This is a genomic window from Actinoplanes oblitus (genome assembly GCF_030252345.1).
Lineage (GTDB): Bacteria > Actinomycetota > Actinomycetes > Mycobacteriales > Micromonosporaceae > Actinoplanes > Actinoplanes oblitus.
In genome coordinates, this window is sequence record NZ_CP126980.1 from 7,950,091 (window position 1) to 8,002,500 (window position 52,410).

Consider the following 52,410-nt stretch of genomic DNA (forward strand, 5'->3'; position numbering starts at 1 on the left):
CGGCACCCCGGATCCCGGGGCCGCCTCGTACGACCAGCACCGCGCGTTCCGGGCGTTCGTCGCCGGCGATCCGCGGGCGACCGGGCAGCTGCTCACGGCCCGCCGTCGCTGGCGGGAACTGGAGGGTTTGCTCGGCGGCACGTTGTTCCGCCGGGTCGGTGTGGTCACCTGCCGGCCGCGCGACCAGGTGGACGCGCTGGCCGCCGAGGCGACAGCGGCCGGCGCCGCGGTCGACGTCGTCGACCCGGGCGAACTGCCGCACATGGTCTTTCCGGCCGGCTCGGTGGGTCTGCGGGAACACGGCGCCGGGGTGCTGCTCGCCGCCCGGGTGTTGCGCGCCGCGGCCCGCTGGCTCGCCGGGCAGGACACCGTACAGCTGTGTCCGGGCCAGGCGGTCTCCTCTGTCGACACTCAGGCGGGCCAGGTCCGGCTCGCCTCCGGGCGGGTCCTCGGCGCCGATCTGATCCTGGTGGCGGCCGGCGCCTGGACCCGCGACCTGGTCGACAGCCCGGTGGTGCTGTACCGGCAGACGATGGTGTACCTGCGCCCGCCGGACGACCTGATGGACTGGTGGAACGGTGCCCCGGCGGCCGGTGGGCTCGGCCCGGACCGGCGGGCCTGGCTGTTGCCGTCCGGTGCCGGGACCCTGCTCAAGCTCAGCACGGACGCGGTGTGCCGTGAGGTGAGCACCGTCCGGCCGGACGACCCGGCGCCTCGGTGGGCGCAGCGGGTGCTCGCCGCCCGGATCGTGCGCGACGCCGGCCGGTACACCGTCGTCGGCGTGAAGGACTGCCACTACGCCGCGGCGGCGGCCGGCGGCGGGGCGCTGCTCGCCCGGGCCGGCCCGACCGTGTGGTCGCGCGCCGCGTGCGGCGGCAGCGGTTTCACCACGGCGCCGCTGGTCGCCGACCGCATCGTCCGGGCCCTGACCGAGGCCCTGTGAAAAGCCCCGTGACCACGAGTCAGACAGGAGCGCACCCGTGAGCGGCAACCCACAACTGGGAGTCATCGCCACCCTGCGAATCACCCCCACCCCGGTCCGGCATCTCCTCGCCGGTGTGTTCATCAACCAGCTCGGTGCGTTCGTCCAGACCTTCCTGGTCCTGTACCTGGCGTTCCGCGGCCAGTCGGCGGGCGCGGCCGCCCTGTGCCTGGCCGCTTACAGCGTCGGCGCCATCTTCGGCACGATGCTCGGCGGCGAACTCACCCACCGCGTCGGCGCGCGGCTGACCATCGTCACCGCGATGGCCGTCGCCGGCCCGACGGTGTGGCTGATCCCGTGGATCACCCACACCGGCGTCCTGCCCGCGCTGATGGTCGTGGTAGCGCTCGCCGGCCTGGCCACCCAGGCCTACCGCCCCGCCGCCGCGGTGATGATCAGCGACCTCATGCCGGAAGAACACCAGGTGATGGCGTTCTCGATGATGCGGACCGCGCTGAACCTCGGAGCCGCCCTCGCACCGCTCATCGCCGCCGGGCTCATCCTCGTCGACTGGGACCTGCTCTACTGGTTCGACGGCGCCACCGCGCTGCTGTACGCGGCGTTCGCCTTCTTCGTGCTCCCCCGCGCCATCGGTCTGACCCCGGACAGCGAGCCGGAGACCGGCGCGGCACCGAAAGCCACCGGCCGCGAGGTCTACGCCCTGCTGGTACGCGACAGCAGGTTCCTGTGCTACCTGGCCGCGGTCTTCCTCGGCACGATCGCCTACACCCAGTCGACCAGCGCCCTGCCCCTGGCGATCGTGGCCGAGCACTACCCGGCCGCCCTGTACAGCGCGGTCCTGACCGTATCGTCGCTGGTCGTCATCCTCGCCCAGCTGAAGATCACCACGTACGTCACCCGGCTGCCGAAAACCGTGGCCGTGGGCCTCGGGCACCTGATCGACTCGATCGGGCTGGCGGTGCTCGTCCTGGCCGCCTGGTGGGGCGGGATCTTCGTCATCGGCGTCGTGCTGTCGGTGGGCGGCCTGATGATCGCCGGCCCGAACATGTTCGCCCATCCCGCCACGTTCCACCCCGTGGTCAAGGCCCGGTACATCGCCACCATGCAATCGGTCGCCGGGCTCGCCACCACGATCGGGCCGCTGTTCGGCGTCCTCACCTGGCACGCGCTCGGCAGCCCGTTCTGGCTGCTGTGCGCCCTGATCAACGGCGTCGCCGGGGTCCTCGCCGTCCTCGCGCTGCGCGGCACCGCCGAACCGGCCCCAGCCCTCGCGACCGAGACCGCAGGAGAGTCCTCATGAGCTTCCCGCCCGAGGCCGGCCGGCCGGTGCTGGTCGTCGGCTACGTCGGCGTCACCCTGGCCGCCGTCGCCCGCTTCCAGGCGGCCGGTTCGGTCATCTACGTCGAGGAACCCGACGTCATCCGCAAGCGCGCCGTCCGCGCGCACCTCGACGGCGTCCCGTTCGTCAACGACCTGATCGCCTGGGAGTACCTCCGGCCGGGAGCGGCCGACGAGTTCTTCGACGCCCATCCCGGCCTGGACCCGGTGGCGGTCATCCCGGCCATCGAATACGCCACCACGTTCGCCGCCCGCCTCAGCGAACGCTACGGCCTCCCCGGCGCGGGCCTGCGGGCCGCCGAGATCATGCGGGACAAGCTCACGCTGCGCGAGGTGACCCGGGCGGCGGGGATCGTCAACCCGGCCAGTGCCGAGGTCACCGGCCCGGACGACGTGACGGCGTTCCTGGCCGGGCGGACCGGGCCGGTGGTGCTCAAGCCGGCCAACCGCCAGGCCTCGGTGGGCACCGAGGTGATCCACGATCCGGGTGACGTCGCGGCGGTCTGGGAGCGCTGCGGCCGGCAGGACGAGGGCATCTTCGTGCCCGACCGGCCGATGGACGTCCGCATGCTGGTCGAGGAGTACGTCGCCGGCGACGAGTACAGCGTCGAGATGCTCGTCCGCGACGGCGTACCACTGTTCACCAACGTGACGGGCAAGCAGCTGTGCCCGGGGCCGCGGCCGGTGGAGCTGGCCCACGTCGTCCCGGCGGACCTCCCCCCGGAGGTCGCCGCACTGCTCGGCTCGCACACCACCGGCGTCGTCGCGGCCACCGGTTTCGGCACCGGGATCGTGCACTGCGAATGGATCCTCACGGACGGCACGCCGTACCTGGTGGAGTGCGCCGGCCGGCTGCCCGGCGACGGGATCGTCGACCTCATCGCGGCCGCGTACCGGATGGACCTGCTGCGCAGCTACTACGCCTTGATGAGCGGGGCCGACGTCACGGCCGGCCTGCCGCGGCGGGCGGCCGGCGGTGCCGCGGTGCACTTCGTGACCGCCGCGCCCGGTCTGGTCGAGCAGGTCAGCGGGGTCGAGGACGCCCGCGCCGTCGACGGGGTGTTCCTGGTCCAGGTCACCGCCGGGCCCGGGGACCGGGTCCCCGCCCTGCGCAGCTCCTGGGACCGGGCCGGCATCGTCATGGCCACCGGTGCCGACGGCGGGGAGGCGCTGCGGCGGGCGCGGACCGCTGCCGATCTCGTCCGCGTCGACACCCGCCCGGCGACGGACCGGGGCACCTTGCTGGTCATCGGCAGCGGCCTGAAGGTGTACCGCGAGTACCTGGTCCGGCCGATCCGGCGCCGCGCCGAGGAGGCCGGCCTGGACATGGTGCTGGTCAACAACCTGCGGCCGACCTGGCAGAGCGAGTACTTCGACGAGATCGTGGTCGCCGACGTGTTCGACACCCGGACGATGCGCGACGCCGTCGACCGGATCGCCGCCCGCCGCCGGATCGTGGCGCTGATGTGCTGGGACGAGCCGCTCGTGCTCGACGCCGGCCTGATCGCCGCCGAGCTCGGGGTGCCCGGACTGTCCGAGGCCGGGGTACAGGGCTGCCGCGACAAGCAACGGACCCGCGCCGAGCTGACCGCGGCCGGACTGCACCAGCCGGCCTTCGGGCTCACCCACACCGTCGAGGAGGCCCGCGCGACCGCCGCGCGGATCGGGTACCCGGTGGTGCTCAAGCCCCGCGCGATGGGCGCCAGCATCGGCGTGGTGCTGGCCGCCGACGAGTCCGAACTGGACGACGGTTTCCGGGTCGCGCTGTCGGCGAGCGAGGTGGATCCCGGCCCGTACCGGGCCTGTGTGATCGTCGAGCAGTACGCCCGCGGTCCCGAGATCAGCGTCGACGGCGCCGTGCACAAGGGCGAGTACCTGCCGATGTTCGTGGCTCGCAAGCAGAGCGGCGAGGAACCGTACTTCGAGGAGACCGGCCACCTGGTCGACGCGGCCGACCCGCTGCTGGCCGACCGCGACCTGATGCGGGTGCTCGCCCTCGCACACCGGGCGCTCGGCGTCGAGGACGGCATCACCCACACCGAGCTGCGCCTGACCGCCCAAGGGCCGCTGATCATCGAGGTCAACGGCCGGCTCGGCGGCGACCTGATCCCGTTCCTGGGCCGGACCGCCACCGGCATCGAACCGGGTGAGGTGCTGTTCGACGTGGCGACCGGGCAGCGGCCGCACCTGACGCCGACCCGCCGGGTGGTGGCCGGCATCCGGTTCGGCTACCCCGAGCAGGACTGCGTGCTGCGGTCGGTCACCGTCCCGGCCGCGGCGCCCGGGCTGGTCACGGCGGCACCGATGGCCGAACCCGGCGCCCTGCTGCGCCTGCCGCCCGGCGGTTACCTGGCGCGGCACTCGTTCGTGGTGTGCGAGGCCGACGACACCGCTACCTGCCTCGACCGGCTCGCCGCGGCGGCGGCCCTGGTCCAGCTCACCGGCGACCCGGTCGGGCCGCCGGACGGGCAGACCCCGTTCGCCATGCCGGCCGGTCTGCTCGACGTCGACTCTGAGGAGCTCTGAACACATGACCTCGACCACGCTCTCCGCGGACGATGTCCTCGGCCGGGCCCAGGCCCTCGCCCCGCTGCTGCGGGAACGGGCCGCCGAGATCGAACAGGCCCGCACACTGCCCGCCGACGTCGTGGAGCTGCTGCGCGGCACCGGCGTCTTCCGGATGTGTTTCGGCGCGGACTGGGGTGGCCCCGGGCTCACCTCGATGCAGCAGACCCGGGTGGCCGAGGCCCTGGCGTACGGCGACGCCTCCACCGCCTGGTGCGGCATCATCGGCGCCAACACCGGCCTGCTCAGCAATTTCCTGGACCGGGCGGTCGCCGAGAAGATGTATCCGACGCTGGACACCATCACCGCGGGTGTCCTGGCCCCCGCCGGTCACGCGGAGCGGGTACCGGGCGGGTACCGGCTCTCCGGCCGGTGGTCGTTCGGCAGCGGGGTGAACCACAGCGACTGGGTGATGTCCGGCGCCTTCGTCTTCCAGGACGGACAGCCGTACGCCAGCCCCGACGGCAGCAACCCGCACGAATCACGACAGTTCCTGGTGCCCCGGTCCGACGTCGACGTCCTCGACAACTGGGACACCACCGGACTGTGCGGCAGCGGCAGCAGCGACTACACCATGACCGACGTCTACGTCCCCGAGGAACACACCCTCACCTTCGACACCGTCAAAGGCACGCCCGGCCCCCTCGCCCAGCCCGAGTCGTTCATGCGCAGCCTGTGCGGGGTTCCTCTCGGGGTGGCCCGGGCCGCGCTGGACCACGCCCGCGAGACCGCACTCAAACGGTTCGACCGGATGACCGGGACGGCCTGGGCCGACACCTTCCGCGTCCAGGTCACCCTCGCCGAATGCGAGGCCGAGTACAACGCCGCCCGCGCCGGCGTCTACGCGGCCATGACCCGGCAATGGGAAGTCCTGTCGGCCGGCGGCACCCTCGACGACCTCACGCCCGACGAGCGGGCGGCGTCACCGATCGCCTGGCTGCACGCCTTCCGCACCTCCCGCCGGGTGGTCAGCCGCCTGTACGACCTGCTCCAGGCCTGGTCGATCAACCGCAGCTCACCGATGGACCGGTGGCTGCGCGACACCACCACCATGTGCCAGAACCTCAGTGCCCAGGACGCGATCCTCGAGTCCGCCGGCGCCTATCTGCTGGGCCGGCCACCGAGATTCCGCATCTGCCTCGGCATCGTCAGCTGAAAACCCGACTTAGGAGTACAGCCATGACCACGACGCAGGTGCCGGTCACCTCACCACCCCAGACGGCAGCCGAAATCCTCGACCGCGCGAAAGCCCTGGCCCCGGTACTGCGCGAGCGGGCCGCCGAGATAGAACGAGCCCGCACACTGCCCGCCGACGTCGTGGAGCTGCTGCGCGGCACCGGCGTCTTCCGGATGTGTTTCGGCGAGGAGCGCGGCGGACCCGGGCTCACCTCCATGGAACAGACCCAAGTCGTCGAGGCTCTCGCGTACGGCGACGCCTCCGCCGCCTGGTGCGCGGTGATCGGGGCCAACGGTGGCATCTACAGCCGCTTCCTGGACCAGGGCGTGGCCCGCGGAATGTTCTCCAGCATCGACATGGTGGTGGCCGGCCTGCTCCAGCCGTCCGGCCGGGCCGAACGGGTACCGGGCGGGTACCGGCTCTCCGGCCGGTGGTCGTTCGGCAGCGGGGTGAACCACAGCGACTGGGTGATGTCCGGCGCCTTCGTCTTCCAGGACGGACAGCCGTACGCCAGCCCCGACGGCAGCAACCCGCACGAATCACGACAGTTCCTGGTGCCCCGGTCCGACGTCGACGTCCTCGACAACTGGGAGACCACCGGACTGTGCGGCAGCGGCAGCAGTGACTACACCATGACCGACGTCTACGTCCCCGAGGAACACACCCTCACCTTCGACACCGTCAAGGGCACACCCGGCCCCCTCGCCCAGCCCGACTCGTTCACCCGGACCATGTGCGGGGTTCCCCTCGGGGTGGCCCGGGCCGCGCTGGACCACGCCCGCGAGACCGCACTCAAACGGTTCGACCGGATGACCGGGACGGCCTGGGCCGACACCTTCCGCGTCCAGGTCACCCTCGCCGAATGCGAGGCCGAGTACAACGCCGCCCGCGCCGGCATCTACGCGGCCATGACCCGGCAATGGGAAGTCCTGTCGGCCGGCGGCACCCTCGACGACCTGACCCGGTGGGAACGAGCCGCCTGCCCCCTCTCGTGGGTGCACGCGTTCCGCACCTCCCGGCGCATCGTCGACCGCCTGTACGACCTGCTCCAGGCCTGGTCGATCAACCGCAGCTCACCGATGGACCGGTGGCTGCGCGACACCACCACCCTGTGTCAGCACCTGATCGCACACGATCGCATCCTCCAGTCCGCCGGGGCGTACCTGCTCGACTCGAAACCCGAGTTCGGCATCTGCCTCGGCATCGTCTGAGGAGGGGTCGATGAGCAGCGGACTGATCACCCTGGTCAACCCCAACAAGGTGTTCCCGCCGATCGCGCCGTACGGGCTCGACGTGCTGACCACCGCACTGGAACAGGCGGGATTCGACGTCGACGTCCTCGACCTGACGTTCCGCCGCGACGAGTGGAAGTCGTTCCTGGCGGAGTACTTCGCGGAGCGCACTCCCCTGCTGGTCGGGGTGTCGGTGCGGAACACCGACACGGTGTACGCGCTCGAACAGCGCCCTTTCGTCGGTGAGCACAAGGAGATCATCACCGAGGTGATGCGGCTGTCCGACGCGCCCCTGGTCTGCGGCGGCATCGGCTTCTCGACGATGCCGTTCGCCCTCGTCGAATACTTCGGCGTCGACTTCGGGGTCAAGGGCCCGGGCGAACAGATCCTGGTCGACCTGGCCGACGCCGTCGCCACCGGCCGCGATCCGGCCACCGTGCCCGGCCTGATCCGCAACACACCCGAGGGCGTCACCCGGGTGCCGCCGCCGGCGCTGCGCCTGCCGCACGGCCTGTCGGCGCCGGTGTCGCCGACGGCCGACGGCGAGGACCGGGTGTGGCAGGTCGACCGGTCCGGGGCCTACCGGCGCCGGTCCGGCCAGCCGTACAAGGTGGACAACCTGCAGCATTACCACAAGGGCGGCCTCGGCAGCATCCTCACCAAGAACGGCTGCACCTACCGGTGTGCGCACTGCGTCGAGCCCAACGCCAAGGGCAACCGGTTCGGCCGGCGGGACATCGCCGCCGTCGTCGACGAGATGCAGTCGCTCACCGAGCAGGGCGTGCTCGACCTGCACACCACCGACAGCGAGTTCAACCTGTCGATCGCCCATGCCAAGAGCGTGCTCCGCGAGATCGTACGGCGTAAGCGGGCCGACTCGGGCAACCCGCTCAACGACCTGCGGTTGTGGGTGTACTGCCAGCCCTCACCCTTCGACGAGGAGTTCGCCGGGCTGCTCGCCGAGGCCGGTTGCCGCGGCGTGAACGTCGGCTCCGACCATATCCGCGCCGACCTGCTGCGGGACTGGAAGGTCACCGGCGGCGGCAGTACGTACTACACGTTCGCCGACACCGAGCGGCTGGTCCGCCTGTGCCACGAGAACGGCCTGCAGACCATGGTCGAGGCGCTGTTCGGGATGCCCGGCGAGACGATGGAGACGATGCGCGAGTGCGTCGAGGCGTTCATGGCCCTGGACGCCACCGTCACCGGGTTCTCCCTCGGGCTGCGGCTGTTCCCGTACATTCCGCTCGGGGTCGATCTCGCTCAGCAGTGCGACGGGGTACGCACCGCGCCCGGGCTGCAGTCCAACACGGCGACCGCACCGATCGTGCTCAAACCGCTGGCCGCCTGTTCCGGCCCGGCCGAGTACGAGCGGCAGTTCATGTTCGACGAACACGGCGACTTCCGGCTCGTCTGCTACCTCTCGCCGGACCTGGCCGAGGACGTCACCAACCCGTCCGTGCGGTGGGAGCGGACCGTCGAACGGCTCTGGGACCTCGTCGATCCCGCTGAGCACCACCGGGTCATGCTGCCGACGATCGGCGGCACCAGCGAGATCGACAACAACTACGCCGACAACCCGTTCCTGACCAGCCTCAGCCGGCTGGGATACACCGGAGCGTTCTGGTCGCACTGGCGCGACCGGGAGGCGATCATGCGCGAGGCCGGCGCGGCCGGGATCCTCGAGACACCTGAGGCCGGGCGACGATGACCAGCGAACGGAGCGGGACCGTGACCGGACCGGATACCGGCGGCGTGGATGTTCGCCGGCAGGAACCCGACCACCTCGCCCGCGAGCACGGGCTGGATCTCAAGCTGTTGCAACCGTGGCCGGGCGTGGACACGCCGTTCGAGGGTGCCTGGTGCGTCCTGCGCCCCGGCGACGTGACCGACACCCACTCCCACCCCGAACGGGAGATCTTCATCGGGATGGCCGGCCGGGGCCTCCTGGTGACCGCGACCGGTGAACGGCACCGCATCGCGGCCGGTGACCTGCTGACCATGCGGCCCGGGCTGGAACACCACGTGGAGAACGACAGTGACCAGGACTTCTCCTACTACGCGATCTGGTGGGACGGCGCGACGGCGGCCGCGTTCCTCGAGCGTGCCGGCCGGCCGTCATGATCGACTACGACGGGCGGCGGTTCCGCAAGCCGGGCGACGCCAGCGGCACCGTCGCCACCTACCACCAGCAGGGTGACGTGATCTGGGCGGACTTCTCCGGCGGTGAGGTGCGCCGCGGCTCGATCACCGGCATCCGGCAGAGCGACGGAACGCTGCACCTGGGCTACACCATGGTCCTGAACAACGGCGAGGTGATCTGCGGGCGCTCGCTGAACACCCCGATCACCAGCGGCGACGGCCCGCTGCGGCTGCGGGAGACCTGGGAACGGTACGGCCCGCACGCCGGCACCGGCGTCTCGTACTTGGAAGAGGTGGGTTGAGTGCCCACCGTCAGCACTGCCGCCTGGCGCGCCCTGGAGACCGGCGTCCACGGTCGGGTCCTGCGCCCGGACCAGCCCGGCTTCCGGGCGTCCAGCACACCGTTCAACACCCGGCACGCGGCCGTCGAACCGGCCGCGGTGGTCGGCGCGGCCGACGTCGCCGACGTACGGCTGGCACTGGCCTGGGCCCGCGACACCGCCCTGCCGATCGTCGCCCGCGGCGGTGGCCACAGCTACGGCGGCTACTCGACCGGCAGCGGGCTCGTCATCGACCTCAGCGCGCTGGACGAGGTGTCGGTGGACGCCTCCACCGGCCGGGTGACGATCGAGGGCGGCGTACGCACCGCAGGGGTGTACGCCGCCCTGGAACCGCACGGGATCGCCTTCCCGCTCGGCAACGGCGCATCGGTCGGCGTCACCGGGCTCGCGCTCGGTGGCGGCACCGCCGCGACCTCGCGCGCGTTCGGGCTCACCGCCGACACGATGGTGAGCACCACCCTGCTGACCGCCGACGGCCAGCTGCTGACCTGCGACGCCACCCAGAACGCCGACCTGTTCTGGGCCTGCCGCGGGGGTGGCGGCGGGAACTTCGGCATCAACGTGTCGACGACCTTCCAGGCCGCCCCGGTCCCCGACGTCGCCACCTTCCTGCTGCTGTGGGAGCGCGCCGCCGCTCCGAAGGTGCTCGAGGTCATGCAGGAGGTGCAGCGCCGCGCGCCGCGCGAGTTCTCGGCCCGGCTCGGCGTCGCCGCGACCGCCGGATCCGACCCGGTGGTGTCCGCCGTCGGACTGCACCTCGGCCCGGCCAGCGACCTTCGCGAACTGCTCGACCCGGTCCTCGCGGTGGCCCGCCCGGTCCGGGCGGACATCGCCGACCGGACGTTCTGGCAGGCGCAGAGCTACCTGCTGCACGACACGTCGGCCGAGGCGTTCGCGGTGAAGACGTCCTTCGTCCGGGATCCGCTGCCGGCCGACGCGATCGAGCTGCTGCTGTCCGCGGTGGATCATTGGCCGGCCGGCACCAATCCGGACGGCGGCGGATTCGCCCTGTTCGCGTACGGCGGTGCCGTCAACGACGTCGCCCCGGCCGATACCGCGTACGTGCACCGGGAGGGGCTGTTCCTGCTCAGCATGGACACGTCCTGGACCGCCGGGGACGACCCGGCAACGGTGGGCGCGGGCCTGCGGTGGCTCGCCGGCCTGCGCGAGGCGATGACGCCGTACGTCACCGGCGGCGCCTACCAGAATTTCATCGACCCGGACCTGCCGGACTGGCGCACCGCGTACTACGGGGCCAACTACCCCCGGCTCGTGGAGATCAAGAACCGCGTCGACCCGGACCGGGTGTTCACCTTCCCGCAGGCCATCGGCACCTGACGGCGTACCCGATCCGATCGGGGCCGGTGCTCCCCGTCCGCTCCCGGAATCATGACGGAACGCCCGCCACAGATGATCTCTGTGGCGGGGCTTGACGGGGATGCGGCCAGGTCGTCATACCCCTGGCGGATTCTTCCTCGATGCTTTCGCGAACGATTTCCCCGAACGCCGGCCGGCGAGCCAGCAGAGGGCGGCGCCGGACGCGACGACGTACAGGCCGGCCAGCGCCACGGTGACCGCTTCCGGCCCGGTGACCGGCGAGGCCGGCGGCCGGGTGTCTCCGCTCGGCGCGGTCGGGCGCGGTGTGGTCGGGCGCGGCGTGGTCCGGCTGGGTCCGGGCCGGCGCGGCGGCGGCGAGGACGAGGCGAACACCGGCGGCGAGGACGAGGCGAACACCGGCGGCGAGGGGGAAGGTCCCGGCCCGGACGTCGACGGTGACGGGGCGGGTCCCGATCCGGAGACCGACGGCGAGAGGGAAGGGCTTGGCGGTGGCGGGACGATCACGTGCACCATCGCCACCGCCACGTTGCCGTCGGCGTCCACCACCTGGTAGGTGAACTCGTCGGTGCCGCTGAAACCGGGATCCGGCACGTAGGTGACCGTGCCGTCCGCATTCACCACCACGCTGCCGTGCTGCGGCCGGCTGACCCCGGTGAGGGTGACGGGCCTGCCGTCCTGCCCGGTGACCGGCAGTCCGAACCGGACCGACTGGCCGTCGAGCACGGTCGTCTGCTTGTTCGGCACGGACGGGGGCACGCCGACGAGGACCGCGATCGCCGCGCTGGTGCGGTGCCCGGCGTCGTCGACGGCCGTGTAGTCGAGCGTCGCCGTACCCGAGAATCCGGCCGGCGGCATGTAGTTCACCATGCTCGCGGTGAACGTCGCCGTGCCCCGGTCCGGCACGCCGACCGCGGTGACGGCCAGGGTGCCGGCCGGATCCAGGTCGTTGGTGAGCACGTCCACGGCGATCGGACGGCCGTAGGGTGTCCGGCGGGCGTCGGGCACCGCCACCGGCACGCCGTCCGACACGGTGACGGTGACGGTCCCGGTCGCCGTGCCGCCGTTGCCGTCGCTGATCGTGTACGGGAACGCGTCGGGCCCGACATAGCCGGGTGCCGGGGTGTACTTGATGCCGCCAGTGGCCAGGACCGCCGTTCCGTTCGCCGGCTGACCGGCCGAGACGACGGTCACCGTCTGGCCCGGGTTGGGGTCGCTGTCGTCGGCGAGCACATCGATCAGCACCGACCGGTCGGAGAGCAGGGCGGCGGTGTCCGGCCGCGCGACCGGTGCCGCGTTCGCGACCCGCACCGTGACCTTCGCGGAAGCCGTGTTGCCCGCGCTGTCGGCGATGGTGTAGCCGAAGGTGTCGGTGCCGAAGAAGCCGGGATCCGGCCGGTACTCGACCGTCTGGTCCGGGTTGAGCCGGGTCGCGCCGTGCGACGGGGTGTCCGCCGCGGTGACCCGCAGGGGCTGCGACTCGGGGTCGGTGTCGTTGGCGGTGACAGCGATGTCGACAGCGGTGTCGGCGGGCACCGACACGGCGTCGTCGGCGGCGGCCGGCACGCCGTTGATGTGGATGGAGACGTGCGCCGTGGCGGTGGCGCCCCGATCGTCGGTGATCACGTAGTCGAAGCCGTCCATGCCGGCCGCGCCGGGATTCGCCCGGTAGGTGAGCAGTCCGCCGGCCAGCGTCAGCGTGCCCTGCGCCGGTGTGGTGGCCGAGGCGACGGTGATCACCTGCCCGGTGTTGGGGTCGCTGTCGTTGGCCAGCACCGACAGGTTGGCCGGGGTAGCCGGCAGGGCGGTGAACGCGTCGTCGGCCGCGATCGGCGGTGCGTTGCGCACGGTGATCGTGACGGTGGCCGAGTCGGCGAGCCCGAGCGGGTCCGTGATCGAGTACACGAACGCGTCGGTGCCGGTGAAGCCGGTCGCGGGCAGGTACGTGACCGTGCCGTCCGCGTTCGCGGTGACCGTACCGTGCGCGGCCGGGTCCACCGCGGCCAGCGTCATCGGGTCGCCGTTCGGGTCGTCGTCGTTGGCCAGCACCGGCACGATGACGAGGGTGTTCGTGTCGGTGGCCGTCGCGTCCGGCCGGGCGTCCGGCGCGACGTTGAGCACGGTGGCCGTCACGGTAGCGCCCACCAGCGTGTGGCTGCCGTCGTCGAGCGTGTAGTGGAAGGTGTCCACGCCGGAGAAGTGCGCCGCCGGCGTGTACGTCACCCGCCCGCCGGGGCCCACGGTGACGCCGCCGTGGCCGGGCGGGCCGTCGATCGCGACGGTCAGCGGGTCGCCGTTCGGATCGGGGTCGTCGTTGGCCAGCACGTCGATCGCCATGGGCGGGCCGCCGGGCGCGGTGACCGCGTCGTCCCGGGCGTGCGGGAGCCCGTTGGCGACGGTCACCGTCACGGTGGCGGTGTCCGTTCCGCCGTTGCCGTCGTCGATGGTGTACGCGAACGAGTCCGTGCCCGAGAAGGCGACGTCGGGCAGGTAGGTGATCTTGCCGAGCGGATCGCGGGTGACCGCGCCGTGCGCCGGTGCGGTCGCGCCGGAGACGTGCAGCGAGTCGTTGTTCGGGTCGGTGGCCGCGGCGAGCACGTTCAGGGTGAGCGCCGTGCGGTAGCCGGTGGTGGTGACGAACGCCTGCGCCACCGGCGGCGCGTCCGCGACGACGACCGTCACCTGGGCGGTGTTCGTCCCGCCGCGGCCGTCACTGACCGTGTAGGAGAACGTCGCGGTGCCGGAGAAGCGGGGCGGCGCGGTGTAGGCGATCAGTCCGCCGGACAGCGACGTGGTGCCGGCACCCGGCGCCGGTTGACCGGCGGCGGTGACGGTCAGCGGATCGTTGTTCGGGTCGGTGTCGTTGGCGGCCGCCGGCAGCACCGCCCCGGCCTGCGCCGCCGGATAACTGACCGGAAACAGGTCGTCGGCGGCGGTGGGCTTGGCATTCTCCACGTCGACGGACACGACCGCCGTCGCGGTGTCGCCGCTGGGGTCGCTGACCGTGTAGGTGAAGGTGGTCGGACCGGCGAAGACCGGATCCGGAGTGAACGTGACGTCGGTGGCCGTGAAGGTCACGGTGCCGTCGGTGGGCGGTGGCTGGGTGACCCCGTCGACGGTCAGCGGGTCGCCGTTGGGGTCCAGGTCGTTCTGCAGCACGTCGACGGTGACCGGGGTGTTCGTCGGCGTGTTCACCATGTCGTCGGCCGCGACCGGCGCCGCGTTGGCGGTGGTCACCGTGACGGTGGCGGTGCCCGAGCCGCCGTTCGGGTCGTCTGCCGTGTAGCGGAACGTGTCGGTGCCCGACCACCCCGCGGCCGGCGTGTAGGTGATGCTCCGGTCGCTGTGCGCCACGGCGACGCCGTGCGGCGGCGGGCTGGACACCGAGTACACCAGGGTCGACATCGGGTCGTCCGGGTCACTGTCGTTGGCGCTCACGGTGATCGTGACGGACGTGCCGAACGCGGTGGTCGCGGCGTCGGCGACGGCGCTGGGCGGGCGGTTGACCACGAGCGCGGCGGTGGCGGTGTCGTTGGCGCTGTTCGCGTCCGCGCCGGTGCCCCCGGCCCGCACGGTGGCGACCGGGTTCGCCGTCGCCGACCCGGTCACGGTCGCCGGCACCGTGGCATGTGCCGAGCTGCCGGCGACGAGGGGCCCGAGGGCGCAGGTGACCACCTGTCCGCTGGCCCAGCAGCCGGTCGGCATCGCCCCGGGTGCGACGCCGGCGGGCAGGGTGAGGGTGGCGGTGGCGGCCGGTTCCAGGTCACCGGTGGTGTTGGTGACCGTCGCCGTGTAGGTCACCACGGCCGGGGTGGCGGCCCGCTGCACGACGGCCGGGGTGACGCCGAGCGCCGCGGCGAGGTCGTCGTGCGGCTGCTGGACGGTGCTGGCGCTGGTCGCGCCGGTGGCGGCGACGCTCACCCCGCTGGTGCGCCCGGAATAGGTGACGTTCACCAGGTTCGTGATCGGGTAGCCGGGCGGCGCGCCGGGCTGGACGGTCACCCGGAAGGTGACGAAGGTGGTGCCGGCGACCGGGATGGTGCCCAGCGTCCACCCGGCCGCGCCCGCCCCGAAGGAGCCGGCGTCGTCGCCGGTCGCATCGGTGACCGGCGCGCCCTCCACGGTGAGCGACCCGGGCACGTAGGAGGTGTAGTTCGGGACGGCGTCGCTGAGCACGACGCCGTCGGCGATGTCGTTGCCCTCGTTGCGCACCGCGATGCGATATTCAAGGACGTCACCGGGCAGCAGGTCGCCGCCGTTCAGGTCGGTGACGGTGGGCGTGGTGGTGATGTTGGGCGCGTACAGGTCGATGGTGAAGGTGATCACCCCCGGGTAGTACTGGTCGCCGGTGGTGGTCAGCGTCAACGTGGTCGAGGTGGCGGCGTTGCCGAACATCCCGGTCGCGTCGACCTGGTCGACGTCGAAACCGAGCGTGTTGTCGTAGCCGGGGTTGCGCCCGCCGACCGGCGTGCCGGAGTCGCTGACCGTGCTGTTGAAGAAGTTGGTCGCCGAGTTCTGCCCGTCGGACAGCGGCCGGCCGTCCACCTGCAGGCTGTCGCCGGGGGTGCCGCGGTCCCCCTCGTACGCCACCGCGCCGATCTTCGCGTGCACGGTGCCGGTGTGCGGGGTCTCGAAGCCGGTGATCGGGATGTTGGTGTTACCACCCGAGACCTGGCCGAAGCCGTCGTACACGCGCAGCGCGCGCATGTCCTCGGCGGCGTTGTGATACGCGACCACCAACGACCACCCGGCATACGAGCCGGACGCGATCGACGCCTGGATGTTCGCCACCGCGTACACCCCGTTGCCGCCGCCGGCCACCTGGGCCGTGACGTCGGCGAACCCCTGATAGATGGTGGCGAGCGGCGGGGCGATGCTGCCGTTGGAGACCAGGGTGGCCGCGGTCACCGACTTGTACGAGCCGCCGCCGTCGGTGCTGAACAGGACCTGGTCGCGCAGTGGCGAGGAGGAATCCGCGCCCCAGTACAGGCCGGCGAACAGCACGGTGCTGCCGGGCGGCATGTCCAGTGTCGCCATGCTGTCGTTGAAGGTGAGCGGGTTGGTGTCGACGTCCGTGTAGGCCATCGCGTAGCTGTTGTTGTTCGCGCTCGTGCCGACGGCGGTGCCGTTGCGGGCCTGCGCACACGTGGGCTGCCCGGTCTGCAGGCAGGTCAGGTTCGCATTGCCGCGCAGGATGATCGAACCGTTGGTGTTCGCGTCGAAGCGGGCCCGGAAGGGCGACGAGATGGCGGCCCCGGCACGGCCGGCGGTCAGCATCGTCACCGCCAGCAGGACCGCGACCAGCATGGCCGTGGCGGCCCGGCGTAACCCCACGCCACCGAGGCTAGGCGAGCATTGTTCGCTTTTGTCGCGAAATGCGGGGACTGGCGGATGTTGCCACCAGCCTGCAACCGTCGGGCGCCCGTCGTGCATCCCCGCTCGGCAACTCTCGCTTCATGATCTCACGTAGGCACAGGGCGGTGACCGTCGCGGCTGCTGTTGCCGCGACAGTCGGTGTGGCGGGTACGGCTTCCGCGAGCGCGGCGACCGGTGGGCAGGACGGCACGATCTACGCCTGCCGTAACAGCGCCGGGGAGGTGAAGCTCCGCAGCTCCAGCGCGCAACAGTGCGCCAAGAACTGGACGGCGATCAGCTGGAACGCCAAGGGCGTCGCGGGCCCCGCCGGCCCGCGGGGCGCGACCGGGCCGCAAGGCCCCGCGGGAGCTCCGGGCGCCACCGGACCACAGGGCCCCGCGGGAACCCAGGGCGTCACCGGGCCACAGGGCTCCGCGGGCGTTCAGGGCCCGGCCGGACCACAGGGCCCCGCGGGCGTTCAAGGCCCGGCCGGCCCTCAGGGAAGCGACGGCGCCGCGGGCGTAGCCGGCCCGCAAGGGAAGACCGGCCCGGCGGGCCCGCAGGGTCCCAAGGGCGCCACTGGCCCGCAAGGTCCTCAAGGCGTCCCGGGCCCCGCCGGAGAACCCGGAAACGCCGGCTCGAGCATCCGGTTCGGATACCTCAACTGCTCGCCCCAGACGTGTGAGGACGCCGTCGACCTGTCCGCCACCACGCCCGGCCTCACCGAGACCAGCATCCGGTCCGGCAACGCCACCTACTTCTGCGTCGAGGGCGTCCCGCAGAGCGCGACGTCTTTCCTGATCCAGTACGAGGTCTCCGATGCCGCGGCCGCCGAGTGGTCGACCGCGCCGACCAGCTCCCAGCCGTCGGTGGGCCAGAGCTCGTTCAGCCGCCTCAGGCCGGCGGCGGCGTACCTCACCTCGGTGGGCTGCCCCGACGACACGGTTCTGGTGGTCCACGCCGCGACCGGCGCCATTTCGCATCCGGCGTCCTGGACGCTGTGGTTCCAGTAGGCCGAACGATGAGGTCATGACCCCCCGGTCATGACCTCATCGGTGTCTCAGCGCCACCCGCCAGCGACGGTGACCCGAAAAAGCTGCGAGATCGAAGACGACGTTCCCGAGGCCGCTCAAGCCGAACGACTCGGCGCCTGCAGCCAGGTCAGCCCGAAGCTCCGGGAACTCTCGTTCGCCGTGGGCGGTAAGGGCCTGTCGGTGAAAAGCGACTCGGCCAGTAATCTCAATGTGACCGACATTCGAGGCCGCACCGTTTCACCGGCAGCACCCCACTGATGTGGGACGCTGCTACCGAGGCACTCACCGCTAAGACAAGCAGCGACGCCCGGAAGAAGCACGCCACTGGTGCGGGCATGGCGCGTCGGGTCCGGGCCGAACGCCGGATGCCGGTCCGCCTCGACAGCCGGCGGTTGACGATCGCCCCCGCTCAGCAACTTTTGAGCGACCCGGGCACGATCTTTCCCGTCTACATCGATCCGGGACTCAGCCTGAATCGCGCGGGCTTCGCGGTGGTGAACTCCGCCGCACCGGACACTTCGTTTTGGAATCCCGCCGATGACGCGTTTGTCGGTTCGTGGGACGGCGGCACCAGCCGGTACCGGTCGTTCTTCTCCGTCGATCTGACGAGCACTCCCCTTGCCGATCAGCAGATCCGGTCGGCAACGCTGGACCTGCAGAACATCTACTCGGCAACGTGCCAGCCAGCCTCCTTCGAGGTCTGGTCAACCGGTGTTCCGACGGCCGAGACCACCTGGAACAACCAGCCTGCCTGGTACAGAGGTCGGAGAGCTGACTGCCGGTCACTGCACACCCACGGGCGACTACGTCTCCACCAGTTCGGCATACCTGGGATTCATCGAGAGCGGAACGCGGGAGAATTACACCAAGGGCAGCGGAACCGGCAAATTGTCCGGCCAGAGCAAGCTCTACGGTGACATGGCGCTGATCGAGGTTTGGCCCGGCAAGTCGGTCCGCGACCGGGTTTACCGCGGCGGCCACAGCAGCACAAGCTCCTTTCAGGTACGTTCCATGTGGCACCGCCGCGCCGCTGCCGGTGACAAGTTCTGCACCGGCGGCAAAGAGTCCGGAGAAATTTGCGACTGGACCGTCAGTAAAACTGGCGTCGACGTCAAAACAGATCTGGGCCTCAACCACAATGAGGTGACGAGCAAGTCCCAGTCCGGTTGGTGCCCACGCCACGGAGACTCGGGCGGACCTGTGTACACGGTAAACTCCGACGGTACGGTCGCGGCCAAGGGCATCATCAGCTCCGGCAGTGGCGGCGGCACTGATCACTACGCCGGTTCGCTGGACCTGCACCAGTGCGCCATTCAGTTCACCGACATCTACGACGCCTACCAAGGATTCCCGGGTAGCCTGTGGCTCTGGTAGGCAGGTGGCGGGAGCTGGTCGCGCCGGTTTCCGTGGCCGCGCTCGGGGCCGCCCTTCTCGCCGGCTGCGGAACCTCCGAGGCCAATGCGCCGCTGGTCGGATACCGGCCGCCTGTCCCGGGCAGCTCCGAGCTGGTCGTCCTGTATTCGCGAGGGCCCAGCGACGGCCTCGGCCATGCCGACGTCCTGAAGCAGGACTCGAAGACGATTCAGGTCCGCGTTCGGTTCAAGCAATCCAACGGGACCAGCGACCTGGTGGCCGAGATCAACGAGACCACCGCTGTACTGAAAGAACCGCCTGGAAGCCGGGAGGTCCTAGATGCAAGCGGTGAACCGATCCCCCTGAAAAGCATCAATGATTATCCGCGAGTAAGTAACCAATAGTAAATCGCCGGTTCGGCAGCGTGATCCCGGGCATCCGGGGCGTCTACGCCCACGTCACCCCGCCAATGACCATCCGGCTGCTTGGGAACCTGCAAGCCCGCTGGCTCGACAACGGTGACTACTGGTGACCCCAGCCGAAACCAGCTCCACGCGTCCCCGGGCCCCGCCGGTGCCGAGCAGATCATTTTGCTGTCAGTTTTTCGATGGTCTCCAGCGGGACTGCGACCAGGCCTCGCCGTTGGAGCCGGGCATAGGTGTCGCTGCCCGGGGCCTCGGTGAGCGGCCCGTGATAGGGCACCCCGTTGAGGCCGGCCGCAGTGAACGAGTTCCAGCACCCGTCGGCGGCAAGAACGGCGCTCCCACCGACGACCGGCACGTGGCTGACGACGGCCCCGAGTGATCCACGGTTCACCTTCTGCGGGGCGTAGAAGCCGAGCAACGCGCCGCCCGGACCCCACAACGGCCCCTCTGGTCCGCCCTCGGATCCGCTCGCGGCCTGCGTCCAGACGGTGGCGCCCTCCCCGACGGCGGGCCCGGTGAGGGTGCGGACGTGGCTGAGCGTCATCTCGTGATATCGGTAGCCGTCGAGGCGGATACGCCCGGTCAGCTGTCCCCGGGCGACGATGACCGACACCCCTTCGGATGGCGCCCGGGAGAGCGACTCCGGCAGGGCGAGACAGGCGCTGGCGGCCTGACCTGCGTCAGCGCCCGCGGACCGGTCGGCGCCGGCGGGCGACGCACCCGCGGTGAGGTTCGGGGTCGCCGGCACCTGGCCGAGCCGGGACCAGACGCCCACGCCACCGGCGACGAGCACGACTGCGGCGCCCACGGCGATCATCGCCTGCCGCCGCCGTCGGACGCCCTGCTTGGCGCGTAGCTGGGTCAGGACCGCGTCGGGGTCGGCGTCGTGGCGCGATAGGACGTCGCGCAGGTGGGCCGGATCCATCGGGTATCAGCCTCGTTCCGCAGTTGTCGCGGCCAGCCGCAGGGCCGCACGGGCATGGGACAGGTGTGACCGCACCGTGCTGGGCGCACAGGCGAGAATCTCGGCGATCTCGTCGTCGGTGCGGTCGAACAGGTAGCGCAGGCTGACCGCGACCCGCTGGTACGGGCTCAGCCGGGCGAGCAGGCGCGCGACGGCGTCACGGTCGTCCGCCGCCGCGTGCGGATCGTCGCAGGCGCGGTCGAGCACGGCGAGGTCGGCGGTCGACTCGGTCCGGCGCCGCCGGGTCTTGCGCCGCTCGGACAGGAAGGTGGTGACCACGGTACGGCGGACGTACCCCAGTGGGTTCTCCATCTGCCGGATCCGGCCCCACCGCGCTGAGACGACCAGCAGAGCGTCCGACAGGATGTCCTCGGCCAGATGGTGGTCGCCCGTCAGCGCGCCGGCGAACCGGGCGAGCCCGGCCATCTCAGCGCGGAGGAACTCCTCGAACGTCACAGCGACCTCATTCGGTGGTACTGCCGGCCAGGCGGAGCGGCACGGTTCAGCTTGATAACGCCACGGGACACCCTCGTTGTGGAGGGCGTCGCGAGAAAAATCGTGGGATTGGCGACCGCATGGGTCGGCCTCCGGCCGCGACGGTGCTGTCCCCGGAGGGAACGGTCCGTTGCTGCCGGAGGCCGGGTCAGGCACCGACGGCTGTGGCTCAGCCGGTCACCAGGGAGGCGTTCGGCAGAGTGTTGACGATCGTGCGCATCGCCGTGAAGTAGAAGCGCCAGGTGCAGATCGCGCCGCCGGACCAGGTGGCGGAGGAGGTGTGATACCGCGAGTCGTCGGCCGGCCCGCCCTGGATCATGCCGACCGCCTTGACCTTCATGTCGCCCGCGGTCACCAGTACCGGGCCGCCGCTGTCGCCCTGGCATGCCGCGGTCTTCTGGGTCTCCTGGTCACCCACGATCGTCGCGAACGTGGAGTTGCTGACGTGCGAATAACCGTCGTCGAACCAGTGCACCATCTGCGTGATGCGGATACCGCAGTGGACACCGGAGTTGCCTCCGCTGGTGCAGACCCTGTCGCGCAGGCTCACGTCGCCGTACCCGACGACCGTCTTCTTGTAGCCGTTGGCGTCGTTGCGGGAGCCGTCGAACATCAGCGGCGATCCCTTGGCGCTCATCTGGCGTGCCGCGCCGTCCGTGGAGTTGCGCACGCCGTCGCCGTAATTGTTACTGCTGTTGTTGAGCGGGCGATAGTCGTGCGCTGTGCAGTGCCGAGCCGTCGTCGTGTACCGGGTGCCCCCGACGTTGACCGAGAAGCCCGTCGAGCAGATTTCCCGGGTCGCCGGGCTGTACATGACACCGCCGGCGTTGTAAGCGGGCGTGTCCTTGTCCCGGGTGGCCGCGAAGGTCGTGTCACCGCCGCCAAGATCCACGCTGACCGCGACGCCCAGATCGTCGCTCGCCTCTCGCGCTACCTCGCTGATGGTCGCCTGCGGCGTCTGCTCCCCGGACCCAGCGGCGAGCGTGCGTGCCGAGCCGCCGGCCGGGACCCCCTGTACCTTGATGCCGTCGAATTCCGCGGTGATCCCGCTGATCGAGTTCAGATCGAAGTTCTTGTACGCGTTCTTGCCCCGCTTGGCGAGCGTCTGGACCGCGTTGACCAGCTGATCGCGGCTGTACCGGCGCTGCTCCACTTTGACCGAGATGCCCCGGCGCCGGGCCTCGGCCACGATGTCGCGCTGCGTGTCGTCGGCCGGGCCGTGCCAGAGCAGAGTGGTTGACAGGGTCTCGGCATCGTTCACCGACTCGATGTAGCCGCTGTGGACCAGGCCCGGCTGCTGGATGATCCAGGTCTTGAGGTCGGTGAGCCGGTTCTGCTGCCCGTTCGGGTCCTGCGAGTCGATGAGGTCGGGCTGGCTGGCGGGCGGAGCCTTCGGCTTGCCGTTGTCGGCAAGCGCCGGAGAGCCGGTAAACGCCAGCAGCGTGGCACCCGTGGTCACGACAACGCCCAGGGCGAGAGATTTACGCCGGAGAGTGTGGAACATGAAGAACCTGTTTCGTCGTACGCAGCCCCCGTGGCTACGTTTTTCGCTCACATTCATACGAGCCGATGAACGATACGACGAAACGGGGGGATGGTGGGATCGATGGAATGGCGGCCACGACCACCCGAAAGTCGGCGCGTATCGCCGGTCGATCGGCAGAAAATGGCTGGTGGTGGAAAATTCTACCGGAATGCGCCATTGCGGATCGCTGCCCGATGTGAGCCCGGCCCGATACAGTGGGCGGACTTCACGCCGATTTTACAACGACGTCGCGGCGAGCGACAGGAAGGATGCGGATGGCGATGGTGATTCCGTCGACAGGATGAATGAGTCGAAATCGCATCCGTAGAGATGAATATCACGATTGACTTCTAACCTTAGTACTGCAACGGCACTTCATCTGAGTGGATAGCCGCGGCGTTTGTAGTGGCCGAGGCGGGCTTGGTGTTGGCGTCGCCAGCGTGACCACCACCAAATATGTTAGGGCTGGTGGCGGCGGATGAACAGGGCGGCGAACAGGCGCCGAATCTCGGGTACCGTGTAGCCGATCATCATGTCGTTACCGCTGCTGTTTGAGCCGCCCTCGTATTCATGGAGCTTCTTGATCATGGTCTGATGGCCGTGGGGAAGAAGTATCTGTGGCAGCACCGAAGAAGTACCCCGATGAGCTGCGGCAACGCGCCGTTCGACTGTATCGGGATTCGGATCCGAAGCCGGTGATCAAGCGGCTGGCGGAGCAGTTGAACGTGCACCCGGAAGCGTTGCGGAACTGAATCCGGCAGGCCGAGGCCGACGCTGGCGAGCGTGCCGATCGGCCGACCACGGACATGCTGCAGGAGAACCGGCGCCTGCTGAAGGAGAACGCCGAGCTGCGGCGGGCCAACGAGATTTTGAAGGCCGCGTCGGCGTATTTCGCGGCGGAGCCCGACCTGGCGACGGTCCTGACGTTCATCGACGAACAGTCGGACCGCTTCGCGGTCGCGCTCCTTCTTCGGGTCTTGGAGATCGGCGAGTCGACCTACTACACGTGGCGCAAGCAGGTCGAGCCGCCCTGCGACCGCGACGTGGTCGACCGGGGCCTGCTGTCGAACATCTACGAGATCTGGCAGAACTCGGGCTTCACCTACGGCTCCGACCGCATCCACCAGCAGCTACGCCGCGACGGCATCCATGTCGGCCGCAAGCGTGTCGAGCGGTTGAGGCGGGCTCAGGACTGGCAGGGCGCGTTCCTGCGGCGTGGCTGGCGCGGCGGCTCCACGAAGCAGGATCGACCCGCGAGCCGGCCCCGGACCTGGTCAACCGGCAGTTCACCGCGGCCGGCCCGGACCGGCTGTGGGTCGCCGACGCTACCCGGATCCCGTGCGCCGAGGGCATGTTCTGGCTCGCCGCGGTCCGCGACGCGTTCTCCCGCCGGATCGTCGGGCGGCAGACCTCGACCCGCTGCGACACCGACCTGATCCTGGCCGCCCTCGAGTACGGCATCTATTCGCGTGACGTCCGCGACGGTGACCTGATCCATCACAGCGACAAGGGCTCGAACTACACGTCGTTCCGGTTCGCGGAACGCTTGTACGACAACGGAATCCTGCCTTCGATGGGCTCGGTCGGCGACAGCTACGACACCGCGCTGATCGAAAACTTCTGGTCCACGGTGAAGATCGAGCTGGTCTATCGAAGCCAGTGGCGCACCCGCGACGAGGCCGAGAACGCACTGTTCGCCTACGTCGATGGCTGGCACAAACATCCGGCGCATCCAGAAAGAGCTCGGCTACCTCAGCCCGGACGAATACGAGACGGCCTGGCATCACGCTCAGGTAAGCCAGACCGAGCCCGTATTGCTCACCCCGCCACCGGCCGGTAGCAGGAAAAACGCTCCATCGAACCGGGGGAAACCCAGCCGTCGAGGAACGCCGCATCGCACTCAACCCCTGCCGTCGCCTACGTCCGGCAGCCGTCCCGACAGCCGAACGCCCCTGGGCGACACCCGCCCAGGTCCTCGCCATCGCCAGCCACCTCAACCAGCCCGAGGCCACTCTCGTCATCACCGCCGCCTACACCGGCATGCGCTGGGGCGAACTCGTCGGACTGCAACGGCACAACTGCGTCCTCGGCGACGCCCGTATCCACATCAACCGGAAACCGGAGCCCTGCACGAGATCGCCGGCACCCTCGAGCTCGGACCGCCCAAGACCCCCGCCGCTGTCCGCAGCATCGCGCTTCCGCCGTTCCTGGTCACCCGGCTGCGTGAGCACCTGGATAGCCACGACCACGCCCACGTCTTCGCCGGCGCCGACGGCGGTCTCCACCGCCGCTCGAACTTCGCCCGCCGCTTCTGGCGACCCGCCACCGACGGCGACCCGAAGAAACTGATCGCCCCCGTCATCCCCGGCATGCACTTCCACGACCTGCGACACACCCACAAGACCTGGATGATCGAAGACGGCGTCCCCGAGGTCGCCCAAGCCAAACGACTCGGCCACCGCCTACCCGGAGTCCGCGGCATCTACAGCCGCGTCAGCCCCGCCGTCGAACAACGACTCGTCGACGGCCCGCGGAAACGCTGGCAGGCCACCGGCGAACGGTGACCACCTTGGCGACAGGGAGCGAACGATCCCCGTTCTGGGGAGGTCACCAGCTGGCCAACGGTCGGCGCTCCCGAAATCATGACGAAAACACCCGCCACAGATGATCTCTGTGGCGGGTGTTTTTGCAGCTAAAGGCTATGTGGGCGATACTGGGATCGAACCAGTGACCTCTCCGGTGTGAACGGAGCGCTCTCCCGCTGAGCTAATCGCCCTCAACGAGATGGAACTCTACCGGACCGCGGCACCGCCGCAAAAACCGGGGTGGTTCAGTGCGTGGCGAACCAGTCCCGGGTCCACTGGATCAGGTCGACGCCGAGGCTGAGCCGGACGGCGGCCCACACCACGGCGGCCACGAAGATCATCCCGACCACGCCGATCACCGCGCGGACCGGCAGGCTCTGCCGGGCGATCCAGTGCGTCCAGTTCTTCACGTGCCGCTTGGTGAACTCCAGGAGGTTTTTCGCCCAAGCGAACTCCAGGGCCAGGATGGCAAGACCGAGAATGACGATGGCCCAGCCCGGGCCGGGGAACGGGATGAGCACGATGCCCAGGGCCACGACCAGGGTGCCGAGCACTCCGATGCCGATCTTCAGAGCCAGACGCCCGGATGGGGTGGACCGGATACGGTCGAGCAGACGCACGTCAGAAGCCTTGTCGTCCGGTTTTACACCCATTTCATCCCCCAGTGTCCCGGAGCCCCGTCACTACCCGGGAGGAATGGACGTTACCGGAGTAAGTCAACTGCTGGACCACCCGACGCCGGGCGGAACCGAGTACATGGGCAGAACAGGACAAGATATCTTTTTGCGTCCTGGGCGGAGGGGTTTTCGGAACCGTCTTCCCACTACTGGGTGAGATCAGCGTATGGCGGAGCGTAACGACAGGGATCACCTGAGTATGGGAAACGCGGGGTTCACCAGCCTCGCAGCGGTGCCGGGGGGAGTTCGTCCATGAGTACCATTCGTCCAACGACCGTCGAGGTCGAGACCTCGCTGCGGCTCGTAGCGCCAGACGCGACGGCACTGCCGGTGCGCGCCAGTCTGCGCTACGACCCGTCGGACCCGTATGCGGTCCATGTGTTGTTCCACGCGGAATCAGCCGGTGGGGAAGCCGTGAGCTGGTCCTTCGCGCGGGAACTGCTGGTCACCGGCCTTGATGAGCCGGCGGGTATCGGCGACGTCCGGGTGTGGCCGTGGGCCACGCCGCGGGGCGATTTCGTCGCACTGGCGTTGTCGTCGCCTGACGGCAACGCACTGTTCGAGGTGCCGCGCAGCGTCCTCGTCCGATTCCTGCGGCGCACCTACGTGGTGGTGCCGCGTGGCCGGGAGTCGGAGCACCTGGATGTCGACGCGGCGGTGAACCGGTTGCTTGCCGGCCGGTAAAACCTCAGCGAAAGGGCCGACCCGCACAGACACTGCCGATCTGTGCGGGTCGCCCTTTATCTGTGAAAAGTCTGGATCTCCGAAAAGGAATCGGAATCGGACGTATAGCGAATACCGAGGCGCAAAACGGACAAATAGCCCGGTCGGTGCAGTAAGGGATGCGTTGCCGGTCATCGACGATTACCGTCAGCGGCGATGCCAGTAATCACTCACCGCGCCGAGCGCGCTCCAGCCTGTATACCGCCCGAATGGGCGGGGGTCGGTGCCTGCGCCCTTCCGGTGGCGGCCGGCGCCGCCACCGGGCTGCTCGAGTGCCACGCACTCGTGCTGATCACCACGGGGCCGCTGCTAGCCGACGTCGATTTCACCTCACACCTGGCCGGGCCGGGGACCATCCTCTGGGTGCGCCCGGGCCAGGCACTCCACTTCGACCTTCCGGGCGCCGGTCGCCCGGGCGACGGCGAGCCGCCTGACGAAGCGATGACGGTCGTCTTCCGGCCCGGCCTGTTCGCTTCCGACGAGTTGCCCGGCCTGGCCCCGGACGACCCGGCCGGCCCCGCCCGTACCCCGCTGGTCCTGCCCGACCCGGCGGTCTTCCGCGCCGCGATGGAGCACCTCGCGGCCGATGCCGCCGGTCCACCGGGCCGGGTCGCCGCCGCCCTGCTGCGCCACCAGCTGGCCGCCCTGCTGCTGCGGATCCGCCTGCTGGACCGCACCGGCAGCGACGTCGCCAACGTGGAGGCACGCACCTTCGAGCGGTTCCGCCGCCGGCTGGAGGACGGTTACCCGCACAGCCGCCGGGTCGAGGACTACGCCGCCGAGCTCTCCTGCTCGGTGCGCACCCTCACCCGGGCGAGCCTGGCGGTGACCGGACGGACCGCCAAGCAGGTGGTGGACGACCGGGTGGCGCTGCAGGCGCGACGGCTGCTCGCGGCGACCGACCTGTCGGTGGCCGAGGTGGGCCGTGGCCTGGGGTTCGGCGAGCCGACCAACTTCGGGCGGTTCTTCCACCGGGAGACCGGGCTGAGCCCGGGCCAGTTCCGGGCCCGCTTCGCCGACCGCCCCGGCGGCATTCCGGGACCCCGCCAGCCCGCGGACTGAACGGACCGCACCAGCCCGCGGACCGAACCGGACCGCACCAGCCCGCGGACCGAACCCGACCGCCCGGCGGCGTTCCGGGACCCCGCCGACCCGCGGACCGAACCGGACCGCACCAGCCGCCGGCTGAGCCGGACCGCCGCGCCACCCCGGGGGCGGAAAAGGGGTAATTCCCATATCGCCCTGGGGTATGTGCACCGGGACGCCGGCGGCGAGGCAGAATAGTCGCGTGCAGATCTCCGCGCGCGGCGACTACGCGGTCCGGGCAGCGCTCAGCTTGGCGCAGGCCTACCCGTCCCTGATGTCCGCTCAGGCCATTGCCCAAGACCAGGAAATGCCTCGGAAGTTTCTCGAGGCGGTCCTGGCCGACCTGCGCCGTGCCGGGGTGGTGCGGGCGCAGCGCGGCGCGGAGGGTGGTTACACGCTGTCCCACCCACCACGTGACGTGACGATCGGCCAGATCCTGCGGGCCGTCGACGGCCCGCTCGCCGGCGTGCGCGGCCTGCGTCCGGAGGAGACACAGTATTCCGGCGCCGCCGAGAACCTGCCGAACCTCTGGGTCGCGGTGCGGGCCGCGGTCCGCGAGGTGGTCGACGAGGTGAGCCTGGCCGAGCTGATCAGCGGGCGGATGCCGGCGCACGTGCGCAAGCTGACCACCCGCCCGGACGCCTGGCAGCCGCGCTGACGTTTGTGGATTGACGCGATCGGGAACCGTCCGCCCATCACCGACTGAAGCACGATGGGAGACGTTTCCGATGGGCCTCATGTTCCGCAGCCGCAAGAAGTTCGGCCCGCTGGTCCTGAACTTCACCGAGAACGGTTTCTCGTCCTGGAGCATCAAGATCGGCCGCTGGTCCTGGAACTCGCGGACCCGCGCGCACCGCGTCGACCTGCCCGGCCCGCTGTCCTGGAAGCAGGACAAGTCCCGGTCATAGTGGGCTGATCAGCACGTCACCACCGAGCCGTCCGGCCGCCGGGTCGCGGCTCACCTGCCGCGCGTCGAGCATCAGGTGCAGCACCCGGTTCGCGTCAGCGGCCCGGTACACGGTCTCGGTCAGTGTGAAGGTGCGCAGGTCGCTCACCGTCGCCGGGCCCACCTCGGCCAGGTACGCCAGGATCTCCCGGCGCAGCGGGCCGGGGTGCGGCTGCAGCGAGATGTCGATCAGGTGCCGGTCCGGATCGCCGGGGTCACGCAGGCGCACCCCGGCGAACTCGTCGACCGCCCAGAGCGCCTCCTTGAAGTGCTCCAGGCTCTTGCCCGAGCCGGTCAGGAAGACCACCACCTGCCCGGGCTCGTCATCGGTGGCCAGTTCGGCCGCGGTGCGCAGCGGGAACCCCGCGTCCCGGTAGGCCGCCGCGGAGCTTCCCGGCGGCAGCACCAGCAGCGCCTCCGCCGGACGCCCGGCGGCCAGCGCCGCCACGGTGGCCACGGCGGGCGGTTCGCTCGCCGCACCGGCATCGAGAAAACCCAGCGACGGTACGCCTTTCGCCCCGGCCGCCTGGAGAGCCACCGCCACCGGCGCGGCGATGCCGAGCACGGTCAGGCCCGCTCCGGCGCCGGCCTGGTGCTGCACCTCGCCCAGCCGATCAGTGATTGTCGTCATGTCGTCACCGACGGCCACCATGGACAATTCCCGCCCGCGGGCCAGATCGGGCAGGTCGGCCAGCGCCCGGACCGCCGCCTCGGCCGTGGCGCCGCCGTCCGCGTCGGCGTATCCGTGCAGATAGATGGCCCGGCGACCACGGTGCAGGGCACCCGCGGCCCAGGCCTCCAGGTGGCGGATCAACAGTTCCCGTTTGACCGTCGTGACTGACATGGCGCTTGTTCTACCCCGTCCACTCAGCACTGGGCGTTACACCCCAAGACTTGTACCTAAGGTAGTCGTACGAGCACTATGGGTGCGTGGCTCCCGCTCTCGCCGAACTCACCGCCCGGGCACAGACCTTGACGTCGGCCGGCGATCTCACGGGCGCCCGGGCCGTGCTGACCGAGGTGCTGCGTTCCGCGGACGCCGACCCGCGCCGGGCCACCGCCGAGCTCGCGGTGGCCGCCGCCCTGTTCGCCCGGGTCCTGATCGCCCTCGGTGACCCGCAGTCCGCCCGGCTCTGGGCCGCTTTCGCGCACGCCGCCGAGGAGCAGCTGCACGGCCCCCGCGACGAGCGCACCATCGCCGCCGCCGCCACCCACGCCGCCGTCCTGTACCGCGTCGGGCAGTACGGCCGGGCCGCCCTGGTCTATCACGACCTGGTCGGCGAGCTGGCCCGGATCGACGACCCGGAGGCGCCGCGGGTGCTGGCCGCCGAGGCCGACCTGGCCACCGCCGAGCACGCCGCCGGGCACTGCGCCGCCGCCCGGGCCCGCCTCACCGGCGCCTGGCGGCGCTACCGCGACCGTTACGGCGAGGACGCCCCGCCGGCGATCAAGATGCTGGCCCGGCTCGGCGCGATGGAGCGCGAGTGCGGCCGGGAGGCGGCCGCCCGCGACCACCTGGCCACCGCCCGGCGGCTGAGCGAGCGGCATCTGCCGGCCGGCCACCCGCTGATCCGGCAGGCCGCCGAGCTCGCCGAGGCCGAGCGCTCCGGGCGGCACACCTGCGGCCGGATGAGCCGGCCCGGCCGCGACGACGACACCGAACTGCGGCCGGGCGGCTTCCGGCCCTTTCCGCGCCGCCCCACGGTCCCCGCCCCGCCCGCGCCGGACGACACCCTCGACGACGTCCTCCAGCCGCCGCCGGACAACCGCGCCACCGACCCCAACGGCACGGTCTACCAGCAGCCGTTCTACCTGAGCGACCTGGGCCTGGCCGGCGACCCGGCCGGCCGGCACGCCCGCGCCGACACCCCGCCGCCACTGCCCGGCCACCGCGCTCCGGACTACGAACGGGCCGGCAGAAGCGGTCGCGGACATCCGGCGCTGCTCGCGATCGCGCTGGCCGGCGGCGTCGCCACCGCGGCCGCCGTCGTGATCACGACGCTGCCGGACGCGGACGGGGTGACCACGCCGCAGGCCGCGGCACCGTCGGCGGCGGCCTCCGGGGAAACCGCCGGCCCACCCGGCTCGCCGCGGAACGTGACACTTCGCGACAACCGCACCGGAGTGTCGCTGAGCTGGACCGTCCCGTCCGGGGCGACCGGCCCGGTGGTGATCTCCGGGGGCCGTGCCGGGCAGCCACCCGCCGAGGTCGAGCGGCTCTCCCCCGGCGCCACCGACTACCAGGTTTACCGCCTCGACGAGCAGGCGAACTACTGCTTCACCGTCGCGCTGCGCGCCGCCGACGGCAGGCTTCGCCCCGCCGCCCCGGTCTGCACCGCCCGGTGAGTACGCAACCGCTTTGCACCCGGCCGGGACCCACTCTGCCACCGCGGCACCGGAGTGTTGGTCGTCACGGCGACTACAGGAAGTAGGGACTAGTGACGACGGAGACGGCGAACTGTGTCCCCGCCGGGCTGGACGAGCTCGGTGCCCTGGCGGCCGCGGTGGCGGAACTCGAGTCCCGGCCGAGTTCGCAGTTCCGCACGCTGCGCGAGCCGGCCGGCGAGATCCGGCGGCGGGCCGAGGAACTCGGTGCCGAGGAGCTCCACCACCGGGCCGACCTGCTGCTCGCCTCGGTCGACCTGCGCGAGGGCCGGATCGGTGAGGGCGGCCAGACCGCGCACCGGGTGCAGGCCTGGGCGGAGCGGCACAACTCGCCGTACCTGCTGGCCCGCGCGCACCGTCAGCTGTCGGTCTTCTACCGGTACGTCGGTGACTTCTCCGACGGCCTGAAACACGCCGTGCAGGCCGTCGCGCACCTGACCGAGGACATTCCGGTCACCATCCGGGCCCAGCACCTGATGTCGCTGTCGGTGGCGCTGGAGGAGACCGGTTCCCGGGTCGAGGGCGACCGGCGTGCCCAGGAGGCGCTGGCGCTCACCATGGCCGACGGCGACCACGAGATGACCAGCCTCGCGCTCAACAACATGGTCTACAGCGCGTACGAGAACGGCGACGAGGCCGGCGCCCGCGCGCTGGTCGCCCAGATGCACGAGATCCAGGCCCGGACCGGCCACCGGTTCGGCGCCAACGAGCTGGACACGATGGCCCGGGTCGAGCTGATGGGCGGCCACTACGACGCGGTCGAGGCACTGCTCACCCCGGTGCTGGCCGACCTGGTGGCGGCGAACGAGGGCGACGCGGTCGCCGAGTGCCAGCTCACCCTGGCCCTGGCTCGGCGGCTGGCCGGGCGCTATCCGGAGGCGCAGGCCGCGATCGACGCCAACCTGCGGCTCTGCGAAGAGCGCGGGCTGGCCGCGGTCCGGGCCCGGGTCCGCGAGGAGCAGGCCGCGCTGTACGCGGCGACCGGCCGGTTCGCCGAGGCGTACGAGGAGCACCGGGCCTTCCACGCGGAGACCGCCGCGCTCCAGTCGGTGCAGCGCGAGGCACGCGCCCGCGCGCTGCAGGCGGTCTTCGAGGCCAACGAGGCCCGCCGGGCCAGCGAGCACTTCCGCGAGATGGCCCACCGGGACGCGCTGACCGGGCTCTACAACCGCCGGTACCTCAACGAGCGGGTGCCCGCGCTGCTGCTCGAGGCGGCGGCCGCGCAGCAGCCGATCACGCTCGCCATCGTCGACCTGGACCACTTCAAGCGGGTCAACGACACGCTCTCGCACGCCACCGGCGACACCGTGCTGCAGCACGTAGCCGAGCTGCTGGAGGAGGCCATGCCCGGCTCGGGCCTCGCCGCCCGGATGGGCGGCGAGGAGTTCCTGCTGGTCTTCCCGGGAATCGGGCTGGAGGAGGCGGCGGACCGCTGCGAGCGGCTGCGGCTGCGGATCCGGGCGCATCCGTGGGGGCCGATCACCGGCACGCTGCCGGTCACCACCAGCATCGGCGTGACCACCTCGACGGACGGCACCGGCACCCTGCCGTCGCTGCTCGCCGAGGCGGACCGCAACCTCTACACGGCCAAGCACGCCGGCCGGGACCGGGTGGTGTTCTAGGCCGCGCTCCGGGGTCCGGAACACGGCCCGGCCACTACTCGCCGACCGCCCCGGCCGCCAGCTCGGCGACGATGTCCAGGTGCCCGACGTGCCGGGCGTACTCCTGGACCAGGTGGAAGCAGATCCGCTCCAGGGTCGGCGGCGCGGCGCCCTCCCAGCGCGGGCCGGGCTGCCCGACCGCGCTCAGGTCGGTCGTGGCGAGCACCTGTGCGGTGTGCTCGCCCTGCGCGCGCAGCGCCTCGGCCAGCTCGGTGAAACTCTCCTCCGGCGCCACGTACCAGCGGTCGACGTTGCGGTCACCCCACGGGTCGTCGAATGCCACGCCCTCGAATCCCCACTCGATCCAGCGCAGTTCGACGTACCGAAGATGTTTGACCAGCTCGAGCGGCGTCCAACCGGAAGGGAGCCGGCTGGTCCGGCGCTCCCCCTCGGGGAGCGCTGACACCTTGGCGAGCAGCGTCTCACGGAAGTACGACAGGTAACCCGCGAAGACCTCGGCGGTGCTGCCGGCGGGACGGGTCGGCGAGGGGAACTCGATCGTCATGTCGCGAGTATGCGGGTTTGATGGGGCACATGACCGCATTGCTAGTGCATGCCGCCGGCCCGGACGACAGCGCGACGGTGGTCCGGCTGATCACCGAGTCATGGCACGCGCCGATCCTGGTGGTGCACGGCGTCACCTATGACGCGGCCGATCTGCCGGCGCTGCTCGCCGAACGGGACGGCGAGATCGCCGGCCTGCTCACCTATCACGTCGACGGTGACGCCCTGGAGATCGTCTCGCTCAACGCGTTCACGTCCGGGGCCGGCGTCGGCACCGCCCTGCTCGACGCCGCCACCGGGGTCGCCCGGGAGCGGGGCCTGGCCCGGATCTGGGTGGTCACCACCAACGACAACCTGGACGCGCTCCGCTTCTACCAGCGGCGCGGCCTGCGGATCACGGCGGTCGCGCCGGGCGCCGTGGACGCCGCGCGGGCGATCAAGCCGTCGATTCCGCTGGTCGGCGAGCACGGCATCCCGCTGCGCGACGAGTTGACGCTGGAGATGCCCGTCGCATGACGCCCGTAACACAGCGGAAACGCACGGGTCCCCGAGCCGAAACGGACCATGGCGAGGCTAGGCCGTGTGACCGCACAACTGAACTCCGGGGACACCGCCTGGCTGCTGGTCAGCGCCGCCCTGGTGCTGCTGATGATTCCGGGCCTGGCGCTGTTCTACGGCGGCATGGTGCGGATCAAGAGCACCCTCAACATGCTGATGATGACGTTCGCCTGCCTGGCGGTGGTCAGCGTCATCTGGGTGGCCTACGGCTATTCGCTGGCCTTCGGCCCGGACGCCGGCGGCGGCCTGATCGGTGACCTGAGCCTGGCCGGGATGACCGGGATCGGTCCGGACGCGCTCACCGGCTCCTCGCCGACCCTGGTCTTCGCGGCGTTCCAGATGATGTTCGCGATCATCACGGCCGCCCTGCTCAGCGGCGCGATCGCGGACCGCGCCAAGTTCAGCACCTGGGTGATCTTCGTGGCGATCTGGGTGACCCTGGTCTACGCGCCGATCGCCCACTGGGTGTTCAGCCCGCACGGCTGGATCGCCGCACACCTGCACATCCTGGACCTGGCCGGCGGCACGGTCGTCGAGATCAACTCCGGGGCGTCGGGCCTGGCGCTCGCGATCGTTCTCGGCCAGCGGCTCGGCTTCCGCTCGGAGCCGATGCGCCCGCACAGCCTGCCGCTCGTGGTCCTCGGCGCCGGCCTGCTGTGGTTCGGCTGGTTCGGTTTCAACGCCGGCTCGGCGCTCGCCGCGAACGGCTCGGCAGGCCTCGCGTTCTTCAACACCCAGGTGTCCGGCGCCGCCGGAATCGCCGGCTGGCTGGTGGTCGAACGCCTGCGTGACGGCCACGCCACCACCCTGGGCGCCGCCTCCGGCGCGGTCGCAGGCCTGGTCGCGATCACCCCCGCGTGCGGCGCGGTCAACCCGCTCTGCGCCCTGCTGATCGGTGTGGCCGCCGGCGCCCTGTGCGGCTACGTGGTCGGCCTCAAACAGCGCCTCGGCCTCGACGACTCGCTCGACGTGGCCGGCGTGCACGGCGTCGGCGGCTTCCTCGGCACGATCCTCATCGGTCTGCTGGCGACCGCCACGGCCACCGGCGGCCCGCGCGGCCTGCTCTTCGGCGGCGGCCTCACCCTCTTCGGCCACCAGGCCGCCGCGGCGGTCACCGTGGCCCTGTTCTCCTTCGCCGCCACCTGGCTGATCGCCACCGCCTTGCACCGCACCATCGGCTTCCGCGTCACCCGCGAACACGAACACGGCGGCCTCGACCTGGCCCTGCACGGCGAATCCGCCTACGACCTGGGCGTCACCGGCGCCCACAGCGCCCACCCCAGATCCGCGACCGTTCCGGCCCATCCGTCCAGCGCGAAGTAGCCACACCCCCATTGCGCCGGCGCCCACAGCGCCCACCCCAATTCCGCGACCGCGCCGGCCCATCCGTCCGACGCGAGGTAGCCACACCCCCATTTCGTACGATCTCGCCCCGATCCAAGCGCACCAGCCCGCTCCCGTGGCCAACCGCACGGTGATCCCGGTGCCGGACCGCGAGGCCCCGCCGGGCTGAGCTCAGGCCACCAGCACCGAACCCGGCCGGCCCTGACGCACGTCTCCACCCCCGGACACCACCGTGAGCGCCAGCCCATCACCCGGCTGGCGCTCACGGTTGCCTCCCACCCCCGGACACCACCACCACGACCAGCCCTCACCACCCGGCTGGCCTTCACGGTTGCCCCCCACCCCCGGACACCACCACCACGACCAGCCCTCACCACCCGGCTGGCCCCCACGGTTGCCTCCCACCCCCCGGACACCACCGTGACGGCCAGCCGCAGCACCCGGCTGGCCCCCACGGTTGCCTCCCACCCCCGGACACCACCACCACAACCAGCCCCACCACCCGGCTGGCCCCCACGGTTGCCTCCCACCCCCGGACACCACCACCACAACCAGCCCCCACCACCCGGCTGGCCCTCACGGTTGCCTCCGGCTCCTGGATACGACCGTGACGGCCAGCCGGGCAGCGGGCGACTGCCAGGGGCGTTGCTGGGCGGGGGCTGCGGACGTATCGGAATGATCGGACTTGCGGGCGAGAGCGATGGGCGCGACCGCGACCGACAGTGCATCCGCTCTGGCCGTTCCCCATCTGGCCGCAACTGGCGGCCGGGGCCGTGACCAGCGAATCCCTGGCCTGGCGACCAAGACGGCGACCGGCTGCGGACCGTGACCAGGCGCACGGACCGCGGGTGGCTGCCCTGGCCAGGGCAGCCACAGGGGCCATGAGCAGACCTGCGGGCCGCGTGTAGACACGGCCGTGACCAGGGCACACGTGCGGACCGCAAGCAGACGCGCGGACAGTCAGCAGGCACGGCCGTGACCAGAGCGGCCGCGCCGACCGTGGGCAGGCGCGCGGGCCATAAGCGGGCGCTCAGATCGTGAGCGGGCGCTCGGATCGTGAACAAGCGCGCCGTGAGCAAACGCGCCTCATGAGCGGTCATGCAGGCCGTGAGCAGGCGCGCGGGCCATGAGCAGCCGCTCGGGTCGAGAGCGGGCGCTCGGACCGTGAGCGAGCGCGGACCGTGAGCGAGGCGGGCTGCGACCAGACCAGCTGAGGGCGGAGGTTGCGACGACGTCAGAGGTCGAGGTCGACCCGGACCGGATAATGATCGGAGGCGTGTTCGGTCGGGCCGCCCCGAAGGACACGCATGTCGTGCGCTTTTTCCGCCACGGCCGGGGTGGCCAGGACGTAGTCGAGGCGCATGCCGCCGAACTCGCGGCCACCGCCCTGCGTGGTCGGGACGGTGCGGCCGTCGCCCGAGCCGGCCGGGCCCCACAGGTCGACCAGGCCCGCCGAGCCGAAGGCGGCCAGCGCCCGGCTGTCCACCCGGCCGTCCGGGAACAGGTGCCGCTTGCGGAACATCGACGGCTGGCTGGCCAGTGCCTCGGTGTGGTCGCCGGCCGGGTCGAGCCCGTTCAGGTCGCCGGCCAGCACCACGTGCGAGCCGGTCACGTAGCGGGCGGCCAGCCAGCGGGCCTCGCGCATCCGGCGGTACGGCCAGAACGGGTCCAGGTGGGTGCTGATCACGGTGAGTGGCACCGACCCGGTGTCCACCACGGCGACCGCGGCGGCGTGGTGCAGGCGCCAGGTCACGCTCGCCGTGTGGGTGATCCGCAGCGGTTCGCGGACCAGTACCGCGACCGGCATCCCGAACCCGGACCGGGCCAGGTGCGCGGTCATCCCGACCGCCCCGGCCAGGTCGGCCATCCGGCGCCCGTCGTGCCGGTGGAAGTCGCGCAGTTCCTGGAGGGTGAGCACGTCCGGCTTCTCCGCGGCGATCACCTCGGCGATGGCCGGCAGCCGGATCCGCCGGCCGCGGTCCACTCCGCCGGTCTTGATGTTCCAGGTCATGAAGCGCATCAGGCGACCACCATCTGCCGGTTCTCCAGGGCCGCCTCGGTGGCGGTCACGGCCCGGGCGTTGGGCCGTACCGTCCACCACAGCACGGTCAGCCACGCCGCGGTGAGCAGCATCGCGCCGAGCACGTCGGTCGGGTGGTGCATCCCGCGGTACATCCGGGACAGCGCCACCCCGAGCGGCATCAGCACGGCGAGCACCGGGAAGATCCAGCGCCACGGCTGCCGGACCCGGGCCATCACGATGATCGCGATGGCGGTCCACAGGCAGATGGTGGCGGCGATGTGCCCGGAGGGGAACGACGACGTCGGCATGTGCCCGTCCAGCTGCTCGACCCCGGGCCGCGGCCGGTCCACCGCCGCCGCGCTGGTCAGGAACAGGGTCAGCTCGCCGACCATGGTGAGGGCCAGGAACAGCACCGGCCGCCACTGCCGCCAGAGGGCCAGCGCCAGCGGGCAGAAGACCAGCGAGATGGCCAGGATGGCGTGTGTGTCGCCGGCCTTGCTCCACCACCAGCTCAGGTCGTCCAGCGCCGGGGTACGGAAGGTCTGCAGCCAGCGCGGCACCCCGTCGTCCCAGCTCGGGTTCCACCGGGTCACGCCGTACCCGAAGAGGTAGAGCAGCCCGAAGGTGAGCACCCAGCCGACCAGGATCTCCGCCGCCTTGGCCCACGGGTGCGGCAGCACCGGTCCCTCGGCGGGCGCCGGCCGCAGGTCCTGGGCGGCCTCCGGCTCCAGGCCGTCGTGCATCAGGTGGTCGGCCGGGTGACCGGCCTCCCGGCGCCAGACCCGGAACGCGTACGCCGTCGTGCTGATCCACGCGATCCCGAGCAGCCACCCGGCGACCACGTCGGAGAGGAAGTGCACGCCGAGCGCGATCCGGCTGAACCCGATCAGCAGCACGATCCCGGCGACCAGGGCCAGGAACCAGGGCCGCCACCGGGGCCGGACGCCGGGCAGCAGCACCAGCGCGAGCATCCCGTAGACGATCATCGAGCCGAGCGCGTGCCCGCTCGGGAAGCTGTTGCCGGGAGCGTGCGCGACGGGTTCCTCGACCACCGGCCGCAGCCGCCCGACCAGCGCCTTCAGCGACGGGTCCAGGACCAGCGCGCCGGCGCCGGTGACGATCAGGTAGAGCGCCAGCCGTGGCCGCCGCCGGATCAGCAGGATCGCGACGACCACCGCGACCAGCCCGATCATGAAGACCCGGCCGCCGAACGAGGAGATCTGCTGCAGCACCTTCACCGCCGCGGAGGAGCCGGCGACCTGATGGTTCAGGCCGTCGGCGACCGCGTGGTCCAGGCTCTGCAGCGGCGACCAGTGGAACCGGACCAGCAGCAGGAGCGCGGCGAACCCGAGGCCGACCGCGATCACCGCGATCAGGCCGAGCACGCTGCGTTCGGCGAAGTGCCGGACCGGCGCCCAGCCGGCCCGCTCGACGACCCGGTTGTCATCCGAGGCGGCCCGGCTGTCATCCGGGGCGGCCCGGTTGTCATCCGGGGCGGTAGGCACAGAAGTCACGGGAGGCTCCCAACACATCGGGTGCCGCCGTTCTTACCCCGTCGACTCGCTGGGTACACCGGTGGCGCGCTGCGCGGGCACGTCCGGCGCCGGCTCCCACTGGTCGGGCTGGGCCGGCTTGGCGCCGACCCGTCGCGCCTCCAGCTGCGCGGCGAACGCCAGGCCCAGGAAGAACGCGATCCCGGTCAGGTTCGCCCAGAGCAGCAGCGCCATGATCGCGGTGAGCGGGCCGTAGGTGGCGCCGAAGCTCCCGCTCACCCGGATGTACCCGGCCAGCAGCAGGCTGGCCATCCACCAGAGCACTGTCGCCACCACCGCGCCGAACAGCAGCCAGGACAGCGCCGGCTGCTTGCGCCGCGGCGCGTGCCGGAACAGCGCGCCGACAGCGAACACGATCAGCGCCAGGCTCAGCGGCCAGCGCAGCACGTCCCAGGCCACCCGGACCCCGCCGGGTATGTCGAAATGTCGCTCCGCGGACTCGCCGGCGGCCCGGCCGGCGACCAGCAACAGGAAGCCGAACAGGGCGGGCAGGCCGGCGCAGAGCGCGAGGACCAGGGCGCGCAGGTACTTGTGCAGCGCCGGTCGGTCCCGCTCCACCCCGTAGATCCGGTTCGCCCCGCGCTCCACCTGGGCCATCGCGGTGACCAGCGCGATCACGCCGGTGATCAGACCGAGGGTCAGCGCGACCTCGCCGGCCTCCTCGGTCCGGTCGTCGTCCTCGAGCAGCTCACGGACCAGCGGCTCGCTGGCGCCCGGGGTCATCGCGATCACGGTGTCCGCGACCACCTGGCCGCCCTTCTCCGCGCCCAGGTCGGTGGCCAGGCCGGAGAGGGCGATCAGGAACGGGACGATGGCCAGGCACAGTTGCAGTGCGAAGGCGCGCGAGTGGCTGAACCCGTCGCCGTACCGGAATCGGATGAACGCGTCCCGCAGCAGCGGCCAGCGGCCGTAGTGGCGCAGCGCCAGGTAGGCGTCGTCGGCGGAGAGCTCGTCGCCGGCCATGGTCCGGGTCTCCGGGACCGGCTGGGTGCTGCTCAACGGCGTTTCGCCCGCTTCGCCACAGCGGCGGCGTCGTAGGCCAGGTCGGGGTCGGCGTCCGGCTGCGGGACGCACAGCAGCAGGGCCTTGTGGCGTACCGAGATCTTCATGGCCTTTCCCGGCGCGATGAGGTCACCGTCGAGCTGCCGGGGCTGCGCGCGGTTGCTGTAGATCTCCACCCGGGAGGCGGTGAACGTCTCCATCCGCGGCACCCGCTTGCGCCGGCTCGCCACCGCCCAGGCCAGTGCCGCCCAGTGCATCAGGTTGTTCGGGCTGAGGATGGCGACGTCCAGTTTCCCGTCGTCCGGCTGCGCCTTGCTGAGCAGCCGCACGCCGCCCTGCAGCCGGCCGACATTTCCGACGATCACCGCCTGCGGCCGGCGCGGGATCGGCGGGCCGCCGTCCAGCCGGATCCGCACCCGCATCGGCCGGTCCAGCAGGTGCTTCGCCGCCCCGACCAGGTAGGCCGGCCAGCCGATGTGCTTTTTCGCCTTCTCCGAGGTGTCCTGCAGCATCATCGCGTCGAAGCCCATCCCGGCCATCACCACGAAGCACTGGTCGTCGATGGTGCCGACGTCGATCCGGCGGCGGCCGCCCTCCAGCACCACCTGCAGCCCGGCGGCCGGGTCGGTGCCCAGCCCGAGGTTTGCCGCGAGCAGGTTGCCGGTGCCGGCCGGCAGCACGGCGAGCGCCACGTCGGTGCCGGTCAGGGCGGTCACCACGGCCGTCACGGTGCCGTCGCCACCGCACGCGAAGACCAGCTCGGCGCCATCGGCCACGGCCTTCTTGGCCTGGCCACGGCCCGGGTCCTCGGGGGTCGTCTCATACCACGCGGGCTCCGGCCACCCGGCCTTGGTCAGGCTGGTGCGCAGGGTGCGGCGAAGCTGATCCGGATCGGCCACTTTGGCGGGGTTCACCACAACGGCGGAGCGGGGTCCTGTCACGCGCTCAGTCTGCCGGAGCTAAGTCACAGGTGCGACTCAGGAATCATCGTGCCTCGGGAAGGGCACACTTTCTCAGGTGACTCGCGTGACGTACTCCGAAGTCGGCCGGACCCGCGGCGGACCGCTCCCGGACGGCTATCGGCATCTGCGCTATCGGACCCGCATCGGCACCGGTCCGCGGGTGTTCGCCGCCGCCGGCGAGGCGGTTCTCACCTTCCGGATGCACCGCGCCACCGGAGCGGGCGTCCGAGCCGGTGCGCGGCGGGCCGAGCCCGGCGTCCGGCTGACCATCGGCCTCGGTCCGGTCACCGCCCCGTGTGAGGTGGTCTGGGTCGCCCAGGAGGAGCGGAAGATCGGTTTTGGGTACGGAACGCTGCCCGGTCACCCGGCGCGCGGCGAGGAGGCGTTCGTCGTGGAACGCGACACGCGCGACCGGGTGTGGTTCACGGTCACCGCGTTCAGCCGCCCGGCCGGCACCCTGATGCGCCTGGCCGGCCCGGTGGCGGTGCTGTTCCAGCAGCTCTACGCCCGTCGGTGCGGTCAGGTGCTGCGACGTCTGGGTACCGTGAGCCGGTGAGCACGACATCGGTCACCTGGTGGGGACACAGCACGATCTGGCTCGCCGACTCGGGCGCCACCCTGCTCACCGACCCGGTGCTCACCGACCGGCTGGCGCACCTGCGCCGGCTGGCCGGCCCGTCGCCCCGGCTGCCCGGCGCGCCGGACGCGGTGCTCCTCTCTCACCTGCACGCCGACCACTTCCACGTGGCGTCGCTGAAGGCCGTGCCCGGTGAGCCGCTGCTGGTCGTGCCGCGCGGCGCTGCCGCCTTCACCGCCAAGGTGCTGGGCGCGTCGGTGGCCGCGCGGTGCGTCGAGATGGCCCCCGGCGACGAGATCGCGATCGGCGCGGTCCGGGTGCGTGCCGTGCCGGCCCGGCACGACGGCGGCCGCGGCCCGTGGTCGCGGGAGCGGGCCACCGCGATCGGCTACGTGGTCGAGGGCGAGTCCCGGACCTGGTATGCCGGGGACACCGGCCTGTTCGACCAGATGGCCGGGCTGGGCCCGCTGGATCTCGCGCTGATCCCGGTCGGCGGCTGGGGTCCCACCCTCGGCGCGCACGGTCACCTGGACGCCCGGGACGCCGCCGAGGCGCTGCACCGGGTGAAGGCGTCCTGGGCAGTGCCGGTGCACTACGGCACACTCTGGCCGATCGGGATGGCCCGGATCCGCCGGCACATGTTCGACGCGCCGGGCGTCCGGTTCGCCGAGCACGCGGCGCGGACCTCGCCGGAGACCCGGGTGCGGGTGCTGGCACACGGCGAGACGCTGACCCTCGGGCCGGCCGCGTGACCGCCACGCTGGGCGCGCTGGCCTGGCTGTTCGCCGTGGTGTGCTTCGGGGCGATCATTCCGATCGTGCCGACCGGGGCGGCGGTCAGCGGCGCCACCGCGCTGGCCTTCCACGAGGGCCGGCCGGTGACCATGACGTTCGTGGTGGCGGCCGGCGCGGCCGGCGCCTACGCCGGCGACCTGGTGATGTACGCGATGTGCCGGTTCGGCGGCGAGCAGCTCGCCCGCCGGCTGCGCTGGCTGCGCGACGAGGAACACCTGGCAGCGGTGAAGGACCGGCTGAAGGCCAGGCAGGTCCCGGTGCTGCTGGTCTCCCGGCTGATCCCGGGCGGCCGGGTGCCGGTGCTGCTCGCGGCGGCCTTCGCCGGGATCTCCTGGGACACCTTCGTGGTGGCCAACCTGCCGGCCTGCGCCCTGTGGTCGGTGGTGTACGCGGCGATCGGCCTGGCCGGCGGCTCGATCTTCCCGCGGCCCTGGCAGGGCGTGCTCGCCGCGGTGGTCGTCATCCTGGTGGTGAACCAGACGGTGACCTGGTGGAACAAGCGCCGCGAGACGTCTAGTACCTGAGGTGGGAGCGGGTCAGCTTGACCGCTTTCTCGATCACGGCCTCGCCGGCCTCCTGGGTCTGGTGGCCGTGCGAGAGCACCGCGATGGAGACGTCCACGTCGTCACCGGTGATCCGGCCGACCGAGTTGACGATCCACAGGTCGCTGGTGCCGGGGCGGGCCAGCCACCCGTTCTTCACGGTGAACTCCTCGCCCGCCTTGGCCGCGGCAGGGACTCCCCACTGCTGCGCCGGGTTGACGGTGCTCATCAGGGTGCGCGCGTAGGCCCGGCCCTTGGCCGAGATCGGACTGTCGTCGGCGACCAGCTGGGACAGCAGTTTCACCTGGTCGGTGACGGTGGTCTCGGTGAGGCCCCAGGCGCTGTTCACCACCGTGTGCTTCAGCCCGAGCCGCTTGTCGCAGCGCTGGATCGCCGACTGCTTGCCGAGGCTGGTGAACAGGGCGGTGGTGGCGTCGTTGTCGCTGTTGCGGATCATCAGTTTCGCCTTGGCGTCCTCGTCCGCGGTCAGCTTGCGGCCGGCGTCCTGCCTGGTCAGCAGCAGGCAGGCGAGCACCTGCACCTTGACCACGCTGGCGGTCCGGAACTTCCGGTCGCCGTGGAACGCGTAGCGGTCACCGGTCCGCTTGTCGAGCACCGCGACGGCGAACCCGGGGACGGTGGCGGCGTACTTCGTCAGCGCGGCGTCCAGTGCCTTGACCCGCTTGGCCCGCTCGGCCCTGGCGAGCTCCTCGGGGCTGGGCCCGGCCGGTGACGCGCTGGTCGCGTTCCCGGTGAGGAAGGTGGCAGTCTCACCCTGACTGCCGATCAGCCCTTTGAACACCAGGCCGGCACCTCCCAGCACGACCACGGCGGCCATGATCACGATCCAGTTCGGGGTACGTCGCACCCCGCCATATTGCCGTGCCGGCGCCACGACGCGTGTCCCGACTCCTATGGATCGCCCAGGAGAATCCGATTTTCCACGGTGCGCCGTGGCGCCGCGACATTCCGTCACCGGCCCCGGCTGCCCGCGGAGCGCAGAATGGGGGTATGGCGTCCCTGTTGTCCCGTGCCGTTCAGATGTCCCGCCTCGCGCTCGCCGCGCCGGCCGTCGCCGCCGACCTCACCCGCGCCGCGATCGGCCAGGTGATCGAGACCGCCGGCGCGGTGGCGGCTGTCCCGGTCCGCGCCGCCGGCCTGCTCGGCCAGGCCGAGCTGCTGGTCAACCGGGCCGGCCTGGCGATCGGCCAGGCCGAGGAGCTGATCGCCCGGGTGACAGCGGTGACCACCGCCGCCGAGTCCGCGGTGACCGAGGTCCAGGTGGTCAGCGCGGCGGCTCAGGCGGCGATCGCCGAGGTGCAGGCGATCAGTACGGCGGCCGAGGCGGCGATCGCCGAGGTGCGGGCGATCACCACGGCGGCGACGCTGACCGTCGAGGAGGCGAGCGCGATCGCCACGGCCGCCGGTGACGTGATCCGCCGGGTGGCCGGGACCGCCGACGCGGCCGGCACCCTGGTGATCGAGGCGGGCTCGCTGACCACGGCGGCCGCCGAGGTGGTGGCCGAGGTGGGCGCGGTCAGCGGCACGGCACGCGGACTGGTCGGCGACGCGGCGGCGGTGGCGGCTCAGGCCTCCGCCGTGGTGGCCCGCGCCGACCAGGCCGCCGGGGTCGCCACCGAGCTGCTCGACGGGTACGCGCCGACGCTGCGCAAGGCGGCGCCGTTGGCCGCCCGGTTCGTGGAGGAGCTGACGCCGGAGGAGGTGACCGCCGCGATCCGGATGGTCGACGAGCTCCCGGCGCTGCGCGACCATCTGGTCAACGACGTGATGCCGCTGCTCAACAAGCTGGACCAGGTGGGGCCGGACCTGCACAAGCTGCTCGAGGTGACCGAGGACCTGCACCTGGCGATCGCCGGGCTGCCGGGGCTGAAGCTGCTGCGCCGCCGGGGCGAGGAACGCACCGGGGAGGATCGGGGCTGAGCGCGGCCGCCCGGGGCGGAGCGCTCCGGGCGTACCGTCGAACGGGTTGGCGGCGGGGTCGCGGATCGCGACCCCGCCGCTCCTTGCTGATACCGCGCCGGCCTCGCGTGGGATTTCGGTCATCTTCCGGCCGGGCGGTGACGGCTCAGTAGACCGAGACGCCGTAAACGCTCAGCGGCTCGACGACCGGCTGGAAGTACGTGACGCCGCCGGACGAGCAGTTACCGCTGCCGCCCGAGGTGAGGCCGAGCGCCGTGGTGCCGGAGTAGAGCGATCCGCCGCTGTCGCCCGGTTCGGCGCAGACGGTGGTGCGGATCAGGCCGGAGACCGTGCCCTCGGCGTAGTTGACGGTGCTGTTCAGCGCGGTGACCCGGCCGGAGTGGATGCCGGTGGTGGAACCGCGCCGGTAGACGGTGGCGCCGACCGCCGGGGTGCCGGCGGAGGTGATGTCCTGCGAACCGACAGCGCCGCTCTTGGTGATCGTCGTGTTGGTGTAGCGGACGATGCCGTAGTCGTTGCCCGGGAAGCTCGTGCCGGCCCGGGTGCCGAGCGTGCTGGAGCCGTTCGTCCAGGTCGAACCGATGTTCGTGCAGTGGCCGGCGGTGAGGAAGTAGTACGTGCCGGCGCTGTTGCGCACGTTGAAGCCGAGCGAGCAGCGGGCGCCGCCGGTGTAGATGGCGTCACCGCCGGAGATCCGAGTGCTGATCTTGCCGGGGATGCTCTCGATCCGGGCGGTGTCGCCGAGCTTGGCGACGGTGGCCTTGACCGCGGCCAGCTTGGCGCCGGTGACGCTCTGGTCGACGCTGACCACGACCTGGTTGGTGACCGGGTCGACGGCGAAGGCGGTGCCGGGCGTCTTCAGGTTGACCTTGAGGCTCGCGTCGGCGGCGGCGAGGGTGGCGCCGCTGCGAGCCACGTAGCGCGGGGTGGCGCCGGCCTTGACGACCTCGGCTGCGGTGGTCGCGTCGGTGACGTTGACCACCAGTTTGCCGGAGGCGTCGAGGTAGGAGCCGGCGTCACGGGAGCCGAGCTGATCGTCCAGCTTGCTGGCAAGGGCGGACGGCGCGAAGGACGCGTCGCCCAGGGCCGGGGCAGCCGAGGCGGGTGACGTCGCGACGAAGGCGCTGCCCACGAGGATGCCGACCGCCAGGCCGACGATCGGTCGGCGAAGCTTCGGGTTGAGCACGGTTTCCTCCCAGGGGGATTGGGTAGGTGGCCCGACCGGTCCGGTAGGCCAGTGCTCGCAAGTATTCAAATTGATCAATGAATGTTGCAAGGAGAAGTCAATTTGGAACAATCTCGATCAAGTTGCCCCTGAGCTGGGAAAAGCCTCGTCCCATAGTGCGGGGGTATGACCCCTTCGGGATGAATCAGCGCTCCCGCACGCTGATCGGGGCGTCGTCGGCGAGCCGGTAGCCCAGGCCGTAGACCGTGGTGATCAGCTCCGGGTCGTCGAGCTTGGTGCGCAGGCGGCTGACGTGCACGTCCACCGTGCGGTTGGTGGTGTGCCGGTGACCCCAGACGTGGGTGAGCAGTTGGGCCCGGCTGAAGACCTGACGAGGGTGCTGGGCGAGGAAGAGCAGCAGGTCGTACTCCAACCGACTGAGGTCGAGACGCCGGCCGCCGCGCAGGGCGGTGCGGGCTCGCGGGTCCAGGACGATGTCGTCGGCGGCAGCGGCCTGCGGCGCGGGGGGCTCCAGCTCGATGGCGGCACCCGGGCCGGCCGCGTCGACCAGGTCGCGCAGGGCGGCGAGCACCCGGTCGCGGCCGGTGAGGCCGCCGGCGATGCTGATCGTGACGGTGACCGGGGCCTCGTCCACCAGCGGGCCGCGAGCCGCGGCCTCGTCCGCCAGCACGCCGCGGGCCGGGGCTTCGTCGGCCGGGAGGGTGGGGACCGGGCGCAGGGCGGGGCGGGCATGAGCGGGACGCGGGTGGGCGATGGCGAGCGCGGACATGGGGTGCTCCTTCGACGACTCGTGCCCCCGGATCCGGCGGCACCCAGCAAGGATATAATTCCTATCTGTTAGATAGGCATACCGCATCGTAGTAGCGCACGCCACATCCCACAAACTCCATCTTCTTACTAGGATTTGGGATCGCTGTTGACCGCGGCCTTCCCGGGATCGATGGTGGAGTGGTTCTCAAGCAATGGGCCCGGCGGTCCGGTGTGGACGGGGTCACTCTTCCGGGTGGATCAGCCCGGCGAGGCGGCCCTTCTCGCGGCCGGCCCCGCGCGGGTGACCTCGTACGCCATCACCGCGCTCGGGCCCGCCCCACCGGTGATCGCCGCGTGTGGCGTGCCCGACATATCCGGATAGTCGCAGATAATCGTGGAAAGGAGGCGCGGCGGACCGCCTCGGACGCCGCGAAACGGATGACTGGAATTGTGGTGGTGTCCGGTAACCCGCGCGCCGGGTCCCGGACCTCGACCCTGGCCATCGCGGTCGGGGAGGCCTTCGCGGACCGGCTCGGCTCCCCCGCGCCCACCGTGATCGAGGTGGGCGCGCTCGGCGCCGGCCTGCTGACCCGGGACGACGAGGCGACCGCGGCCGCGGTGGAGGCGCTGACCACGGCGAACCTGCTGGTGGTGGCGACCCCGACGTACAAGGGCAGCTACACCGGGCTGCTCAAGGTGCTGCTGGACCAGCTGCCCAACCAGGCGCTGGCCGGCAAGCTCGCGGTCCCGGTGGTGACGGCCGGGATCGCGCCGCAGGCGACCGCCGCCGAGGCGGTGCTGCGGCAGCTGCTGGTGGAACTGGGAGCGATCGTGGCCCGCCCCGGCCTGCCGGTGGTCGAGGCAGACCTGCCGGAATCAGCGGACATCGCGAAAAAGTACGCCGCCGCGCTCGACTGGTGAGGAAAGCCCCGGCATCCCACCGGGGCTTCCCCTCGTCCTCCGGCCCGATCAGGCGGCCGGGCCGACCACCAGGGTGTAATTCCTGGTCGCGGTGCCGCCCCAGACATCAGTGAACCCGGCTGTGAAGCTCGCCGTCTCCCCGTCGACAGCCGTCGGCACACCGCTGATCAGGCCAGTCCCGTCCAGGCTGAGCCCGGCCGGGAGCGCGCCGCCGAGCAGGCTCCAGGCGCCCTCACGACCATCAGCTGTCACCAACCGGCCCTGATAGTCGACGCCGGCCCGCACCGGCGGCAGCTCGGCACCGAGGACCGGGGTACCGGCCACCACCGGGATCACGATCGTGCGGGTCACCGCCCGCGGCACGTAATCGGTGAACCGCACGGTCACCGCGTACTCCCCCGGCTCGGTCGGGGTGCCGGTGATCGCGCCGCTGTGCGCGAGCGACAGACCAGGCGGCATGCTGCCCGCGGCCACCTGCCACGTTCCGGTCCGGCCCGACTTGAGGTTCACCCTGCTGGCGTACGGCGTACCGACGGTCGCCACGGCCGTCCGCGACGTCGCGATCACCGGCTCGGCGGGTGGCGCCGGGACGAAGAGCAGCCGGTTGGGCGCGCCGGCCCGGTCGGTCACCTTGCCGGTGGTGGCGTTCGCGACCAGCCTGGCGCGCACCTGGGACGGGGTGAGGGCGGGGCCGGCGTCCAGGATCAGGGCGGCGGCGCCGGCCACGTGCGGGGCGGCCATCGACGTACCGCTGTAGACCGCCGTCGCACTGTTGCTGCCGGAGACCGACGACTTGATGTTCACCCCGGGAGCGAACAGGTCCACCACCCTGCCGTAGTTGGAGAACGTGGCCCGCCGGTCCCGGCTGTCGGTGGCCGCCACGGTGATCGCCGCGGACACGTCGGCCGGGCTGCTCCAGGAGGCGTCCACGTCCTCGTTGCCGGCCGCCACCACGTAGGTGACCCCGGAGGCGATCGACTGCCGCACCGCGAAGTCCAGCGACGGGCTGGCCGCCCCGCCCATGCTCATGTTCGCGACGGCCGGCTTGACCGCGTGCTCGGTCACCCAGTCGACGCCGTCGATCACGTCGGACAGGTCGCCCTCGCCGTAGCAGTCGAGCACCCGCACGGCCACCAGCCGCACCTTCTTGGCGACGCCGTAGTGCGCGCCACCGATCGTGCCGGCCACATGCGTCCCGTGCCCGTTGCAGTCGGCCGCGTACCGATCGTCGTCGGCGAAGTCGTACCCGTAGGACGCCCGCCCGCCGAACTCCTTGTGCGTGATCCGGATCCCGGTGTCGATCACGTACGCGTGCACCGACGACCCGTCGTCGGTCGGGGTGTAGGACTTGGACCCCGCGACAGACCGCTGATCGATCCGGTCCAGTCCCCACGCCGGACTCGTCTGCGTTCCCGCGCTCCGGAACGCCCCTTCCCCACCGACGGCGGCCTGCCCACCGCCGATCTGCCCACCGCCAGCTGCCCGTGCACCGCCAGCCGCTCGCACACCGTCGGCCCGGCCGGCACCGTCGGCCCGCCTCGCACCGTTGGCCCGCGCTGCACCGTCGGCCCGCGCTGCACCGCCGGTCCGCCCCGCACCGTCCGCCTGCCCCGCACTGGCCAGCCGCACGCCACTGTCCTGGCCGGCGGCGACCGGGCCCAGGCCGACGGCATGTTCGGTGGTGGCGATGCGGACGCGCCGGTCCTGCTCGACCGACCGTACGGCCGGGTCGGCCGCGAGCCGCCGCGCCTGGGTCGCGCTCATCTCCGCCGCGAACCCGGCGATCCCCCGGAAGTCGCGCAGCACCTTCCCCGCGCCGAGGCTCCGCACGCGCGGCCCGCCCGCCCGCTCTTTCAGCGTGACGATGTACCGCCCGGGCAGCGCGCCGGGCGCATCAGCCCCGATCACCGTCCCGGTCGCCACCGCGGGGGACGGGACAGTCAGGGCTGCCGAGGCGGCAACCGCCGACGTGAGAAACGCACCGAGCGACCACTTACGCATGCCCCGCGTGATCGGTCACCCGAGGGCCGGGTTGAGCCGCCGCCCCGCAACGAACCAACCTGCCACCAACCCGCCGATCCGCCGCACCCCACCCCGACCCGCACGACCACGCCGATCCGCTCACCAAGAAGGGGACTGTGCCAGGAGCGGTGTTTCCGGCCCGACACGCCAAGAAGCAGCGGAGCCCAAATGAAGGTCGAGCGTCGCCGGGCGAGTTCCCGAACCGTTGCGGCTGCCCACCCCCGCCCGCGCGAGAGTGTTACCAGGGCTTCCCAGAGTCCCCCGCGGGGCGTTATGGAGCCGTTACGGAGGGGGTAGAACTGATGGGGTCGGGGTGGCATCGGACCCTATGACAGCGCGATGGAGCTGAATGGGGGACAGAGTGATGCGACGGGTGATGTGGCGACGACCGGCCGGATGGGGTGTCGGGCTGATTGCCGGGGTCGGGTTGTTGGGCGGGTGTGCGGCGGCGCCGGAGCATCTGGACGGGCCCGCGGTGCCGGTCGGCGCCACGGTTCCGGCCTCGGGGCGGCCGTCCGCGACCAAGATGCCGTCGGCTTCCGCTTCCGCTCCGGCATCGGGGCGGACAAGGAGTCCGGAGGCGACTTCCACGCCGCGGGCCGGGGTGTCGTCCAGCCGGTCGGCGGTGCGGGCGGTCTCTCAGGTCATCGGGCCGACCGGAATCGGCTCACTGAAGATCGGAATGACGGTGAACCAGGCGAAGGCCACCGGCCTGATCACCGGGTACACCACGTACGACGGGCCCGAGGGCTGCGGCAACTCCCGGCTGAAGGGTGCCGGCAGCTCCGGCGGCGAGATCACCCACTCGCCTCGGCTGGGTGTCGTCGCCATCCAGGCCTACGGCAAGATGCACACGCCCGAGGGAATCGGCTTCGGCAGCACCATGGACCAGGTCCGCAGTGCCTATCCGGACTTCGAGGGCAGCGACGTGGACGAAACCGAACGCTTCGGTGACGGCCGCGCCTGGGCCCACGCCTCTGGCAAGGTCAACTACCGCTTCACCTTCGACAACGACAAGGTGATCGAGCTCGGCCTCGAGCACCAGAACCAGGACTGTTACGAGTAATCCGTCGCCTGCGGAGCGTCCGGCGTCCAGCGGTAAAAGCCGCCAGTCGCCTGCCGCACCGCCCTTTTCCAGGTACAAAAAGAAAAGGCCCACCCCGTCACGGGGTGGGCCTTTTCTTAAGTTGAGTCCGGCGGCGTCCTACTCTCCCACACCCTCCCGAGTGCAGTACCATCGGCGCTGGAGGGCTTAGCTACCGGGTTCGGAATGTAACCGGGCGTTTCCCCTCCGCTATGACCACCGAAACAGCTATCAGCGCGGAACCAACCAGCAACCCGCATCCCTCTCCGGCACCCCAGCCGGCCCCGACATCATCGGAAGCCAACCAGAATCCCTGAGAAGAAACAGGGTGGTTGTTCGTTTGCTGTGAATCACACAGTGGACGCAAGCAGAAAATTTAGGGTGGTTAAGCCCTCGGCCTATTAGTACCGGTCAACTCAACACGTTACCGTGCTTACATCTCCGGCCTATCAACCCAATAGTCTCTTGGGGGCCTTACCCACTCAAGGTGGTGGGATACCTCATCTCGAAGCGAGCTTCCCGCTTAGATGCTTTCAGCGGTTATCCCTTCCGAACGTAGCCAACCAGCCATGCTCCTGGCGGAACAACTGGCACACCAGAGGTTCGTCCGTCCCGGTCCTCTCGTACTAGGGACAGCCCTTCTCAAGTATCCAACGCGCACGGCGGATAGGGACCGAACTGTCTCACGACGTTCTAAACCCAGCTCGCGTACCGCTTTAATGGGCGAACAGCCCAACCCTTGGGACCTGCTACAGCCCCAGGATGCGACGAGCCGACATCGAGGTGCCAAACCATCCCGTCGATATGGACTCTTGGGGAAGATCAGCCTGTTATCCCCGGGGTACCTTTTATCCGTTGAGCGACACCGCTTCCACACGCAAGTGCCGGATCACTAGTCCCGACTTTCGTCCCTGCTCGACCCGTCAGTCTCACAGTCAAGCTCCCTTGTGCACTTACACTCAACACCTGATTGCCAACCAGGCTGAGGGAACCTTTGGGCGCCTCCGTTACCCTTTAGGAGGCAACCGCCCCAGTTAAACTACCCACCAGACACTGTCCCTCGACCCGATCAGGGCCGCAAGTTAGATACCCAAACCCAACAGAGTGGTATTTCAACAACGCCTCCACCCGAACTGGCGTCCGAGCTTCACCGGCTCCCACCTATCCTACACAATCGAATTCAGATACCAATGTCAAGCTATAGTAAAGGTCCCGGGGTCTTTCCGTCCTGCCGCGCGTAACGAGCATCTTTACTCGTACTGCAATTTCGCCGGGCCTGTGGTTGAGACAGTGGGGAAGTCGTTACGCCATTCGTGCAGGTCGGAACTTACCCGACAAGGAATTTCGCTACCTTAGGATGGTTATAGTTACCACCGCCGTTTACTGGCGCTTAAGTTCTCCGCTTCGCCCCGAAGAGCTAACAGGTCCCCTTAACGTTCCAGCACCGGGCAGGCGTCAGTCCATATACATCGTCTTACGACTTGGCATGGACCTGTGTTTTTAGTAAACAGTCGCTTCCCCCTGCTCTCTGCGGCCATACCACGCTCCACCCGCAAGGGGCTTCACGCGTCCGGCCCCCCTTCTCCCTAAGTTACGGGGGCAATTTGCCGAGTTCCTTAACCACAGTTCACCCGTCGCCTCGGTATTCTCTACCTGACCACCTGTGTCGGTTTAGGGTACGGGCCGCTCGAAACATCGCTAGAGGCTTTTCTCGGCAGCATAGGATCAATGACTTCACCAGAACGGCTCGGCATCACGTCTCAGCCTATTGCCATGCGGATTTGCCTACATGACGGCCTACACGCTTACCCCGGCACAACCACCGGCCGGGATCATCTACCTTCCTGCGTCACCCCATCACTAAACTACTACCCACCAAGGTCCTAGTCTCCATGCCCTAGGTCCGAAGACCGCCGGCACTTCAAGTAGTTAGTACAGTGAGGTTCGTCTTGGGCGTTTCTTTGCGGGTACGGGAATATCAACCCGTTATCCATCGACTACGCCTCTCGGCCTCGCCTTAGGCCCCGACTCACCCAGGGCGGATTAGCCTGGCCCTGGAACCCTTGGTCATCCGGCGGAAGGGGTTCTCACCCTTCATTCGCTACTCATGCCTGCATTCTCACTCGTACAGCGTCCACGGCTGGATCACTCCGCCGCTTCACCCGCTGCACGACGCTCCCCTACCCATCCACACAAAGTGTGAATGCCACAGCTTCGGCGGTGTGCTTGAGCCCCGCTACATTGTCGGCGCGGAACCACTTGACCAGTGAGCTATTACGCACTCTTTAAAGGGTGGCTGCTTCTAAGCCAACCTCCTGGTTGTCCATGCGATCCCACATCCTTTTCCACTTAGCACACGC

The 52,410-nt window shown here is 70.7% G+C and carries 48 protein-coding genes, 1 tRNA gene, 2 rRNA genes and 1 pseudogene (2 of these 52 cut by a window edge); 33 read left to right on the forward strand and 19 right to left on the reverse strand.

Annotation, left to right across the window (positions count from 1 at the left end):
* The 9 genes in view from Actob_RS35305 to Actob_RS35345 are tightly spaced (at most 37 nt apart) and all read left to right on the forward strand, a layout consistent with a single transcriptional unit that may run on beyond the window.
* Positions 1-943, forward strand: the 3' portion of a protein-coding gene (locus Actob_RS35305) for an NAD(P)/FAD-dependent oxidoreductase (RefSeq protein WP_284916264.1). The gene continues 116 nt to the left of window position 1, outside the view; 943 of the gene's 1,059 nt are visible here — the last part of the coding sequence; its start codon lies beyond the left edge, outside the window; the stop codon is at positions 941-943.
* A gap of 37 nt (positions 944-980) precedes the next feature.
* Positions 981-2,243 carry an MFS transporter gene (locus tag Actob_RS35310; RefSeq protein ID WP_284916265.1) on the forward strand — a complete coding sequence of 421 codons (1,263 nt, stop codon included), beginning with the start codon at positions 981-983 and terminating at the stop codon, positions 2,241-2,243.
* Entirely contained in the window at positions 2,240-4,807 is a 2,568-nt protein-coding gene (locus Actob_RS35315) for an ATP-grasp domain-containing protein (RefSeq protein ID WP_284916266.1), read from the forward strand. The genes Actob_RS35310 and Actob_RS35315 overlap by 4 nt, the downstream gene beginning before the upstream one ends.
* 4 nt (positions 4,808-4,811) lie before the next feature.
* Positions 4,812-6,002, forward strand: a complete 1,191-nt coding sequence (locus tag Actob_RS35320; protein ID WP_284916268.1) for an acyl-CoA dehydrogenase family protein — start codon at positions 4,812-4,814, stop codon at positions 6,000-6,002.
* 23 nt (positions 6,003-6,025) lie between these two features.
* Positions 6,026-7,234 carry an acyl-CoA dehydrogenase family protein gene (locus tag Actob_RS35325; protein ID WP_284916269.1) on the forward strand — a complete coding sequence of 403 codons (1,209 nt, stop codon included), beginning with the start codon at positions 6,026-6,028 and terminating at the stop codon, positions 7,232-7,234.
* A 10-nt stretch (positions 7,235-7,244) separates the two neighbouring features.
* Positions 7,245-8,966, forward strand: a complete 1,722-nt coding sequence (gene tsrT / locus Actob_RS35330) for a tryptophan 2-C-methyltransferase (protein WP_284916270.1) — start codon at positions 7,245-7,247, stop codon at positions 8,964-8,966.
* A 20-nt stretch (positions 8,967-8,986) separates the two neighbouring features.
* Complete coding sequence (locus Actob_RS35335; protein ID WP_284916271.1) at positions 8,987-9,379, forward strand: cupin domain-containing protein; 393 nt, start codon at positions 8,987-8,989, stop codon at positions 9,377-9,379.
* Complete coding sequence (locus tag Actob_RS35340) at positions 9,376-9,699, forward strand: hypothetical protein (protein ID WP_284916273.1); 324 nt, start codon at positions 9,376-9,378, stop codon at positions 9,697-9,699. Before Actob_RS35335 ends, Actob_RS35340 begins: the two co-directional genes overlap by 4 nt.
* The gene (locus Actob_RS35345; protein ID WP_284916275.1) at positions 9,700-11,076 is read left to right on the forward strand and encodes an FAD-binding oxidoreductase; all 1,377 of its coding nucleotides are present in this window, start codon (positions 9,700-9,702) and stop codon (positions 11,074-11,076) included.
* 114 nt (positions 11,077-11,190) lie between these two features.
* On the opposite strand, the gene Actob_RS35350 is transcribed toward Actob_RS35345, so the two are convergent.
* Complete coding sequence (locus Actob_RS35350) at positions 11,191-16,407, reverse strand: Ig-like domain-containing protein (protein ID WP_284916276.1); 5,217 nt, start codon at positions 16,405-16,407, stop codon at positions 11,191-11,193.
* A gap of 146 nt (positions 16,408-16,553) precedes the next feature.
* Here Actob_RS35350 and Actob_RS35355 point away from each other — a divergent pair, with 146 nt between their 5' ends.
* From Actob_RS35355 to Actob_RS35375, 5 genes are all read left to right on the forward strand, one after another.
* Positions 16,554-17,441, forward strand: coding sequence for a collagen-like domain-containing protein (locus Actob_RS35355; RefSeq protein ID WP_284916277.1), 888 nt, complete (start codon positions 16,554-16,556; stop codon positions 17,439-17,441).
* A gap of 30 nt (positions 17,442-17,471) precedes the next feature.
* The gene (locus Actob_RS35360) at positions 17,472-17,720 is read left to right on the forward strand and encodes a hypothetical protein (protein ID WP_284916278.1); all 249 of its coding nucleotides are present in this window, start codon (positions 17,472-17,474) and stop codon (positions 17,718-17,720) included.
* 77 nt (positions 17,721-17,797) lie between these two features.
* A complete protein-coding gene (locus Actob_RS35365) occupies positions 17,798-18,379 on the forward strand; it encodes a DNRLRE domain-containing protein (RefSeq protein WP_284916279.1) in 582 nt (193 codons plus the stop codon).
* A 1-nt stretch (position 18,380) separates the two neighbouring features.
* Positions 18,381-18,836, forward strand: a complete 456-nt coding sequence (locus Actob_RS35370) for a hypothetical protein (protein ID WP_284916280.1) — start codon at positions 18,381-18,383, stop codon at positions 18,834-18,836.
* The gene (locus Actob_RS35375) at positions 18,824-19,219 is read left to right on the forward strand and encodes a hypothetical protein (RefSeq protein ID WP_284916281.1); all 396 of its coding nucleotides are present in this window, start codon (positions 18,824-18,826) and stop codon (positions 19,217-19,219) included. The genes Actob_RS35370 and Actob_RS35375 overlap by 13 nt, the downstream gene beginning before the upstream one ends.
* A gap of 181 nt (positions 19,220-19,400) precedes the next feature.
* Here the strand turns inward: Actob_RS35375 and Actob_RS35380 are convergent, their stop codons facing one another.
* The 3 genes from Actob_RS35380 to Actob_RS35390 form a co-directional block, all read right to left on the reverse strand.
* A complete protein-coding gene (locus tag Actob_RS35380; protein ID WP_284916282.1) occupies positions 19,401-20,165 on the reverse strand; it encodes a hypothetical protein in 765 nt (254 codons plus the stop codon).
* A gap of 6 nt (positions 20,166-20,171) precedes the next feature.
* A complete protein-coding gene (locus Actob_RS35385; protein ID WP_284916283.1) occupies positions 20,172-20,660 on the reverse strand; it encodes a sigma-70 family RNA polymerase sigma factor in 489 nt (162 codons plus the stop codon).
* Positions 20,661-20,868: 208 nt separating this feature from the next.
* On the reverse strand, positions 20,869-22,203 hold the full coding sequence (locus Actob_RS35390) for a chymotrypsin family serine protease (protein WP_284916284.1): 1,335 nt from the start codon (positions 22,201-22,203) through the stop codon (positions 20,869-20,871).
* Between Actob_RS35390 and Actob_RS35395 the strand changes: the two genes are divergently transcribed.
* Complete coding sequence (locus tag Actob_RS35395; RefSeq protein ID WP_284916286.1) at positions 22,202-22,552, forward strand: hypothetical protein; 351 nt, start codon at positions 22,202-22,204, stop codon at positions 22,550-22,552. The genes Actob_RS35390 and Actob_RS35395 overlap by 2 nt on opposite strands.
* 131 nt (positions 22,553-22,683) lie before the next feature.
* On the opposite strand, the gene Actob_RS35400 is transcribed toward Actob_RS35395, so the two are convergent.
* A complete protein-coding gene (locus Actob_RS35400; RefSeq protein WP_284916288.1) occupies positions 22,684-22,812 on the reverse strand; it encodes a hypothetical protein in 129 nt (42 codons plus the stop codon).
* 29 nt (positions 22,813-22,841) lie between these two features.
* Here Actob_RS35400 and Actob_RS35405 point away from each other — a divergent pair, with 29 nt between their 5' ends.
* From Actob_RS35405 to Actob_RS44160, 4 genes and pseudogenes are all read left to right on the forward strand, one after another.
* Positions 22,842-22,976 (forward strand): transposase, encoded by a 135-nt coding sequence (locus tag Actob_RS35405; protein WP_284916289.1) that lies wholly within the window; start codon positions 22,842-22,844, stop codon positions 22,974-22,976.
* Positions 22,977-23,030: 54 nt separating this feature from the next.
* Positions 23,031-23,381 (forward strand): annotated as a pseudogene (locus tag Actob_RS35410) (IS3 family transposase); the annotation flags it as partial.
* Between the two features lie 113 nt (positions 23,382-23,494).
* Complete coding sequence (locus Actob_RS35415; RefSeq protein WP_284922444.1) at positions 23,495-24,064, forward strand: DDE-type integrase/transposase/recombinase; 570 nt, start codon at positions 23,495-23,497, stop codon at positions 24,062-24,064.
* Positions 24,039-24,788: a tyrosine-type recombinase/integrase gene (locus tag Actob_RS44160; protein WP_407653732.1), complete on the forward strand. Its 750-nt coding sequence runs from the start codon at positions 24,039-24,041 to the stop codon at positions 24,786-24,788. The genes Actob_RS35415 and Actob_RS44160 overlap by 26 nt, the downstream gene beginning before the upstream one ends.
* 140 nt (positions 24,789-24,928) lie before the next feature.
* Here Actob_RS44160 and Actob_RS35425 read toward each other — a convergent pair.
* A tRNA-Val gene (locus Actob_RS35425) sits at positions 24,929-25,000 on the reverse strand.
* 54 nt (positions 25,001-25,054) lie between these two features.
* The gene (locus Actob_RS35430; protein ID WP_284916292.1) at positions 25,055-25,462 is read right to left on the reverse strand and encodes a TIGR02611 family protein; all 408 of its coding nucleotides are present in this window, start codon (positions 25,460-25,462) and stop codon (positions 25,055-25,057) included.
* 276 nt (positions 25,463-25,738) lie between these two features.
* Here Actob_RS35430 and Actob_RS35435 point away from each other — a divergent pair, with 276 nt between their 5' ends.
* The 4 genes from Actob_RS35435 (at position 25,739) to Actob_RS35450 (ending at position 28,203) form a co-directional block, all read left to right on the forward strand.
* A complete protein-coding gene (locus tag Actob_RS35435; protein ID WP_014693725.1) occupies positions 25,739-26,170 on the forward strand; it encodes an SsgA family sporulation/cell division regulator in 432 nt (143 codons plus the stop codon).
* Between the two features lie 324 nt (positions 26,171-26,494).
* Positions 26,495-27,271, forward strand: a complete 777-nt coding sequence (locus Actob_RS35440) for a helix-turn-helix domain-containing protein (RefSeq protein WP_284916294.1) — start codon at positions 26,495-26,497, stop codon at positions 27,269-27,271.
* Between the two features lie 226 nt (positions 27,272-27,497).
* Complete coding sequence (locus tag Actob_RS35445; RefSeq protein WP_089296352.1) at positions 27,498-27,953, forward strand: RrF2 family transcriptional regulator; 456 nt, start codon at positions 27,498-27,500, stop codon at positions 27,951-27,953.
* A 70-nt stretch (positions 27,954-28,023) separates the two neighbouring features.
* Positions 28,024-28,203 carry a DUF4236 domain-containing protein gene (locus Actob_RS35450; RefSeq protein WP_284916296.1) on the forward strand — a complete coding sequence of 60 codons (180 nt, stop codon included), beginning with the start codon at positions 28,024-28,026 and terminating at the stop codon, positions 28,201-28,203.
* On the opposite strand, the gene Actob_RS35455 is transcribed toward Actob_RS35450, so the two are convergent.
* On the reverse strand, positions 28,198-29,085 hold the full coding sequence (locus Actob_RS35455; protein WP_284916297.1) for a hypothetical protein: 888 nt from the start codon (positions 29,083-29,085) through the stop codon (positions 28,198-28,200). The genes Actob_RS35450 and Actob_RS35455 overlap by 6 nt on opposite strands.
* An 86-nt stretch (positions 29,086-29,171) precedes the next feature.
* Here Actob_RS35455 and Actob_RS35460 point away from each other — a divergent pair, with 86 nt between their 5' ends.
* Together Actob_RS35460 and Actob_RS35465 are read left to right on the forward strand one after the other, a co-directional pair.
* Complete coding sequence (locus Actob_RS35460) at positions 29,172-30,587, forward strand: fibronectin type III domain-containing protein (RefSeq protein WP_284916298.1); 1,416 nt, start codon at positions 29,172-29,174, stop codon at positions 30,585-30,587.
* 92 nt (positions 30,588-30,679) lie between these two features.
* A complete protein-coding gene (locus tag Actob_RS35465) occupies positions 30,680-32,248 on the forward strand; it encodes a GGDEF domain-containing protein (RefSeq protein WP_284916299.1) in 1,569 nt (522 codons plus the stop codon).
* 34 nt (positions 32,249-32,282) lie between these two features.
* On the opposite strand, the gene Actob_RS35470 is transcribed toward Actob_RS35465, so the two are convergent.
* Positions 32,283-32,792: a mycothiol transferase gene (locus Actob_RS35470; protein ID WP_284916300.1), complete on the reverse strand. Its 510-nt coding sequence runs from the start codon at positions 32,790-32,792 to the stop codon at positions 32,283-32,285.
* A 29-nt stretch (positions 32,793-32,821) separates the two neighbouring features.
* On the opposite strand from Actob_RS35470, the gene Actob_RS35475 reads away from it, so the two are divergent.
* A complete protein-coding gene (locus tag Actob_RS35475) occupies positions 32,822-33,307 on the forward strand; it encodes a GNAT family N-acetyltransferase (protein ID WP_284916301.1) in 486 nt (161 codons plus the stop codon).
* Between the two features lie 66 nt (positions 33,308-33,373).
* Positions 33,374-34,672: an ammonium transporter gene (locus tag Actob_RS35480; RefSeq protein WP_284916302.1), complete on the forward strand. Its 1,299-nt coding sequence runs from the start codon at positions 33,374-33,376 to the stop codon at positions 34,670-34,672.
* A gap of 1,255 nt (positions 34,673-35,927) precedes the next feature.
* On the opposite strand, the gene Actob_RS35485 is transcribed toward Actob_RS35480, so the two are convergent.
* From Actob_RS35485 to Actob_RS35500, 4 genes are read right to left on the reverse strand one after another with little or no spacing between them, the layout of a single operon-like run.
* Complete coding sequence (locus Actob_RS35485; RefSeq protein WP_284916303.1) at positions 35,928-36,713, reverse strand: endonuclease/exonuclease/phosphatase family protein; 786 nt, start codon at positions 36,711-36,713, stop codon at positions 35,928-35,930.
* A complete protein-coding gene (locus tag Actob_RS35490; RefSeq protein WP_407653733.1) occupies positions 36,713-38,221 on the reverse strand; it encodes a phosphatase PAP2 family protein in 1,509 nt (502 codons plus the stop codon). The genes Actob_RS35485 and Actob_RS35490 overlap by 1 nt, the downstream gene beginning before the upstream one ends.
* A gap of 42 nt (positions 38,222-38,263) precedes the next feature.
* Complete coding sequence (locus tag Actob_RS35495; protein ID WP_284916304.1) at positions 38,264-39,268, reverse strand: YihY/virulence factor BrkB family protein; 1,005 nt, start codon at positions 39,266-39,268, stop codon at positions 38,264-38,266.
* On the reverse strand, positions 39,265-40,212 hold the full coding sequence (locus Actob_RS35500) for a diacylglycerol/lipid kinase family protein (RefSeq protein WP_284916305.1): 948 nt from the start codon (positions 40,210-40,212) through the stop codon (positions 39,265-39,267). The genes Actob_RS35495 and Actob_RS35500 overlap by 4 nt, the downstream gene beginning before the upstream one ends.
* An 85-nt stretch (positions 40,213-40,297) precedes the next feature.
* On the opposite strand from Actob_RS35500, the gene Actob_RS35505 reads away from it, so the two are divergent.
* Genes Actob_RS35505 through Actob_RS35515 form a run of 3 tightly spaced genes read left to right on the forward strand, consistent with a single transcriptional unit; the run spans position 40,298 to position 42,128 of the window.
* Positions 40,298-40,789, forward strand: a complete 492-nt coding sequence (locus Actob_RS35505) for a DUF1990 family protein (protein ID WP_328518398.1) — start codon at positions 40,298-40,300, stop codon at positions 40,787-40,789.
* Positions 40,786-41,562, forward strand: coding sequence for an MBL fold metallo-hydrolase (locus Actob_RS35510; RefSeq protein WP_284916308.1), 777 nt, complete (start codon positions 40,786-40,788; stop codon positions 41,560-41,562). The genes Actob_RS35505 and Actob_RS35510 overlap by 4 nt, the downstream gene beginning before the upstream one ends.
* Entirely contained in the window at positions 41,559-42,128 is a 570-nt protein-coding gene (locus Actob_RS35515; protein WP_284916309.1) for a DedA family protein, read from the forward strand. The genes Actob_RS35510 and Actob_RS35515 overlap by 4 nt, the downstream gene beginning before the upstream one ends.
* Here Actob_RS35515 and Actob_RS35520 read toward each other — a convergent pair.
* Positions 42,118-43,014, reverse strand: coding sequence for a serine hydrolase (locus Actob_RS35520; RefSeq protein ID WP_284916310.1), 897 nt, complete (start codon positions 43,012-43,014; stop codon positions 42,118-42,120). The genes Actob_RS35515 and Actob_RS35520 overlap by 11 nt on opposite strands.
* Before the next feature lie 143 nt (positions 43,015-43,157).
* On the opposite strand from Actob_RS35520, the gene Actob_RS35525 reads away from it, so the two are divergent.
* Positions 43,158-44,087 carry a hypothetical protein gene (locus Actob_RS35525; RefSeq protein WP_284916311.1) on the forward strand — a complete coding sequence of 310 codons (930 nt, stop codon included), beginning with the start codon at positions 43,158-43,160 and terminating at the stop codon, positions 44,085-44,087.
* A gap of 145 nt (positions 44,088-44,232) precedes the next feature.
* Here the strand turns inward: Actob_RS35525 and Actob_RS35530 are convergent, their stop codons facing one another.
* Both Actob_RS35530 and Actob_RS35535 read right to left on the reverse strand, forming a co-directional pair.
* Positions 44,233-45,273 carry a S1 family peptidase gene (locus Actob_RS35530; protein ID WP_284916312.1) on the reverse strand — a complete coding sequence of 347 codons (1,041 nt, stop codon included), beginning with the start codon at positions 45,271-45,273 and terminating at the stop codon, positions 44,233-44,235.
* Between the two features lie 184 nt (positions 45,274-45,457).
* The gene (locus Actob_RS35535) at positions 45,458-46,042 is read right to left on the reverse strand and encodes a winged helix-turn-helix domain-containing protein (protein WP_284916313.1); all 585 of its coding nucleotides are present in this window, start codon (positions 46,040-46,042) and stop codon (positions 45,458-45,460) included.
* Positions 46,043-46,461: 419 nt separating this feature from the next.
* Here Actob_RS35535 and Actob_RS35540 point away from each other — a divergent pair, with 419 nt between their 5' ends.
* Positions 46,462-46,944, forward strand: a complete 483-nt coding sequence (locus Actob_RS35540) for an NADPH-dependent FMN reductase (protein ID WP_284916314.1) — start codon at positions 46,462-46,464, stop codon at positions 46,942-46,944.
* 48 nt (positions 46,945-46,992) lie between these two features.
* Here Actob_RS35540 and Actob_RS35545 read toward each other — a convergent pair whose 3' ends face one another.
* On the reverse strand, positions 46,993-48,945 hold the full coding sequence (locus Actob_RS35545; RefSeq protein WP_284916315.1) for a S8 family peptidase: 1,953 nt from the start codon (positions 48,943-48,945) through the stop codon (positions 46,993-46,995).
* Positions 48,946-49,648: 703 nt separating this feature from the next.
* Here Actob_RS35545 and Actob_RS35550 point away from each other — a divergent pair.
* Positions 49,649-50,032: a hypothetical protein gene (locus tag Actob_RS35550; RefSeq protein WP_284916316.1), complete on the forward strand. Its 384-nt coding sequence runs from the start codon at positions 49,649-49,651 to the stop codon at positions 50,030-50,032.
* A 125-nt stretch (positions 50,033-50,157) separates the two neighbouring features.
* Here the strand turns inward: Actob_RS35550 and rrf are convergent.
* Positions 50,158-50,274 (reverse strand): 5S ribosomal RNA (gene rrf / locus Actob_RS35555).
* Positions 50,275-50,431: 157 nt separating this feature from the next.
* Positions 50,432-52,410: ribosomal RNA gene (locus Actob_RS35560) — 23S ribosomal RNA — on the reverse strand (it continues 1,094 nt past the right edge of the window).

Excerpts from the sequence above, each read along its gene's own strand:
- Actob_RS35485 (WP_284916303.1), bottom strand. The coding sequence starts at position 36,713 with ATGCGCTTCATGACCTGGAACATCAAGACCGGCGGAGTGGACCGCGGC.
- Actob_RS35525 (WP_284916311.1), top strand. The coding sequence starts at position 43,158 with ATGGCGTCCCTGTTGTCCCGTGCCGTTCAGATGTCCCGCCTCGCGCTC.
- tsrT (WP_284916270.1), top strand. The coding sequence starts at position 7,245 with ATGAGCAGCGGACTGATCACCCTGGTCAACCCCAACAAGGTGTTCCCG.
- Actob_RS35360 (WP_284916278.1), top strand. The coding sequence starts at position 17,472 with ATGACCTCATCGGTGTCTCAGCGCCACCCGCCAGCGACGGTGACCCGA.
- Actob_RS35395 (WP_284916286.1), top strand. The coding sequence starts at position 22,202 with ATGAAGAACCTGTTTCGTCGTACGCAGCCCCCGTGGCTACGTTTTTCG.
- Actob_RS35390 (WP_284916284.1), bottom strand. The coding sequence starts at position 22,203 with ATGTTCCACACTCTCCGGCGTAAATCTCTCGCCCTGGGCGTTGTCGTG.
- Actob_RS35400 (WP_284916288.1), bottom strand. The coding sequence starts at position 22,812 with ATGATCAAGAAGCTCCATGAATACGAGGGCGGCTCAAACAGCAGCGGT.
- Actob_RS35450 (WP_284916296.1), top strand. The coding sequence starts at position 28,024 with ATGGGCCTCATGTTCCGCAGCCGCAAGAAGTTCGGCCCGCTGGTCCTG.
- Actob_RS35365 (WP_284916279.1), top strand. The coding sequence starts at position 17,798 with ATGGCGCGTCGGGTCCGGGCCGAACGCCGGATGCCGGTCCGCCTCGAC.
- Actob_RS35380 (WP_284916282.1), bottom strand. The coding sequence starts at position 20,165 with ATGGATCCGGCCCACCTGCGCGACGTCCTATCGCGCCACGACGCCGAC.
- Actob_RS35320 (WP_284916268.1), top strand. The coding sequence starts at position 4,812 with ATGACCTCGACCACGCTCTCCGCGGACGATGTCCTCGGCCGGGCCCAG.
- Actob_RS35370 (WP_284916280.1), top strand. The coding sequence starts at position 18,381 with ATGGCGCTGATCGAGGTTTGGCCCGGCAAGTCGGTCCGCGACCGGGTT.
- Actob_RS35340 (WP_284916273.1), top strand. The coding sequence starts at position 9,376 with ATGATCGACTACGACGGGCGGCGGTTCCGCAAGCCGGGCGACGCCAGC.
- Actob_RS35545 (WP_284916315.1), bottom strand. The coding sequence starts at position 48,945 with ATGCGTAAGTGGTCGCTCGGTGCGTTTCTCACGTCGGCGGTTGCCGCC.
- Actob_RS35325 (WP_284916269.1), top strand. The coding sequence starts at position 6,026 with ATGACCACGACGCAGGTGCCGGTCACCTCACCACCCCAGACGGCAGCC.
- Actob_RS35535 (WP_284916313.1), bottom strand. The coding sequence starts at position 46,042 with ATGTCCGCGCTCGCCATCGCCCACCCGCGTCCCGCTCATGCCCGCCCC.
- Actob_RS35540 (WP_284916314.1), top strand. The coding sequence starts at position 46,462 with ATGACTGGAATTGTGGTGGTGTCCGGTAACCCGCGCGCCGGGTCCCGG.
- Actob_RS35430 (WP_284916292.1), bottom strand. The coding sequence starts at position 25,462 with ATGGGTGTAAAACCGGACGACAAGGCTTCTGACGTGCGTCTGCTCGAC.
- Actob_RS35475 (WP_284916301.1), top strand. The coding sequence starts at position 32,822 with ATGACCGCATTGCTAGTGCATGCCGCCGGCCCGGACGACAGCGCGACG.
- Actob_RS35315 (WP_284916266.1), top strand. The coding sequence starts at position 2,240 with ATGAGCTTCCCGCCCGAGGCCGGCCGGCCGGTGCTGGTCGTCGGCTAC.
- Actob_RS35470 (WP_284916300.1), bottom strand. The coding sequence starts at position 32,792 with ATGACGATCGAGTTCCCCTCGCCGACCCGTCCCGCCGGCAGCACCGCC.
- Actob_RS35435 (WP_014693725.1), top strand. The coding sequence starts at position 25,739 with ATGAGTACCATTCGTCCAACGACCGTCGAGGTCGAGACCTCGCTGCGG.
- Actob_RS35550 (WP_284916316.1), top strand. The coding sequence starts at position 49,649 with ATGACGGTGAACCAGGCGAAGGCCACCGGCCTGATCACCGGGTACACC.
- Actob_RS35455 (WP_284916297.1), bottom strand. The coding sequence starts at position 29,085 with ATGTCAGTCACGACGGTCAAACGGGAACTGTTGATCCGCCACCTGGAG.